General features: G+C 46.2%; 62 protein-coding genes, 7 tRNA genes, 3 rRNA genes and 1 pseudogene (2 of these 73 only partly in view). 60 read left to right on the forward strand and 13 right to left on the reverse strand.

Annotated features, from left to right (window positions below; genetic code table 11):
* A protein-coding gene (locus tag ICN37_RS00285; RefSeq protein ID WP_216860861.1) for an MBL fold metallo-hydrolase crosses the window boundary here: on the forward strand, window positions 1-242 show its 3' end. 403 nt of this gene lie to the left of the window's left edge; the window shows 242 of its 645 coding nt (coding positions 404-645); its start codon lies beyond the left edge, outside the window; its stop codon occupies window positions 240-242.
* Between the two features lie 35 nt (window positions 243-277).
* Here ICN37_RS00285 and ICN37_RS00290 read toward each other — a convergent pair whose 3' ends face one another.
* The 6 genes from ICN37_RS00290 to ICN37_RS00315 all read right to left on the reverse strand — a co-directional run bounded on the left by ICN37_RS00290 (window position 278) and on the right by ICN37_RS00315 (window position 5,641).
* Window positions 278-463 (reverse strand): hypothetical protein, encoded by a 186-nt coding sequence (locus ICN37_RS00290; protein ID WP_041396810.1) that lies wholly within the window; start codon window positions 461-463, stop codon window positions 278-280.
* 40 nt (window positions 464-503) lie between these two features.
* Entirely contained in the window at window positions 504-1,646 is a 1,143-nt protein-coding gene (locus ICN37_RS00295; protein ID WP_370623800.1) for a fatty acid desaturase, read from the reverse strand.
* Between the two features lie 410 nt (window positions 1,647-2,056).
* Entirely contained in the window at window positions 2,057-2,941 is an 885-nt protein-coding gene (locus ICN37_RS00300) for a nucleotidyl transferase AbiEii/AbiGii toxin family protein (protein ID WP_216154292.1), read from the reverse strand.
* Entirely contained in the window at window positions 2,916-3,926 is a 1,011-nt protein-coding gene (locus ICN37_RS00305; RefSeq protein WP_216154293.1) for a type IV toxin-antitoxin system AbiEi family antitoxin, read from the reverse strand. Before ICN37_RS00305 ends, ICN37_RS00300 begins: the two co-directional genes overlap by 26 nt.
* 1,192 nt (window positions 3,927-5,118) lie before the next feature.
* The gene (locus ICN37_RS11640; protein WP_216154294.1) at window positions 5,119-5,412 is read right to left on the reverse strand and encodes an Arm DNA-binding domain-containing protein; all 294 of its coding nucleotides are present in this window, start codon (window positions 5,410-5,412) and stop codon (window positions 5,119-5,121) included.
* Window positions 5,405-5,641: a hypothetical protein gene (locus tag ICN37_RS00315; protein WP_216154295.1), complete on the reverse strand. Its 237-nt coding sequence runs from the start codon at window positions 5,639-5,641 to the stop codon at window positions 5,405-5,407. The genes ICN37_RS11640 and ICN37_RS00315 overlap by 8 nt, the downstream gene beginning before the upstream one ends.
* Window positions 5,642-5,755: 114 nt before the next feature.
* Here ICN37_RS00315 and ICN37_RS00320 point away from each other — a divergent pair, with 114 nt between their 5' ends.
* Window positions 5,756-5,986, forward strand: coding sequence for a helix-turn-helix transcriptional regulator (locus tag ICN37_RS00320; RefSeq protein ID WP_216154296.1), 231 nt, complete (start codon window positions 5,756-5,758; stop codon window positions 5,984-5,986).
* Between the two features lie 247 nt (window positions 5,987-6,233).
* On the opposite strand, the gene ICN37_RS00325 is transcribed toward ICN37_RS00320, so the two are convergent.
* A tRNA-Arg gene (locus ICN37_RS00325) sits at window positions 6,234-6,309 on the reverse strand.
* 104 nt (window positions 6,310-6,413) lie between these two features.
* On the opposite strand from ICN37_RS00325, the gene ICN37_RS00330 reads away from it, so the two are divergent.
* Window positions 6,414-6,641 carry a hypothetical protein gene (locus ICN37_RS00330; protein WP_251368485.1) on the forward strand — a complete coding sequence of 76 codons (228 nt, stop codon included), beginning with the start codon at window positions 6,414-6,416 and terminating at the stop codon, window positions 6,639-6,641.
* Between the two features lie 51 nt (window positions 6,642-6,692).
* On the opposite strand, the gene rsmI is transcribed toward ICN37_RS00330, so the two are convergent.
* Window positions 6,693-7,586: a 16S rRNA (cytidine(1402)-2'-O)-methyltransferase gene (rsmI, locus tag ICN37_RS00335; RefSeq protein ID WP_216154297.1), complete on the reverse strand. Its 894-nt coding sequence runs from the start codon at window positions 7,584-7,586 to the stop codon at window positions 6,693-6,695.
* A 104-nt stretch (window positions 7,587-7,690) separates the two neighbouring features.
* On the opposite strand from rsmI, the gene ICN37_RS00340 reads away from it, so the two are divergent.
* The 3 genes from ICN37_RS00340 to ICN37_RS00350 all read left to right on the forward strand — a co-directional run bounded on the left by ICN37_RS00340 (window position 7,691) and on the right by ICN37_RS00350 (window position 9,350).
* On the forward strand, window positions 7,691-8,293 hold the full coding sequence (locus ICN37_RS00340; protein ID WP_215321262.1) for a phosphoheptose isomerase: 603 nt from the start codon (window positions 7,691-7,693) through the stop codon (window positions 8,291-8,293).
* A 34-nt stretch (window positions 8,294-8,327) separates the two neighbouring features.
* A complete protein-coding gene (locus ICN37_RS00345) occupies window positions 8,328-8,978 on the forward strand; it encodes a BON domain-containing protein (protein ID WP_215321263.1) in 651 nt (216 codons plus the stop codon).
* A 78-nt stretch (window positions 8,979-9,056) separates the two neighbouring features.
* Entirely contained in the window at window positions 9,057-9,350 is a 294-nt protein-coding gene (locus ICN37_RS00350) for a c-type cytochrome (protein WP_251368486.1), read from the forward strand.
* 9 nt (window positions 9,351-9,359) lie between these two features.
* Here ICN37_RS00350 and ICN37_RS00355 read toward each other — a convergent pair whose 3' ends face one another.
* Window positions 9,360-10,016 (reverse strand): GNAT family N-acetyltransferase, encoded by a 657-nt coding sequence (locus tag ICN37_RS00355; protein ID WP_215321265.1) that lies wholly within the window; start codon window positions 10,014-10,016, stop codon window positions 9,360-9,362.
* A 483-nt stretch (window positions 10,017-10,499) separates the two neighbouring features.
* Here ICN37_RS00355 and ICN37_RS00360 point away from each other — a divergent pair.
* From ICN37_RS00360 to dsbD, 53 genes and pseudogenes are all read left to right on the forward strand, one after another.
* Window positions 10,500-12,032 (forward strand): 16S ribosomal RNA (locus ICN37_RS00360).
* Between the two features lie 58 nt (window positions 12,033-12,090).
* Window positions 12,091-12,167, forward strand: a tRNA-Ile gene (locus tag ICN37_RS00365).
* A gap of 30 nt (window positions 12,168-12,197) precedes the next feature.
* Window positions 12,198-12,273 (forward strand) — tRNA-Ala (locus ICN37_RS00370).
* 268 nt (window positions 12,274-12,541) lie between these two features.
* Window positions 12,542-15,415 (forward strand): 23S ribosomal RNA (locus tag ICN37_RS00375).
* Between the two features lie 106 nt (window positions 15,416-15,521).
* Window positions 15,522-15,635, forward strand: a 5S ribosomal RNA gene (gene rrf, locus ICN37_RS00380).
* Together the 16S, 23S and 5S rRNA genes with 5 tRNA genes alongside form the textbook arrangement of a ribosomal RNA operon.
* Window positions 15,636-15,740: 105 nt before the next feature.
* Window positions 15,741-15,825 (forward strand) — tRNA-Tyr (locus tag ICN37_RS00385).
* Window positions 15,826-15,830: 5 nt separating this feature from the next.
* Window positions 15,831-15,904, forward strand: a tRNA-Gly gene (locus ICN37_RS00390).
* A gap of 21 nt (window positions 15,905-15,925) precedes the next feature.
* Window positions 15,926-16,000 (forward strand) — tRNA-Thr (locus tag ICN37_RS00395).
* A gap of 64 nt (window positions 16,001-16,064) precedes the next feature.
* Window positions 16,065-17,255, forward strand: a complete 1,191-nt coding sequence (gene tuf, locus ICN37_RS00400; protein WP_215321266.1) for an elongation factor Tu — start codon at window positions 16,065-16,067, stop codon at window positions 17,253-17,255.
* Window positions 17,256-17,282: 27 nt separating this feature from the next.
* A tRNA-Trp gene (locus tag ICN37_RS00405) sits at window positions 17,283-17,358 on the forward strand.
* A 20-nt stretch (window positions 17,359-17,378) separates the two neighbouring features.
* A complete protein-coding gene (secE, locus tag ICN37_RS00410; RefSeq protein ID WP_216154298.1) occupies window positions 17,379-17,756 on the forward strand; it encodes a preprotein translocase subunit SecE in 378 nt (125 codons plus the stop codon).
* 7 nt (window positions 17,757-17,763) lie between these two features.
* Window positions 17,764-18,336: a transcription termination/antitermination protein NusG gene (nusG, locus tag ICN37_RS00415; protein ID WP_072582060.1), complete on the forward strand. Its 573-nt coding sequence runs from the start codon at window positions 17,764-17,766 to the stop codon at window positions 18,334-18,336.
* Between the two features lie 147 nt (window positions 18,337-18,483).
* A complete protein-coding gene (gene rplK, locus ICN37_RS00420; RefSeq protein WP_068320088.1) occupies window positions 18,484-18,915 on the forward strand; it encodes a 50S ribosomal protein L11 in 432 nt (143 codons plus the stop codon).
* A 2-nt stretch (window positions 18,916-18,917) separates the two neighbouring features.
* Complete coding sequence (rplA, locus tag ICN37_RS00425; RefSeq protein WP_215321269.1) at window positions 18,918-19,619, forward strand: 50S ribosomal protein L1; 702 nt, start codon at window positions 18,918-18,920, stop codon at window positions 19,617-19,619.
* A gap of 238 nt (window positions 19,620-19,857) precedes the next feature.
* Window positions 19,858-20,376, forward strand: a pseudogene (rplJ, locus tag ICN37_RS00430) (50S ribosomal protein L10); the annotation flags it as partial.
* A 159-nt stretch (window positions 20,377-20,535) separates the two neighbouring features.
* A complete protein-coding gene (gene rplL, locus ICN37_RS00435) occupies window positions 20,536-20,910 on the forward strand; it encodes a 50S ribosomal protein L7/L12 (protein WP_173941805.1) in 375 nt (124 codons plus the stop codon).
* A 226-nt stretch (window positions 20,911-21,136) separates the two neighbouring features.
* On the forward strand, window positions 21,137-25,237 hold the full coding sequence (gene rpoB, locus ICN37_RS00440) for a DNA-directed RNA polymerase subunit beta (protein WP_216154299.1): 4,101 nt from the start codon (window positions 21,137-21,139) through the stop codon (window positions 25,235-25,237).
* 1 nt (window position 25,238) lies between these two features.
* Window positions 25,239-29,501 (forward strand): DNA-directed RNA polymerase subunit beta', encoded by a 4,263-nt coding sequence (gene rpoC / locus ICN37_RS00445; RefSeq protein ID WP_215321272.1) that lies wholly within the window; start codon window positions 25,239-25,241, stop codon window positions 29,499-29,501.
* A gap of 177 nt (window positions 29,502-29,678) precedes the next feature.
* Window positions 29,679-30,059 (forward strand): 30S ribosomal protein S12, encoded by a 381-nt coding sequence (gene rpsL, locus ICN37_RS00450; RefSeq protein ID WP_072582063.1) that lies wholly within the window; start codon window positions 29,679-29,681, stop codon window positions 30,057-30,059.
* Window positions 30,060-30,220: 161 nt separating this feature from the next.
* Window positions 30,221-30,691, forward strand: coding sequence for a 30S ribosomal protein S7 (gene rpsG / locus ICN37_RS00455; protein WP_011901897.1), 471 nt, complete (start codon window positions 30,221-30,223; stop codon window positions 30,689-30,691).
* Between the two features lie 27 nt (window positions 30,692-30,718).
* On the forward strand, window positions 30,719-32,821 hold the full coding sequence (gene fusA / locus ICN37_RS00460) for an elongation factor G (RefSeq protein WP_215321273.1): 2,103 nt from the start codon (window positions 30,719-30,721) through the stop codon (window positions 32,819-32,821).
* 50 nt (window positions 32,822-32,871) lie between these two features.
* On the forward strand, window positions 32,872-34,062 hold the full coding sequence (gene tuf / locus ICN37_RS00465) for an elongation factor Tu (RefSeq protein WP_215321266.1): 1,191 nt from the start codon (window positions 32,872-32,874) through the stop codon (window positions 34,060-34,062).
* A 122-nt stretch (window positions 34,063-34,184) separates the two neighbouring features.
* Window positions 34,185-34,496: a 30S ribosomal protein S10 gene (gene rpsJ / locus ICN37_RS00470; protein WP_011901899.1), complete on the forward strand. Its 312-nt coding sequence runs from the start codon at window positions 34,185-34,187 to the stop codon at window positions 34,494-34,496.
* Window positions 34,497-34,693: 197 nt separating this feature from the next.
* Window positions 34,694-35,350, forward strand: coding sequence for a 50S ribosomal protein L3 (rplC, locus tag ICN37_RS00475; RefSeq protein WP_011901900.1), 657 nt, complete (start codon window positions 34,694-34,696; stop codon window positions 35,348-35,350).
* Window positions 35,351-35,361: 11 nt separating this feature from the next.
* Window positions 35,362-35,982, forward strand: a complete 621-nt coding sequence (rplD, locus tag ICN37_RS00480; RefSeq protein WP_011901901.1) for a 50S ribosomal protein L4 — start codon at window positions 35,362-35,364, stop codon at window positions 35,980-35,982.
* Window positions 35,979-36,293, forward strand: a complete 315-nt coding sequence (gene rplW / locus ICN37_RS00485) for a 50S ribosomal protein L23 (RefSeq protein WP_072582065.1) — start codon at window positions 35,979-35,981, stop codon at window positions 36,291-36,293. Before rplD ends, rplW begins: the two co-directional genes overlap by 4 nt.
* Window positions 36,294-36,295: 2 nt before the next feature.
* Window positions 36,296-37,126, forward strand: a complete 831-nt coding sequence (gene rplB / locus ICN37_RS00490) for a 50S ribosomal protein L2 (protein ID WP_215321274.1) — start codon at window positions 36,296-36,298, stop codon at window positions 37,124-37,126.
* A 20-nt stretch (window positions 37,127-37,146) separates the two neighbouring features.
* Window positions 37,147-37,425, forward strand: a complete 279-nt coding sequence (rpsS, locus tag ICN37_RS00495) for a 30S ribosomal protein S19 (protein ID WP_046329379.1) — start codon at window positions 37,147-37,149, stop codon at window positions 37,423-37,425.
* Window positions 37,426-37,432: 7 nt separating this feature from the next.
* Window positions 37,433-37,765, forward strand: a complete 333-nt coding sequence (gene rplV, locus ICN37_RS00500; RefSeq protein ID WP_202816811.1) for a 50S ribosomal protein L22 — start codon at window positions 37,433-37,435, stop codon at window positions 37,763-37,765.
* A gap of 8 nt (window positions 37,766-37,773) precedes the next feature.
* On the forward strand, window positions 37,774-38,601 hold the full coding sequence (gene rpsC / locus ICN37_RS00505) for a 30S ribosomal protein S3 (RefSeq protein ID WP_215321275.1): 828 nt from the start codon (window positions 37,774-37,776) through the stop codon (window positions 38,599-38,601).
* 2 nt (window positions 38,602-38,603) lie between these two features.
* Window positions 38,604-39,017 (forward strand): 50S ribosomal protein L16, encoded by a 414-nt coding sequence (rplP, locus tag ICN37_RS00510; protein WP_011901907.1) that lies wholly within the window; start codon window positions 38,604-38,606, stop codon window positions 39,015-39,017.
* A gap of 14 nt (window positions 39,018-39,031) precedes the next feature.
* Window positions 39,032-39,226, forward strand: a complete 195-nt coding sequence (gene rpmC / locus ICN37_RS00515; protein ID WP_215362451.1) for a 50S ribosomal protein L29 — start codon at window positions 39,032-39,034, stop codon at window positions 39,224-39,226.
* A gap of 12 nt (window positions 39,227-39,238) precedes the next feature.
* The gene (gene rpsQ / locus ICN37_RS00520) at window positions 39,239-39,508 is read left to right on the forward strand and encodes a 30S ribosomal protein S17 (RefSeq protein ID WP_011901909.1); all 270 of its coding nucleotides are present in this window, start codon (window positions 39,239-39,241) and stop codon (window positions 39,506-39,508) included.
* Window positions 39,509-39,691: 183 nt separating this feature from the next.
* Entirely contained in the window at window positions 39,692-40,060 is a 369-nt protein-coding gene (gene rplN / locus ICN37_RS00525; protein WP_072582069.1) for a 50S ribosomal protein L14, read from the forward strand.
* Window positions 40,061-40,069: 9 nt separating this feature from the next.
* Window positions 40,070-40,378, forward strand: coding sequence for a 50S ribosomal protein L24 (rplX, locus tag ICN37_RS00530; RefSeq protein ID WP_216154300.1), 309 nt, complete (start codon window positions 40,070-40,072; stop codon window positions 40,376-40,378).
* 16 nt (window positions 40,379-40,394) lie between these two features.
* Window positions 40,395-40,937: a 50S ribosomal protein L5 gene (rplE, locus tag ICN37_RS00535; protein ID WP_046329383.1), complete on the forward strand. Its 543-nt coding sequence runs from the start codon at window positions 40,395-40,397 to the stop codon at window positions 40,935-40,937.
* A 9-nt stretch (window positions 40,938-40,946) separates the two neighbouring features.
* Window positions 40,947-41,252, forward strand: a complete 306-nt coding sequence (rpsN, locus tag ICN37_RS00540) for a 30S ribosomal protein S14 (protein ID WP_011901913.1) — start codon at window positions 40,947-40,949, stop codon at window positions 41,250-41,252.
* A gap of 24 nt (window positions 41,253-41,276) precedes the next feature.
* The gene (gene rpsH / locus ICN37_RS00545; RefSeq protein ID WP_011901914.1) at window positions 41,277-41,672 is read left to right on the forward strand and encodes a 30S ribosomal protein S8; all 396 of its coding nucleotides are present in this window, start codon (window positions 41,277-41,279) and stop codon (window positions 41,670-41,672) included.
* Between the two features lie 10 nt (window positions 41,673-41,682).
* The gene (rplF, locus tag ICN37_RS00550) at window positions 41,683-42,216 is read left to right on the forward strand and encodes a 50S ribosomal protein L6 (RefSeq protein WP_216154301.1); all 534 of its coding nucleotides are present in this window, start codon (window positions 41,683-41,685) and stop codon (window positions 42,214-42,216) included.
* Between the two features lie 13 nt (window positions 42,217-42,229).
* Complete coding sequence (gene rplR, locus ICN37_RS00555; RefSeq protein WP_046329386.1) at window positions 42,230-42,583, forward strand: 50S ribosomal protein L18; 354 nt, start codon at window positions 42,230-42,232, stop codon at window positions 42,581-42,583.
* Window positions 42,584-42,601: 18 nt separating this feature from the next.
* Window positions 42,602-43,120, forward strand: coding sequence for a 30S ribosomal protein S5 (gene rpsE, locus ICN37_RS00560; protein WP_011901917.1), 519 nt, complete (start codon window positions 42,602-42,604; stop codon window positions 43,118-43,120).
* A gap of 24 nt (window positions 43,121-43,144) precedes the next feature.
* Window positions 43,145-43,333: a 50S ribosomal protein L30 gene (rpmD, locus tag ICN37_RS00565; RefSeq protein WP_216154302.1), complete on the forward strand. Its 189-nt coding sequence runs from the start codon at window positions 43,145-43,147 to the stop codon at window positions 43,331-43,333.
* Window positions 43,334-43,360: 27 nt separating this feature from the next.
* Window positions 43,361-43,801: a 50S ribosomal protein L15 gene (gene rplO, locus ICN37_RS00570; protein WP_071464448.1), complete on the forward strand. Its 441-nt coding sequence runs from the start codon at window positions 43,361-43,363 to the stop codon at window positions 43,799-43,801.
* Window positions 43,802-43,818: 17 nt separating this feature from the next.
* Window positions 43,819-45,156, forward strand: a complete 1,338-nt coding sequence (gene secY, locus ICN37_RS00575) for a preprotein translocase subunit SecY (protein WP_216154303.1) — start codon at window positions 43,819-43,821, stop codon at window positions 45,154-45,156.
* A gap of 4 nt (window positions 45,157-45,160) precedes the next feature.
* Window positions 45,161-45,379 (forward strand): translation initiation factor IF-1, encoded by a 219-nt coding sequence (gene infA, locus ICN37_RS00580; protein ID WP_068320132.1) that lies wholly within the window; start codon window positions 45,161-45,163, stop codon window positions 45,377-45,379.
* Window positions 45,380-45,415: 36 nt separating this feature from the next.
* On the forward strand, window positions 45,416-45,532 hold the full coding sequence (rpmJ, locus tag ICN37_RS00585; RefSeq protein WP_012357167.1) for a 50S ribosomal protein L36: 117 nt from the start codon (window positions 45,416-45,418) through the stop codon (window positions 45,530-45,532).
* A 24-nt stretch (window positions 45,533-45,556) separates the two neighbouring features.
* On the forward strand, window positions 45,557-45,922 hold the full coding sequence (gene rpsM / locus ICN37_RS00590) for a 30S ribosomal protein S13 (protein WP_071464450.1): 366 nt from the start codon (window positions 45,557-45,559) through the stop codon (window positions 45,920-45,922).
* Window positions 45,923-45,940: 18 nt separating this feature from the next.
* Entirely contained in the window at window positions 45,941-46,348 is a 408-nt protein-coding gene (gene rpsK, locus ICN37_RS00595; protein WP_011901923.1) for a 30S ribosomal protein S11, read from the forward strand.
* Between the two features lie 118 nt (window positions 46,349-46,466).
* Entirely contained in the window at window positions 46,467-47,090 is a 624-nt protein-coding gene (rpsD, locus tag ICN37_RS00600; protein WP_215321280.1) for a 30S ribosomal protein S4, read from the forward strand.
* Window positions 47,091-47,113: 23 nt separating this feature from the next.
* Window positions 47,114-48,094 carry a DNA-directed RNA polymerase subunit alpha gene (gene rpoA, locus ICN37_RS00605; protein ID WP_215321281.1) on the forward strand — a complete coding sequence of 327 codons (981 nt, stop codon included), beginning with the start codon at window positions 47,114-47,116 and terminating at the stop codon, window positions 48,092-48,094.
* Between the two features lie 16 nt (window positions 48,095-48,110).
* On the forward strand, window positions 48,111-48,503 hold the full coding sequence (rplQ, locus tag ICN37_RS00610) for a 50S ribosomal protein L17 (RefSeq protein WP_072582073.1): 393 nt from the start codon (window positions 48,111-48,113) through the stop codon (window positions 48,501-48,503).
* A 69-nt stretch (window positions 48,504-48,572) separates the two neighbouring features.
* The gene (cutA, locus tag ICN37_RS00615; RefSeq protein WP_216154304.1) at window positions 48,573-48,923 is read left to right on the forward strand and encodes a divalent-cation tolerance protein CutA; all 351 of its coding nucleotides are present in this window, start codon (window positions 48,573-48,575) and stop codon (window positions 48,921-48,923) included.
* Window positions 48,920-50,599: a protein-disulfide reductase DsbD gene (dsbD, locus tag ICN37_RS00620; protein WP_216154305.1), complete on the forward strand. Its 1,680-nt coding sequence runs from the start codon at window positions 48,920-48,922 to the stop codon at window positions 50,597-50,599. The genes cutA and dsbD overlap by 4 nt, the downstream gene beginning before the upstream one ends.
* 17 nt (window positions 50,600-50,616) lie before the next feature.
* Here the strand turns inward: dsbD and hemB are convergent, their stop codons facing one another.
* On the reverse strand, window positions 50,617-51,651 hold the full coding sequence (gene hemB / locus ICN37_RS00625) for a porphobilinogen synthase (protein ID WP_255538424.1): 1,035 nt from the start codon (window positions 51,649-51,651) through the stop codon (window positions 50,617-50,619).
* On the reverse strand, window positions 51,629-52,294 hold the full coding sequence (gene yihA, locus ICN37_RS00630) for a ribosome biogenesis GTP-binding protein YihA/YsxC (protein WP_216154306.1): 666 nt from the start codon (window positions 52,292-52,294) through the stop codon (window positions 51,629-51,631). Before yihA ends, hemB begins: the two co-directional genes overlap by 23 nt.
* A 114-nt stretch (window positions 52,295-52,408) precedes the next feature.
* Here yihA and ICN37_RS00635 point away from each other — a divergent pair, with 114 nt between their 5' ends.
* Window positions 52,409-53,134, forward strand: coding sequence for a cytochrome c (locus ICN37_RS00635; protein WP_216154307.1), 726 nt, complete (start codon window positions 52,409-52,411; stop codon window positions 53,132-53,134).
* Window positions 53,135-53,232: 98 nt separating this feature from the next.
* Here the strand turns inward: ICN37_RS00635 and lysA are convergent, their stop codons facing one another.
* Together lysA and ICN37_RS11645 are read right to left on the reverse strand one after the other, a co-directional pair.
* Window positions 53,233-54,531 (reverse strand): diaminopimelate decarboxylase, encoded by a 1,299-nt coding sequence (gene lysA / locus ICN37_RS00640; protein WP_216154308.1) that lies wholly within the window; start codon window positions 54,529-54,531, stop codon window positions 53,233-53,235.
* Window positions 54,531-54,609 carry the final stretch of a lipoprotein gene (locus tag ICN37_RS11645; protein WP_223146583.1) on the reverse strand. It continues 113 nt past the right edge of the window, so 79 of the gene's 192 nt are visible here — the last part of the coding sequence; its start codon lies beyond the right edge, outside the window; it ends in the stop codon at window positions 54,531-54,533. Before ICN37_RS11645 ends, lysA begins: the two co-directional genes overlap by 1 nt.

The raw sequence follows: 54,609 nt of genomic DNA on the forward strand, positions 1-54,609 counted from the left end.
CGCCCGGCCACGTTGTATTTTTTGATAAAGAAGATCGTCTAGCAATAGTTGGGGATGTTTTGTTTGCTGGTTCAATTGGCAGAACGGATTTTCCACGTGGCAATCATGCGGATTTAATTAATGCGATTAAAACGAAATTATTGCCCTTAGGCGATGACGTGCAGTTTGTTCCGGGTCATGGACCAATGTCCACGTTTGGTCAAGAGCGCAAAACGAATCCCTATGTGGGAGATGGCGCGTAGCTAATGAATCTAGCCATTTGAACTACAAGTGAGTATTAGGTTTTGGCTGAACCGGTACGATGCGTACGGTTGTATAAACAGCTGGCGCAGATCCAGCGCTGCTTGCGATTACTTGTCGGAATCCATGTGCCACCCTCAAGTCGTTTTTCACGGCTGCAAGAAGAGCAAAATTTCAGGCTCTGGGAGGTTTCTTGGGTAGCTGCTGGAGTCGATGTAGTCATGGGCAATCCGGGTAAGGCAAATCTTATACAGAGATCTATTTTACCCGTTTTGTCCCGCTGGGGCTGGGGTTAGCACAACCCGTACCGAATCGGCCGTTTTGTTCCCGTCAAAATCTAACCAAGCCTTGTTTTCAAAGTCATAGAGCTTGCACTTGCGCGCAGTATCGAAATACCAGCCCCAAGAGAACTTTTGTACAAAAATACGCTCTGGAAGGATCGTTTCTAGGGTCTGTTGGGCCTCTGGCAGGCGATAAAGCGGTACGCTCATATCCACATGATGCGCAGTGTGCTCCATGATGTGGTGCATCAATTTGCCCCAAATCCAGTTAAAAGTCAGGTGAACAGTTGCGGACACAAACGGCTGGGCGCGTAACCACTCCGATTTCTTGTCATACCAAGAGACTTTTGGATGGGTATGGTGCACGTAAACCACAAATCCAATCATGCCGTTCCAGAACAAGAATGGCACCGCAAAGCCAGTGATCAAGCCAATCCAAATAGACTGCCCGGTAGCGATGGCTCCAGCAATTAAGCAACCAATCCAAATGATTGCAAATGCGGTAACAAGCAAATTGTCTTTTAAGAAAATAGGACGATCACCAGGCTTGTTTTTTGCATTTGGGAAGTACTCACGTCTCCACCAAATTTCAATGAGGTAATAAAAAACAGGGCCCCAGCCGCTACGGTAAAGGCGTTCTAGAGCCTTACGCAGCGGGGGAAGCGCGTCATATTCTGATTTTGATAGGGGTGCCCATACAAAATCAAAACCTTTTAGATTGGTTTGACCATGATGCACAACGTTATGACCAACATCCCACAAGCTATATGGTGTGAGAGATGGCAAGAACGCAATACGACCCAATACTTTATTCAGTTCGCGATTGGGTGTGTAACTTTGATGGCAAGCATCGTGACCCAAAATAAAGATGCGACCTGTTACAAAACCGGCAATCAAACCAAAAACAATTTTGAGTAAAACACTCTCTACGAAGATCGTTCCTGCAATACAGCCTAGCCAGAGGAAGGCATCGATTGCTAGGAGCATGATTGCGCGCCCAGTTTCGCCTTGTGCCATCGGGATTAGCCAGCTTCGAATGATTTTTCGATGCGGTAATGGCGCCTCTGGGTGCAAAGGGTTAGTTAAGGAAGGCTCTGAAAGGGCGGTATTTAGATGTGTAGACACGATAAGAATCAATAAGTTAGGTGCAAATGATAGCGGTTTTCGCAATTTTCCGCATGATGTAGGTCAAAAACCCCTTGATTTTTGGCGCGCCCGGCAGGAATCGAACCTGCGCTTCGGAGACCTCAACCGACAAAAAATATATAAATACCTTAAATAACTATACATTGTCTAAAACGTCTTAAGTCTATATAGATAAAGGCTATAAAGCTAAAAAACTTGTTTTGATTAAAACTAAAAACAACGTTTAATATCAATTAACTTTTCAAGCAGATATTTCTCGAATAATTCGCAAAATAGGCTTGTTAGACTACTAGCCTCAATGCTCAACAACCTTATTTTACGTTAAACGGCGTTCGTAAATATTTTATCAACCCCTGCTATTAAGGCGTTTATCAGTGCGGAGCTATTGTTTATCGCTTCGAGCTAAAGCCTTTATAAAAGAGATCAAGATGAGCATGAACCTTCAGCACAGAATCCTCATCGCCGATGGTGAGGCTGTTGCTGGTTAGTTGGTCGGTTAGTCGCTGTCTTAGTGTGGAATCTGAAAATATGGCATCGATACTCTGCCTGGTTGTCTCTAAGCAAATCTTGGCAACATCTTTTCCCAACATCTGAATACCTGCCAACTCTGGGTCATACTCCAATGATTCTAGTAGCGCCATTTCCTCCGTATAAATGCGATCCTCATTTCCGGCGTCGTGATAGCTTTTGGCGATAAGAAGAAAGTCGACGGCATCTTTACCTTGGTTTTCTTGGCCCCGGTCTTGCCAGGCAATTAGCTTGAGTGCGGCCATGCCCGCTAGCGATGCAACCCGTATAGAGAAATTCTCAGCAATCTTTAGCAAAATAGCTGATCGTAGGGCCTCAGAAAATCCAGAGACGTTCATAACCACATTCATTTCGGGTGGCCATTCAATCGTTGAATCCAAATTTTCAACTCCGCCAAATGGAATGAGATCAAGTGGTGTGGAGTATTGGTCCTGCGGTCTTTTAAAGTGCATTTTCTGTGGCGCCTTACCCTCGGTAAAGCAGCCCATGGAAATCAAGCTTGATTTAAGTTTGTCAAACTTAGCCCAGTCTTCTAAGCAGATGCCCAGATCAAGATCATAGGTGGCCTGTCCGGTTCGCTTGTTAAATACATGCCCCAAGATAAGATCCCTTGCCTGGGCTCCAGCTAAAAAATAGTCAATATTTAAAGACCGTGCCACGTCATCAAAAATTCGTAAGATGGCCAAATGCTCCGCTTTTAAAGGGCGGTCAGGGCTAATTTCAAGCTTGAGTGAGATATCGGTCATAAATTAGTCTAGCTGTTTCAATATTGCGTGGATTGGTGGTGGCCAATAAATCTGCATATACCAGTAGCGCCGGCACAACTCCGTTCATTTGCAGTTCTGTATCTACTGCCCAAAAGGCTTCCAAAATTTCAATATCGCCGTTAACGTCAGGGCGCAGCCGATTTTCTACAATGAGTCGATCTAGGTTTTTACGGGCATAAATGGTGATCTTTGCAGGCTTGAGATAGCCGGTGAGCTTTTCTGCCGCGACTTCCCCGCCCCAATAGGCGTCGTACTGCTCAATATTGACATCTCGATACCAATCTTCTTTGGCAGCAGTAAAGCGACGTGCATTTAATTTTGGTCGTAATTTAATGGGGTAGTGAGCCACCCATTCCTCTTCTAGTCGTTTCTTATCAAGAATTCGCCGTGGACCTAAGTCAGTAGGAGTGAGAAAACCGCGGTTTTCTAAATTCGTTAATACGGGGCCTACAGTTCCAAGAGCTACTTTGGCAAAAGTGGCTATTTCGCGATAAGTTTGGGGGGTGATTATTTTTTGATTAAGTAATGCAAAGACAATTTTTAACCCGCCGGTTGTTAAGGCTGTGAATTCTGGCTTTTCATGAGTGCGCTCTGGACGAGCTTGACCAACAACATATACAAATAGCCCCGGAGTCTTAATATAAGCATTTCCAGCTTCATCAATGAAGGGCAAATCTAGCTCGCGACACTGGGTTGCAATTTCTTTGGTGATATAGGGAGCTACAAGCAAAACGGGCTTTGTACGAGTTCCTAGCTCTCTGATATGCGTAAGCGTTTTGAAGCGATCGATCACCCCCTTAATTTCCGCCTCAAAATGAACGGGGTGATCAGGGGTTTGAATAGTTAACAAGGCATCTGCTGGCCCCCCTTCCCAAACATGGTGGATCTGTAGGCCAGTAGTTCTCTGAAAAGCATCAATTGCTTTAGCGAGAATGAGTTGTTCTTTAGTTTCTAGGTTCATCATTTTGTACGTAAAATTTAAATGTTCACGTTACGTGAACGATATGCTTAATTGAACGCACCCCACTTGTGTTCAACATATTTTATTGTACACGTTACGTGAACAATAGTCAATACTGAACAAACAAGATTCAGTCATATTGCTTGATTTGCAAACTGTCCTCTTTCGGTTTAAATGGTGGAATGGGGAAATCAGGAAAAAGCAAAAGATCTGTTATTCGGATTTATGAAGAGAGCCCTGAGATTGAATTATTGCGAGAGCAATTCCCACCCCGCGCAAATTTACAAGCTGACGAAGTCGACCGACTATCTCGAGAGGACCTTAATCAATTTCTCTGGTTAGTTAGGCCAGAGCCTAAATTTCGGGCATTAGCACCAGCAATCGGTCGCCTTGCAGCCGCGTGTAAGGAAATGCAAAAACCTGAAACTGGAGGCCCAAAGATAGACTGGACGCTTCTCTTGCGCGTGGCTAATGAGATTTACCGATTGGGTATTTGGGCCCACAAGGTAAATCCATCTCTTTTTGAAAATATGGGGGAATCAGATGATGCCGTTTCGGGCAGCCTCGAGGACGCTAGCGGTAAACCTCCCGTCAATCCAATTTTGCATCACGGATCTTCAGCATTTCCAATTTACTCAATATTAAGTAACGATATTTGGCTCAAGGGCGTTATCGATGCTGCGGACAGGCAAGACGACCCCAGGATGGTTGCCATGCGTCGATTGGCCGGATTTGCCATTATGCGAAATTTGGAGCTGCTCGACATTACTAGGCAAATGCAAACAATTGAGGGTGAAGAGGAATCTGCCTTAAAGAAGATTACTGCAGTGCAGCAAAAGTTTACAGATCCTGTGTTGTTCCAGTGCGTGGATGTTGAAAAAGATCGACATCACTTTTACTTTGTGGGGGTTGAGCAAGCGATTCGGGAGTGGTCGCGGGATTGGGAGGGTGTTGATGAGGCAAATCAGCTGTTCCAATGGGCGCAATTGCCTTACCCCAAATTTAAAGAGCAGTGTCTTGACGAGCATTTGCATTTACAAGGCGCTCCCGGTAAAGAAAAAGTCACATTAACTAAATCACAAGCAAAGTTCAAATCGGTTTGTAGGGCATTTTCTAGTAGCGTTCGCAAATCAAAAATGAGCACATCGAAGTCCGGCTTTGGAGAGCGCTCAAGGGAAAAAGAAAATCCCGGTATTCAGTACCACGGCCTATATCGAGATATTTGGCTTAGTGAGGGTGATCTTCGGGGTAACGAGTTTGAGATTATTCCCATTGATGACGCCACCATCACCGATGAATACATCGAAACACTAATAGAGCCTGGCGACGATGTTGGCGAAGAAATCGAAGATGATCGATCCGATGCGCCCCAGTTAAGGTGGGTTTCCTTGGTATCGCGCAGAGGAGTTTGTTCTCTACAGCGAATCCCAAGAACTCGAAAATCAAAATACAGTGTGTTGGTTTCGGGGCGAATGCCGATCTTAGACATGGATGGCGCCCCCAGCAGATAGAGGGATTTGCATGACTGCCGCACTTATCGATTTAGCCATGTCCTCTTGGATATGCTCCCATATATAGAGAATCTTGCGACCTCCAAATGGGCGGAAGTAATGGCGCCCCTCTAATAAGACAGAATCTTTTAGTTGATCCCGAATGGTGCGGGGGTCATATTTAATAAGGGTGGAAAGTTCATCCGTAGTAAGATATGTATAGTTCATTGTTTATCCTTTAATTTAGACATTTATCGTTTTAAAACATCAAACGTTGAACTATATTAACATTACCATTGCAGAAATGCAAGATATAACGTCATCTGTTAACATTTAACAACAATGATCCGATTCCGCTTACAAGAATTACTTGCTGAAAAACAGTTCAAAGAGGGCCAAAGGGTCACCTTGACTGAGCTTGCTGAGGCAATTGGCGTAAATAGAACCACCCTGTCCAAAATGGTGAACGTGCGTGGATACAGTACGGTCACAGATAACATTGATAAGTTATGTGACTACTTTGGCTGCGAGGTTAAAGATCTGATGGAGTTTGTAAAGGAAGACAAGCAGTAAAAGCCTGTCGTTCTGGTCCAAATACCTGGTTTGGTCACAGCTGTGACCAAAATTAAGCTAGTACTCAATGAAGATATGTGACCAAAAAAGTGGTCACAAGCTGGTCACAGCGTGGTCACAAAGACATCGTTTTGAGTATTAGCCTTCTAGGCTGGGGCACGGAGCAAAAAAGGGTAAAAGTGGTGGAAAACCTAATATCGACTGTCTATAGAATGGGAATGTGTAAATAGATTATGTGACCAAACTGTGGTGCGCCCGGCAGGAATCGAACCTGCGACCCTTGGCTTCGGAGGCCAATACTCTATCCACTGAGCTACGGGCGCTAGTGGAAAAACTGGTTACCCCTCTATTGTAAGTGTCTATAACCCTTCTCTCTAGTTATAATCTCGACAAAACCACCCTAAAACCCGTCAAACGATAAATTCTTATGAGCAACGAGCACGGAAGTCTAATTAAGTCCCCAAAACAACTCATCATCATGGTGTTTGCAAGCTTTTTTGTGCCACTCATCATCATTTTGTTGTTAATGGTGTTTGTGAACAATGGCAAGCGCGCAGATTCATCTGCTTCTGCTGATCAAATCATTAAGCCAGTAGCGCAATTGAATTTTAAAGATGCTAACGAGCCTGCGGCTCCTGCCACTAGCGCCAAATAAGCCCTCGGTGCATATTGAAGAGCTGGCCTTGTGCCAGCTTTTTATTTTTAACTACTCACTCTTTGCATCTAAAGCAATTTGGTAGGCTTCTTTTTTTGTGAGGCCTAAAGTTTGCGAAAGAACGGCAGCAATTTCTTTGCTCCCCATATAGGGGCTCAGCGCATTAGCCCACAACAAGAGAGCTGAATGCTCTGGAGTCTCATCGCTATTGGCTGATCGCCCTGCAACCACAATGACAAATTCACCCTTAAGGCTCTCTGCAGTCTCTAGCCAGTGAGTAACGTCTTGCGCTTGAAGTGGCACCAGCTGCTCAAATTTTTTGGTTAATTCACGGCAGACTAAAAGCTGACGATCGGCCTCTAAATTTTTTGCAAGCAATGTAAGGGTTTCTCTAATATGGTGTGGAGACTCAAAAAAGATGCTTGCCTTTTTACTGCTGGAGATGTCCTGCAGTAGAGCATCGCGTTCTTTAGTTTTGTTGGGCCAAAAACCTAAAAACTGAAAGCGCCCTTCCGAGTGATGCATCACTGAGCCGGCTGCTGAGATGGCGCTTGATACAGCGCTTGCGCCCGGAATGGGAATTACTCTTAGCCCTGCTTTTTGAACCTCATTTACCAGCTTTGCCCCTGGGTCCGAGACTCCTGGGGTTCCGGCATCTGAAATATAGGCCCAGCGCTCATTATTTAAGAGGTGTTGTATGACTGTTTGAGCACCGCCAATTTCATTGTGTTCGTGCAACGCTAAACATTTTTTATGAATGCCAAATTGTTGGAGTAATGCCGCGCTATGTCTAGTGTCCTCACAGGCGATCCCATCGACTGAATTGAGAACATGCAGGGCCCGCAAAGTAATGTCACCCAAATTGCCGATAGGTGTCGCAACCATGTACAAAGCCCCAGCAGGCAAGTCCTGCTGCTTTAAAAAATCGAAAGAGCTAAATTCCATGGGGGTTGCCTGCAAAAAGTTAAACAATTAGTAAGAGGATACGTTGCTTTTGGGATAAGCTGATTGCTACTGAGATTAGGACATCTTTGGCGCATAATATTGTTATGGAAAAAGATATCAACGAACGTTTGCGTCAGCGTGCCTCCCAGCATTTTCTGGATAGCATTGCTGTAAAACAAGAGGCTGAAAAACTGCTCCCCGAATCTGTTGCTAGGGGCGTACTGGCGATGGTGGATTGTTTGCGTACCGGCGGTAAGATCATGGCCTGTGGCAATGGCGGCTCTGCCGCTGATGCGCAACACTTTGCAGCAGAACTCGTTGGTCGCTTTGAGAGAGAGCGTCAAGAGTTGGCTGCGATTGCTTTGACGACAGACACTTCAATTCTTACGGCTATTGGAAATGACTATAGCTACGACGAGATTTTTAGTAAGCAAGTTCGTGGTCTTGGGAAAAAAGGCGACATTCTGTTGAGTATTTCAACCTCAGGGAATTCGAAGAACGTGATTAAAGCCATTGAGGCTGCCAAAAAGCTTGGTATGAAAGTCATCGCATTCACTGGCAATGGTGGTGGCAAGATTGCACAACTATTAGATAAAGATGATGTCCACTTGTGTGCACCATCTACGCGAACTGCGCGCATTCAAGAAACGCATTTGGTTTTGCTACATGCTTTATGTGATGGCGTAGATCACGTACTACTCGACTGAAAATTATTGTTACTTCAATACAGAAATTACCCAAATGAAAATCTCATTCCTCAGAAAACTGTTTCTCGCTACTCTCGTTGTTTCACAACTTTCTGCATGCGCAGTGGTTGCTGTTGGTGGGGTAGCGGCGGGCGCTGCCGTTATGGCGGATCGACGCACACCAGCCGTGCAAGCAATTGACAAAGGGATTGAGTTAGAGGCAGAGAATGCGCTAGCAAAAAGATTTGGTGATAACGCACACATTAACGTGACTTCGTTTAATCAAAAAGTATTGCTCACTGGCGAAGTGAAGGATGCTGATATTAAGGGTGACGCAGGAGCTTATGTCAAGGCGATGAAGAATGCGCGCTCCGTGTTTAATGAATTGGTTGTTGGGCCAAACAGTAACTACACATCACGCGCAAATGACTCTTATCTGGAGTCTAAGATCAAAACACAAATGGTCTTTACTGACCAGTTACCGTCAAACTCTATGGTTATAGTGGCGGAAGGGGGTAGCGTCTATCTTATGGGGATCTTGACGCAAAGTGAAGCTGACCTTGCCAAGAAAATTGCGAGCAATACCAATGGCGTAAAAGATGTTTATGTTTACTTCGACATCATTTCTCAAGAAGAAAAAGTTCGCTTAGAAAAGCAAGGCAAAGCAGATCAAACTCAATCTAGTAGCCCTCCAAAATTTCAATAATTTTTTCGTAGGTTGTCGATGCTAAAAAAGCGAGTGATTGTAAAAATAGTTTTTTTATTTACAACGCTCGCTCTTTTCATGTCTGTTGCGCAGGCGAATGTTGAAGATGAGAATGCATTCGTACTTGCAAAACAAAACGCTTGCTTGGGTTGTCATGCAGTGAATAAAAAAATTGTGGGCCCTAGTTTTCAAGCGGTGGCAGAAAAATATAAAAACGATTCAAACGCTCAAGTATTTTTAAAAAATAAGATTGCTAAAGGGGGGTCTGGTTCATGGGGCGTTGTACCTATGCCGGCCAACTCAAAATTAAGTAATGCAGATCTATCTACATTAAGCGGCTGGATCTTGCGTGGAGCGCCCTACAAAAACTAGAGCTGTAAATTAGCGCGCTAAGCCTGGTCTGCCTAGAAACCACCACCAGGCTTCATTAGAGCGCTTGAGGTTTTCTTTTAGGGCGTAGTCCATGCCAGCCCACTGCTCATTGGCGGCCTCTTCCACAATAGTTGCGGTATTTGCTGGGGGCAGCTTAAGGCAAGCATCAGCATCGCCATAGGCGTACTCAACTGTCATCCCTGCCTTTTGCGCCAGATGCATCATGGCTTTGTTATTGGCAAGGCAATGAACGTAAAGGGTTTCAATGCTGGTATTGCGTGAGTGAACGGCTGAGCGTTGTAACAATGCTGTGCCCAGGCCCTGAGAGCGCCCTTCTGGTAGCACTGACACACCAAATTCAGCAGCTCGTGCCTCGCCTTTGTGCTCTGGCAAATAGGCTAAATGGGCCATGCCAACAAGTTTCAGATCTAAGTTGAAAACACCAAAAATGACATCCCGATTGAAATCTAGACCCTCAACATAGTGACGAATCACTTCGTCGGGGGTCTGAGTACCAAATCGTAGACGTCTATCTTCATCATTAAGTTGCAATAAATGATTCAGTATTTCCTGTTTATATCCAGCGTGAAGTTCGCGAACAGGCACAGCTCTCCCGGCAGAATGCGGGCTTGAGGGTGAGTGGCTATTCGCTAATTTATTGTGCATAGCAATATTTTAGCAGGGATAAGGGAAAATTTCAGGGTTTTCCCTATGTTTGTTGGAAATACGCCAAATAAGAATGAAAAAACAGCGTAATTTTTGGGTTGACTAGGTCTAAACCTTAAAAAATAGGATTTTTTTAAAAAAAAGTTGAAATTTTTTTTAAAATCTAAACCATTGTTTTAATTGACTATATTTTTAAAGTAAGAAAAAACTTAGCCTTTTTTAAGTAAAAGAGTACGAAAGGTGTTGACGACCCTGAAAATGTGGGATATAGTCTCACCTCTCTGCTGGATGTTTTATGAAATACGAAACAAGTCAGCCCTCTTTAAAAATTAGTCAACCGATAATTGTGGGTACTAAGTGAAAGCATCCAGTCCTTCGGGACAGATGTAAATAAATAGTACTCATAGACAGTAAAAAGATTTGGTTTTATTACCAAGTCAATTTCTTGAATGAGTGCGACGATCCGCAAGGATCACAGGAATTGAACTGAAGAGTTTGATCCTGGCTCAGATTGAACGCTGGCGGCATGCCTTACACATGCAAGTCGAACGGCAGCACGGGTGCTTGCACCTGGTGGCGAGTGGCGAACGGGTGAGTAATACATCGGAACGTACCTTATCGTGGGGGATAACGCAGCGAAAGCTGTGCTAATACCGCATACGCCCTGAGGGGGAAAGCGGGGGATCGAAAGACCTCGCGCGATTAGAGCGGCCGATGCCTGATTAGCTTGTTGGTGGGGTAAAAGCCCACCAAGGCGACGATCAGTAGCTGGTCTGAGAGGACGATCAGCCACACTGGGACTGAGACACGGCCCAGACTCCTACGGGAGGCAGCAGTGGGGAATTTTGGACAATGGGGGAAACCCTGATCCAGCAATGCCGCGTGAGTGAAGAAGGCCTTCGGGTTGTAAAGCTCTTTTGTCAGGGAAGAAACACCGGCTCTAACACAGTCCGGGAATGACGGTACCTGAAGAATAAGCACCGGCTAACTACGTGCCAGCAGCCGCGGTAATACGTAGGGTGCGAGCGTTAATCGGAATTACTGGGCGTAAAGCGTGCGCAGGCGGTTATACAAGACAGGCGTGAAATCCCCGGGCTTAACCTGGGAATGGCGCCTGTGACTGTATAGCTAGAGTGTGTCAGAGGGGGGTAGAATTCCACGTGTAGCAGTGAAATGCGTAGATATGTGGAGGAATACCAATGGCGAAGGCAGCCCCCTGGGATAACACTGACGCTCATGCACGAAAGCGTGGGGAGCAAACAGGATTAGATACCCTGGTAGTCCACGCCCTAAACGATGCTGACTAGTTGTTCGGGATTTACATCCTGAGTAACGTAGCTAACGCGTGAAGTCAGCCGCCTGGGGAGTACGGTCGCAAGATTAAAACTCAAAGGAATTGACGGGGACCCGCACAAGCGGTGGATGATGTGGATTAATTCGATGCAACGCGAAAAACCTTACCTACCCTTGACATGTCACTAACGAAGTAGAGATACATTAGGTGCTCGTAAGAGAAAGTGAACACAGGTGCTGCATGGCTGTCGTCAGCTCGTGTCGTGAGATGTTGGGTTAAGTCCCGCAACGAGCGCAACCCTTGTCTTTAGTTGCTACGCAAGAGCACTCTAAAGAGACTGCCGGTGACAAACCGGAGGAAGGTGGGGATGACGTCAAGTCCTCATGGCCCTTATGGGTAGGGCTTCACACGTCATACAATGGTGCATACAGAGGGTTGCCAACCCGCGAGGGGGAGCTAATCTCAGAAAATGCATCGTAGTCCGGATCGTAGTCTGCAACTCGACTACGTGAAGCTGGAATCGCTAGTAATCGCGGATCAGAATGTCGCGGTGAATACGTTCCCGGGTCTTGTACACACCGCCCGTCATACCATGGGAGTGGGTTTTGCCAGAAGCCGTTAGCCTAACCGCAAGGAGGGCGACTGCCACGGCAGGGTTCATGACTGGGGTAAAGTCGTAACAAGGTAGCCGTATCGGAAGGTGCGGCTGGATCACCTCCTTTCTAGAGAAAAGATGCTGAATCCTAGTGCCCACACTTATCGGTTGACAATAAAAGCCACGGGTCTGTAGCTCAGCTGGTTAGAGCACTGTGTTGATAACGCAGGGGTCGTAGGTTCAAGTCCTACCAGACCCACCACCAGCCAGAAACAAGACTTAGTGGGACGTTGGGGGATTAGCTCAGCTGGGAGAGCACCTGCTTTGCAAGCAGGGGGTCGTCGGTTCGATCCCGTCATCCTCCACCATCATCTAAATGTCAAAACTAAGCGAATATTTAATCGTTTAGTTTTGCCATTTATGGCTGTTCTTTAAAAATTTGAGTAAGCAAAGTGTCAAATGTTTCTTTGAGAGGACATTTGACAATGTAATAAGGGTAAAGATTGAATCATCAATCAGTAATACAAACGAGTTTTACCAAGTTCTTAACAAAGTACTTACAGTTTGGATTACGGCAAACATGTCAGAAGTAGAAGTAAAACCTTTAACAGGTACTAGCAATGGTGCTCGTTATAGGATCAAGTGAATAAGTGCACATGATGGATGCCTTGGCGATTACAGGCGACGAAAGACGTTATAACCTGCGATAAGCCCCGGGGAGCTGGTAAATAAGCTTTGATCCGGGGATTTCTGAATGGGGAAACCCACCACTTTTGTGGTATCCATACCTGAATACATAGGGTATGAGAAGCGAACCTTGTGAACTGAAACATCTAAGTAGCAAGAGGAAAAGACATCAACCGAGATTCCCAGAGTAGTGGCGAGCGAAATGGGAACAGCCTTCTAGTGATATCTCAGTAATTAACAGAATGGAATGGAAAGTCCAACAATAAAGGGTGATAGTCCCGTATGTGAAAATTATTGAGTGGTACTAGGCTAGAGACAAGTAGGGCGGGACACGTGAAATCCTGTCTGAATATGGGGGGACCATCCTCCAAGGCTAAATACTCGTAATCGACCGATAGTGAACAAGTACCGTGAGGGAAAGGCGAAAAGAACCCCGGGAGGGGAGTGAAATAGATCCTGAAATTGTGTGCATACAAACAGTAGGAGCCTCGTAAGGGGTGACTGCGTACCTTTTGTATAATGGGTCAGCGACTTACATTCAGTAGCAAGCTTAACCGAATAGGGAAGGCGTAGCGAAAGCGAGTCCGAATAGGGCGCTAGTTGCTGGGTGTAGACCCGAAACCAGTTGATCTATCCATGGCCAGGTTGAAGGTGCGGTAACACGTACTGGAGGACCGAACCCACTAACGTTGAAAAGTTAGGGGATGAGCTGTGGATAGGGGTGAAAGGCTAAACAAAACTGGAAATAGCTGGTTCTCTCCGAAAACTATTTAGGTAGTGCCTCGTGTATCACTGTAGGGGGTAGAGCACTGTCATGGTAGTGGGGTCCATTGCGGATTACTGCGCCATAGCAAACTCCGAATACCTACAAGTGCAAGCACGGGAGACAGACATCGGGTGCTAACGTCCGGTGTCAAGAGGGAAACAACCCAGACCGCCAGCTAAGGTCCCTAATATATGCTAAGTGGGAAACGAAGTGGGAAGGCTAAAACAGTCAGGAGGTTGGCTTAGAAGCAGCCATCCTTTAAAGAAAGCGTAATAGCTCACTGATCGAGTCGTCCTGCGCGGAAGATGTAACGGGGCTAAGCATATAACCGAAGCTGCGGATCACAGCAATGTGATGGTAGGAGAGCGTTCTGTAAGCCTGTGAAGGTATCTTGTAAAGGATGCTGGAGGTATCAGAAGTGCGAATGCTGACATGAGTAGCGATAAAGGGGGTGAAAAGCCCCCTCGCCGTAAGCCCAAGGTTTCCTGTTCAACGTTCATCGGAACAGGGTGAGTCGGCCCCTAAGGCGAGGCAGAGATGCGTAGCTGATGGGAACAAGGTTAATATTCCTTGACCATTGTTAGATGCGATGGGGGGACGGATCGCGGAAAGTTGTCCGGGTGTTGGAAGTCCCGGTTCTTGCGTTGGAGATGGCTATTAGGTAAATCCGGTAGCGTAATTCAAGGGCGTGAGACGAGCGAATTTATTCGCGAAGCAATTGGAAGTGGTTCCAAGAAAAGCCTCTAAGCTTCAGTCTAACAAGACCGTACCGCAAACCGACACAGGTGGGCGAGATGAGTATTCTAAGGCGCTTGAGAGAACTCAGGAGAAGGAACTCGGCAAATTTGTACCGTAACTTCGGGATAAGGTACGCCCTGGTAGTTTGACCCTGTACAAGGGGAGGACGAAAGGGTTGCAATAAAAAGGTGGCTGCGACTGTTTAATAAAAACACAGCACTCTGCAAACACGAAAGTGGACGTATAGGGTGTGACGCCTGCCCGGTGCTGGAAGATTAAATGATGGGGTGCAAGCTCTTGATTGAAGTCCCAGTAAACGGCGGCCGTAACTATAACGGTCCTAAGGTAGCGAAATTCCTTGTCGGGTAAGTTCCGACCTGCACGAATGGCGTAACGATGGCCACACTGTCTCCTCCTGAGACTCAGCGAAGTTGAAATGTTTGTGATGATGCAATCTACCCGTGGCTAGACGGAAAGACCCCATGAACCTTTACTGTAGCTTTGCATTGGACTTTGAATCGGTCTGTGTAGGATAGGTGGGAGGCGTTGATAACAGGATGCTAGTTCTGTTGGAGCCAACCTTGAAATACCACCCTGATTTATTTGAGGTTCTAACCTTGGCCCGTTATCCGGGTCGGGAACAGTGCATGGTAGGCAGTTTGACTGGGGCGGTCTCCTCCCAAAGTGTAACGGAGGAGTACGAAGGTACGCTTGGTACGGTCGGACATCGTACCTAAAGTGCAATGGCAAAAGCGTGCTTAACTGCGAGACCGACAAGTCGAGCAGGTGCGAAAGCAGGTCATAGTGATCCGGTGGTTCTGTATGGAAGGGCCATCGCTCAACGGATAAAAGGTACTCTGGGGATAACAGGCTGATACCGCCCAAGAGTTCATATCGACGGCGGTGTTTGGCACCTCGATGTCGGCTCATCTCATCCTGGGGCTGTAGCCGGTCCCAAGGGTATGGCTGTTCGCCATTTAAAGAGGTACGTGAGCTGGGTTTAAAACGTCGTGAGACAGTTTGGTCCCTATCTGCCATGGGCGTTGGAGATTTGACGGGGGCTGCTCCTAGTACGAGAGGACCGGAGTGGACATTCCGCTGGTGTACCTGTTGTTTCGCCAGAAGCATCGCAGGGTAGCTATGAATGGAAGAGATAACCGCTGAAAGCATCTAAGCGGGAAACTTGCCTGAAGATGAGATCTCCCGTAGGTTTAACCTACATAAAGGGTCGTTGAAGACCACAACGTTGATAGGTCGGGTGTGGAAGTGCAGTAATGCATTAAGCTAACCGATACTAATTGCCCGTTAGGCTTGATCCTATAACCAGCACTATTGTGTTGGATGTTTGCCAGATTTAATCTGCATCCTTATTACATGCTTACTCAAATAGAGTTGTTGATTTAATCAGCAACTCGACCCTCTACGCCCGGTGACCATAGCAAGTTGGAACCACTCCTTCCCATCCCGAACAGGACAGTGAAACGACTTTACGCCGATGATAGTGCGGATTACCCGTGTGAAAGTAGGTAACTGCCGGGCACCAATGCGACGCCCAGACCCTCTTAGGTCTGGGCGTTTTTACTTGTGCAAAGCGTTTAGAGATATTGACAGAAACTCCATTTGGAGTCAGAATATTGGGTTCGCGGAGGGGTGTCCGAGCGGCTAAAGGAGGCAGACTGTAAATCTGTTGGCTATGCCTACGTAGGTTCGAATCCTACCCCCTCCACCAGATGTGCGGGATTAGTTTAATGGTAAAACAGCAGATTTCCAATCTTCGGTCAAGAGTTCGATTCTCTTATCCCGCTCCAGAATTTGTTGCATTAGATTTCGCCCATGTGGCTCAGTGGTAGAGCACTCCCTTGGTAAGGGAGAGGTCGGCAGTTCGATCCTGCCCATGGGCACCATGTTTGATTTTATTAATTGTGTATTTCGTGTTTGGTTTAAGAGTTAACTAAAGGCAGATTAAAAATGGCAAAAGAAAAATTCGAGCGGACAAAACCGCACGTAAACGTAGGCACCATCGGTCACGTTGACCACGGTAAAACCACATTGACAGCAGCAATTGCAACCGTGCTTTCTAAAGCATTCGGTGGCGAAGCTAAAGCATACGATCAGATCGATGCTGCTCCTGAAGAAAAAGCACGTGGTATTACGATTAATACTGCGCACGTTGAGTACGAGACTGCAAACCGTCACTACGCACACGTGGATTGCCCAGGACATGCTGACTACGTGAAGAACATGATTACTGGTGCTGCTCAGATGGACGGCGCAATTTTAGTTTGCTCTGCTGCTGACGGCCCAATGCCACAAACTCGTGAGCACATCCTCTTGGCACGCCAAGTGGGCGTTCCTTACATCATCGTGTTCTTGAACAAGTGCGACATGGTTGATGACGAAGAGTTGTTAGAGCTCGTAGAAATGGAAGTTCGTGAGCTTTTATCTAAATACAAATTCCCTGGCGATGACACACCAATCATCCGTGGTTCTGCTAAGTTAGCTCTTGAAGGCGACGAAGGCCCATTGGGTAAAGAAGCCATCATGAAATTGGCTGAAGCTTTGGATACCTTTATTCCTACTCCAGAACGTGCTGTTGACGGCGCATTCTTGATGCCAGTTGAAGATGTGTTCTCTATCTCCGGTCGCGGTACTGTTGTGACTGGTCGTATCGAGCGCGGTATTGTTAAGGTTGGTGAAGAGATCGAAATTATCGGTATCAAGCCAACACTCAAGACTACTTGTACTGGTGTTGAAATGTTCCGCAAATTGCTCGACCAAGGTCAAGCAGGCGATAACGTTGGTATCTTGTTACGCGGTACAAAACGTGAAGAAGTTGAGCGCGGCCAAGTATTGGCTAAGCCAGGTTCAATCACCCCACATACTCACTTTACAGCCGAGGTTTATATCTTGGGTAAAGATGAAGGTGGTCGTCATACTCCATTCTTTAACAACTATCGTCCACAGTTTTACTTCCGTACTACGGACGTAACTGGTTCAATCGAGTTGCCAAAAGACAAAGAAATGGTCATGCCTGGTGATAACGTTTCGATTACCGTAAAGCTCATCGCTCCAATCGCGATGGAAGAAGGTTTACGTTTTGCGATCCGTGAAGGTGGCCGTACTGTTGGCGCTGGCGTGGTTGCAAAGATTTTGGCTTAAGTAGTAAGTTTTAATTAGTTTTTATAAAGGGGTGTAGCTCAATTGGCAGAGCGTTGGTCTCCAAAACCAAAGGTTGGGGGTTCGATGCCCTCCGCCCCTGCCACGATTTGAACTGAAAGTAAAATGTCTCATCAAACAGCAAGTCATACTGAAGAAAAAAGCGGCTGGGTCTCTGGACTAGCTGCTTTAGTCGTCGTTGCAGCGCTAGTCTTGTACTACACGCTGGTAGATCAATCTATGTTGATTCGTCTCGCTGTTTTGTTTGGTGGTATTGCTGCTGCAGTTTTGATTGTGGCGATTTCACCAGATGGGCGCCGTTTTATCGCCTACGCAAAAGATTCTTGGTATGAAGTAAAAAAGGTTGTTTGGTCAACTCGTAAAGAGACCACCCAAATGACTCTAGTCGTATTTGGCTTTGTTCTGATCATGTCCTTATTTTTATGGATTGCAGACAAATTGATTGAATGGCTAGTTTTTTCAGTCTTTTTGGGCTGGAAGTGAGTAAAAAATGATTGATTCTGAAGTAGCTACTAATCCACAGGCTATCGGCAATATGCGCTGGTACGTCATTCATGCTTATTCCGGAATGGAAAAGAGCGTGAAAAGAGGTCTTGAAGAGCGTATTGCACGCTCTGGAATGCCTGAGAAATTTGGCCGTATTTTGGTCCCTTCCGAAGAGGTTGTGGAAATCAAGTCCGGTACCAAGTCAGTTTCTGAGCGTCGTTTCTTCCCAGGCTATGTCCTAATTGAGATGGAAATGACCGATGAGAGCTGGCATTTGGTGAAAAATACACCAAAAGTAACCGGTTTCGTAGGCGGCGTACGCAACCGCCCAAGCCCGATTTCCACTGCGGAAGTAGCAAAAATCATGGATCAAATGCAGGCTGGGGTGGATAAACCCAAGCCTAAGACCCTATTTGAAGTTGGCGAGATCGTGCGAGTTAAAGAAGGACCATTTGTTGATTTCAACGGAAATATCGAAGAAGTCAATTATGAGAAGTCAAGATTGCGCGTTTCTGTTACAATTTTCGGCCGCGGTACTCCAGTTGAGCTGGAGTTCGGCCAGGTAGAAAAGATGTAAAAACAAGGACTTAGTCCTGGTTTTAGTAGTTAGTAGTTAAGTGGTTAGCAATAACCGAGGAGCGGAGCTAGAAAGCCAAAAACTAGCGAAGCGTTTACTCAACGGCGGTCTTTCCTTATGAGGTTAGGCGCGCTTTAAGGAGCACACATGGCAAAGAAGATTATTGGATTTATTAAGCTGCAGATCCCTGCAGGTAAAGCAAATCCATCACCACCCGTAGGTCCAGCATTGGGTCAACGCGGTCTTAACATTATGGAATTCTGTAAGGCGTTCAATGCTCAAACTCAGAGCATGGAACCTGGCCTACCAATTCCAGTCGTGATTACAGCGTTTGCTGATAAGAGCTTCACATTCATCATGAAGACTCCTCCAGCAACCATCATGATTAAGAAGGCTGCGAAGATTGAAAAAGGATCACCACGTCCTCATACCGATAAAGTGGGCTCCATTACTCGTGCCCAGGCAGAAGAAATCGCTAAAGCAAAAATGCCAGATTTGACAGCAGCTGATATGGACGCAGCTGTTAGAACAATCGCTGGTAGCGCCCGTTCCATGGGCATCACTGTGGAAGGTCTCTAATCATGACTAAATTATCTAAACGCGTTAAAGCAATTCAATCTAAGGTTGATAGCAACAAGTTCTATTCATTAGATGACGCATTGAACCTCGTTAAAGAGTGTGCAACTGCTAAGTTTGATGAGTCTATCGATGTTGCTGTTCAGTTAGGCATTGATGCTAAGAAATCTGACCAAGTTGTGCGTGGCGCGGTAGTGCTCCCAGCTGGTACAGGTAAGCATGTTCGTGTAGCCGTTTTTGCTCAAGGCGAGAAGGCTGAACAAGCTAAAGCCGCTGGTGCAGAAATTGTTGGCATGGAAGAGCTTGCAGAACAAATTAAAGGCGGCAAAATTGATTTCGATATTTTGATCGCATCTCCAGACACAATGAAAATTGTTGGTACTTTAGGTCAAGTATTGGGCCCGCGTGGTTTGATGCCGAATCCAAAAGTTGGAACAGTGACTCCTGACGTTGCTACTGCAGTTAAAAATGCAAAAGCTGGTCAAGTTCAGTTCCGTGTGGACAAAGCCGGTATCGTGCACGCAAGCATTGGCCGTCGTTCATTCGAGCCGACTGCATTGAAATCAAACTTGCTCGCTTTGCTCGAAGCTTTAAATAAAGCGAAGCCACCTGCATCTAAGGGTATTTATTTAAAGAAGGTTGCTGTAAGCAGCACTATGGGTGCAGGCGTACGCGTAGACCAAGCATCGTTACAGGCAGCAGCTTAATTAGCCTGTAACAAAAAAGAACTTTGGGTCGACTCCTGCTCTTCGAGTGAGAGTCGAACATCAAAGACCGTTGGTGAATGAGTTTGCTTTTATAGAGATGAATTCTTAATCGTTACGAAAGTAATAACCAGCGCAGATGGCGACCCTGAAAAGATTTTCACAAGAACTTTGTGAACAAATGATCAGACGCTGGTGTGTAACCCCAACTGGAAACAGTTGGTTTTTATGGAGTTAAACCGTGCCTTTGAATGTACAAGACAAAAAAGCGATTGTTGCTGATGTCGGCGCTCAATTGGCTGGAGCCCAAACTGTCGTGCTCGCTGAATACCGTGGTATTCCAGTAGAGCAGTTGACAAAGCTACGTGCTAGCGCACGTGACCAAGGTGTATATCTTCGCGTTTTGAAGAACACATTGGCACGCCGTGCTGCACAAGGCACACAGTTTGAGCCCCTTGCTGATTCGATGGTTGGCCCCTTGATCTACGGCATCTCTGCTGATCCGATTGCTTCGGCAAAAGTATTGCAGAACTTTGCTAAGACTCAAGACAAGCTAGTCATTACTGCTGGCTTATATAACGGCAAGTTGTTGGACGTAGCGGGTGTTAAATCCCTCGCGTCTATTCCAAGCCGCGATGAGTTGTTATCTCAGTTGTTGGGTGTGATGTTGGCGCCTGTATCTGCGATGGCTCGCGTATTGGGCGCAGTAGCAGCACAAAAGGCAGAAGGAGCACCTGCTCCTGTTGCAGCACCGGTAGCAGAAGTAGTGGCAGCCCCAGCAGAAGTAGTTGCTGAAGCCGCCGCTCCAGAAGCAAGTGCTGAGCCTGCAGCCGCAGCCCCAGAAGCTGGAACAGAAACACCTGAAACCCCTGCCGCTGAATAAGCGACAAATTAACTATTTAAGTATTAGGAGCTAAAAATGGCGATTACTAAAGAAGAAATCATTGATGCAGTAGGTAGCATGTCCGTTATGGATTTGAACGACTTGGTTAAGGCGTTCGAAGAGAAGTTTGGCGTTTCAGCTGCAGCGATGGCTGTTGCTGGTCCTGCTGGTGCAGCTGGCGGCGCTGCTGCTGAAGAGCAAACAGAATTCACTGTTAACTTGCTCGAAGCTGGCGCAAACAAGGTTTCAGTAATTAAGGCAGTTCGCGAAATTACTGGTCTTGGCTTGAAAGAAGCTAAGGACTTGGTTGATGGTGCACCGAAGCCAATCAAAGAAGCTGTTGATAAGAAGACAGCTGAAGAAGCTAAGAAGAAGCTTGACGAAGCAGGCGCTAAGTCAGAAATCAAGTAATCCAAACTTTTCTAGCGCCTCCCAAAAGGAGTCGTTAGTTACGTTGGGTTTGATCTTTAGAGGTCAAACCCGATTTCATTTCTGATTGAAATCGGGTTTGCCTTCTGATACGACTGCAGAATGCAAGTTTGGTCGGACACTAAATCTATCGGTTTAGTGTTGTCCGCCAGTGATTGGTAGTGGCCAATCGCCAAATCTTTGTACAGTCGCTGAATTCGGAGATGAAATGAACTATAGCTTCACCGAACGCAAGCGAGTCCGTAAAAGCTTTGCTAAGCGAGTAAATAACCACCAGGTTCCGTACCTGATCGCAACGCAGCTGGAATCCTACGCTAAATTTTTACAGGCTGAAAAGCCAGCAACGTCTCGTCTTACTGAGGGACTTCAAGCTGCCTTTACATCAGCATTCCCAATTGTGTCTAACAACGGCTATGCACGTATGGAATACGTGTCTTACCAGTTGTCACAACCACCATTTGACGTTAAAGAATGTCAGCAACGTGGTTACACATACCACTCTGCCTTACGCGCAAAAGTTCGCTTGATTATTTATGATCGCGAAGCGCCTACTAAGGTTAAAGAGGTAAAAGAGAGCGAAGTCTACATGGGTGAAATTCCACTCATGACAGAAAATGGCTCTTTTGTGATTAACGGTACTGAGCGCGTCATCGTTTCTCAGTTGCATCGTTCCCCAGGCGTGTTCTTCGAACACGATAAGGGCAAGACACACAGCTCAGGTAAGCTGCTGTTCTCAGCACGCATCATTCCTTACCGTGGTTCATGGCTCGATTTCGAGTTCGATCCAAAAGATATTCTCTATTTCCGCGTTGACCGTCGTCGTAAGATGCCTGTCACCATTTTGCTCAAAGCAATTGGTTTAAACAACGAACAGATTCTCGCTAACTTCTTTAACTTTGATCATTTCTCATTGACTGCTAATGGCGGCTCAATGGAATTTGTACCAGAGCGTTTGCGTGGTCAGTTGGCTAGCTTCGATGTGCTCGACAAGAATGGCGTTGTAGTTATTCAAAAAGACAAGCGTATCAATGCAAAGCACATCCGTGAACTCGAGGCTGCTAAGACAAAAACAATCGCTGTACCAGATGACTATTTAATTGGTCGTGTAGTTGCACGCAATATTGTTGATCCAGATTCTGGTGAAATTTTGGCTTATGCTAATGATGAAATCACTGAAGAGGTATTGGCTACATTGCGCGATGCAGGCATCAAGCAATTAGAAACTATCTACACCAATGATTTAGATTCTGGCGCATATATTTCTCAGACATTGCGTACTGATGAAACTGCGGATCAAATGGCTGCTCGTATTGCCATCTATCGCATGATGCGTCCTGGTGAGCCTCCAACAGAAGATGCTGTTGAAGCCTTGTTCCAGCGCTTGTTCTATAACGAAGATAGTTACGATTTATCACGCGTTGGCCGTATGAAAGTTAACAGCCGTTTGAACCGTCCAGAAATGGAAGGCCCAATGGTTCTGTCGAACGAAGATATTCTCGACACTATTAAGTCCCTCGTAGATTTGCGTAACGGCAAAGGCGAAGTAGACGATATCGATCACTTAGGTAATCGTCGTGTACGTTGCGTTGGCGAATTGGCTGAAAACCAATTCCGTGCTGGTTTGTCACGTGTTGAGCGTGCGGTTAAAGAACGTCTCGGCCAAGCCGAAACAGAAAACCTCATGCCTCATGACTTGATTAACAGCAAGCCAATCTCTTCTGCTATTCGTGAGTTCTTCGGTTCTTCACAGTTGTCCCAGTTTATGGACCAAACCAACCCACTCTCAGAGATTACGCACAAGCGTCGTATTTCTGCATTGGGACCTGGTGGTTTGACCCGCGAGCGCGCAGGCTTTGAAGTGCGCGACGTGCATCCAACCCACTACGGACGTGTTTGCCCAATTGAAACTCCAGAAGGACCAAACATTGGTTTGATCAACTCACTCGCGTTATTTGCGCGTCTGAATGAGCACGGTTTCTTAGAAACCCCATACCGTAAAGTTTCCAATAGCAAGGTAAGCGATGAAGTGGTTTACCTCTCTGCAATTGAAGAGGCAAAGTATGTGATTGCTCAGGCAAACGCAACAATCGACAAGAGCGGTAAGTTGGCCGACGAATTGGTTTCTGCTCGTCAAGCTGGTGAGACCATGATGGTTAGCCCAGAGCGCATCGATTTCATCGACGTTGCTCCTAGCCAGATTGTTTCTGCTGCTGCTTCACTCGTTCCATTCTTAGAGCACGATGATGCAAACCGTGCGTTGATGGGTGCGAACATGCAGCGTCAAGCAGTTCCTTGCTTGCGTCCAGACAAGCCATTGGTTGGTACAGGTTTAGAGCGTATTGTTGCGGTTGACTCTGGTACTGTGATTTTGGCTTCCCGCGGCGGTATCGTTGATTATGTTGACGCAAACCGTGTAGTTATTCGTGTAAACGATGACGAGACAGCAGCTGGTGAAGTTGGTGTGGATATTTATAACCTCATCAAGTACACCCGTTCAAATCAAAATACCAACATTAACCAACGCCCAATCGTTCAGGCTGGTGATCGTGTTGTCCGCGGCGACGTAGTTGCTGACGGCGCATCTACCGACTTAGGTGAATTGGCTTTGGGTCAAAACATGACTGTGGCATTTATGCCATGGAACGGTTACAACTTCGAAGATTCAATCTTGATCTCTGAAAAAGTTGTTGCTGACGACCGCTACACCTCTATTCATATTGAAGAGTTGTCGGTTGTTGCCCGTGATACCAAGCTTGGTTCAGAAGAAATTACTCGCGATATTTCCAATTTGGCTGAGTCACAACTCTCCCGCTTGGATGAGAGCGGTATTGTTTACATCGGTGCTGAAGTTGAAGCTGGCGACGTATTGGTTGGTAAGGTAACTCCAAAGGGTGAGACAACTCTCACTCCGGAAGAGAAGCTGCTCCGTGCGATCTTCGGTGAAAAAGCATCTGACGTTAAAGATACTTCATTGCGCGTTCCATCTGGAATGATTGGTACTGTTATCGATGTTCAAGTCTTCACCCGTGAAGGTATTGAGCGCGATGCACGTGCACAGTCAATCATTCAAGAAGAATTACAACGCTATCGTTTGGACTTAAACGACCAGCTCCGTATTGTTGAGGGCGATGCCTTCATGCGTTTAGAAAAGCTGTTGATTGGCAAAGTTGCCAACGGTGGCCCTAAGAAATTGGCTAAAGGCACCAAGATCGACAAGGAATATCTTGCTGATTTGGACAAATACCATTGGTTCGATGTTCGTCCAGCGGATGATGAGGTTGCCTCACAAGTTGAAGCGATTAAATCTTCTATCGAAGCGAAGCGTAAACAGTTTGATGAAGCTTTTGAAGAGAAGCGCACCAAGCTTACCCAGGGCGATGATTTACAACCTGGCGTAACGAAGATGGTTAAGGTGTACTTGGCCGTTAAGCGTCGCTTGCAGCCTGGTGACAAGATGGCCGGTCGTCACGGTAACAAGGGTGTGGTTTCTAAAATCGCCCCAGCAGAAGATATGCCATTTATGGCTGACGGACGCCCTGTAGACATCGTCTTGAACCCATTGGGCGTTCCTTCCCGTATGAACGTTGGACAGATCTTGGAAACCCACTTAGGTTGGGCTGCCCAAGGTATTGGTAAGCGTATCGATGAGATGGTTCGTGAGCACGCTAAGCAAACTGAATTGCGTAAGTTCTTCAAGCAGCTTTACAACGAAACAGGTCGTGTTGAAGATATCGACAACTTCACTGATGAGCAGATCACTGTTTTGGCTGAGAATCTCCGCCAAGGCTTGCCATTTGCAACCCCAGTGTTTGACGGTGCTACTGAAGCTGAAATCGGACGTATGCTCGAGTTGGCGTATCCAGAAGATGTTGCTAAATCTTTGAAGATGACGCCATCACGTCAGCAAATGATTTTGTGCGACGGCCGTACCGGCGACCAATTTGAGCGTCCAGTAACTGTTGGCGTAATGCACGTCTTGAAACTCCACCATTTGGTCGATGACAAGATGCATGCTCGTTCAACCGGACCTTACTCTTTAGTAACGCAACAGCCATTGGGCGGTAAAGCTCAGTTCGGTGGTCAGCGCTTTGGTGAGATGGAAGTCTGGGCCCTCGAAGCATACGGTGCTTCATATGTCTTGCAGGAAATGCTGACAGTGAAGTCCGATGACGTCGCAGGCCGTACCAAGGTTTACGAAAACATCGTCAAGGGCGAGCACACGATTGATGCTGGCATGCCCGAATCCTTCAACGTGCTGGTAAAAGAAATCCGTTCGTTGGGTATTGACATTGACATGGAGCGCAACTGATATGAAAGCATTGCTCGATTTATTTAAGCAAACGCAGGGCGAAGAGCAGTTTGATGTCATCAAAATTGGTCTCGCATCTCCTGAGAAAATTCGCTCATGGTCTTTTGGTGAAGTACGCAAACCAGAAACCATCAACTACCGGACTTTTAAGCCCGAGCGTGATGGTTTGTTCTGCGCCAAGATTTTTGGACCAACTAAAGACTACGAGTGCTTATGCGGTAAGTACAAGCGCTTAAAGTTCCGTGGCGTTATCTGCGAGAAGTGCGGCGTTGAAGTTACTCTCGCTAAGGTACGTCGTGAGCGCATGGGCCACATTGAGTTGGCAGCCCCTGTAGCGCACATTTGGTTCTTGAAATCTTTACCATCCCGTTTAGGTATGGTTCTCGATATGACATTGCGTGATATCGAGCGCGTTCTTTACTTTGAAGCATATGTAGTTGTAGATCCTGGTATGACTCCTGAAGGCGCAATGAAGCGCGGTCAGATCATGTCTGAAGATGAATACATTGCCAAGACTGAAGAGTATGGTGACGGTGCATTTACCGCCATCATGGGTGCGGAAGGTATTCGTGACCTCTTACGTTCGATTGATATCGATCGCGAAGTAGAAACGATTCGCGCTGATTTAAAAGCTACTGGTAGCGATGCCAAGATCAAGAAATACGCTAAGCGCTTAAAAGTGCTCGAGGCGTTCCAGACTTCAGGCATTAAGCCTGACTGGATGATCATGGAAGTGCTGCCAGTATTGCCACCAGAATTGCGCCCATTGGTGCCATTGGATGGCGGTCGCTTTGCTACCTCAGATTTGAACGACCTCTATCGTCGTGTAATTAACCGTAACAACCGTTTAAAGCGCTTGTTAGAGTTGCGTGCACCAGAGATCATCGTTCGTAACGAAAAACGGATGTTGCAAGAAGCGGTGGACTCATTGCTCGACAACGGTCGTCGCGGTAAGGCTATGACTGGCGCTAACAAGCGTCCTCTCAAGTCCTTGGCTGAGATGATTAAAGGTAAGAGCGGTCGTTTCCGTCAAAACTTGTTGGGTAAACGTGTTGACTACTCTGGTCGTTCAGTCATCGTGGTTGGCCCTACATTGAAATTGCATCAGTGCGGCTTACCAAAATTGATGGCCTTGGAATTGTTCAAGCCATTCATTTTCAACAAGCTTGAGACTTTAGGAATTGCAACCACGATTAAGGCTGCGAAGAAAGAAGTTGAGAGCCAGACTCCAATCGTTTGGGATATTCTCGAAGAAGTGATTCGTGAACATCCAATCATGTTGAACCGTGCGCCTACATTGCACCGTCTCGGTATTCAGGCTTTCGAGCCAATGCTGATTGAAGGTAAGGCAATCCAATTGCACCCATTAGTTTGCGCGGCATTTAACGCAGACTTTGACGGTGACCAAATGGCGGTTCACGTACCTTTGTCGCTCGAAGCGCAAATGGAAGCGCGTACATTGATGTTGGCTTCGAACAACGTATTGTTCCCAGCCAACGGCGAACCATCTATCGTACCTTCACAGGACGTGGTGTTGGGTCTGTATTACGCTACACGTGACAAGATCAACGGTAAAGGCGAAGGCATGGTCTTCGCTAACATTACTGAAGTGGTACGTGCATACGAAGCAGGTCAAGTTGAATTGGCTTCTCGTGTTGCTGTCCGTATTACTGAGTTTGAGATTGTGGACAAGAAGGCAGAGGGCGACGCCCGTTTTGCTGAGAAGACCAAGATCTACCAAACATCAGTTGGCCGCGCAATCTTGTCTGAGATTTTGCCTAAAGGCATGTCTTTCGAGGAAATTAATAAGCCTTTGAAGAAAAAAGAAATCTCACGTTTGATCAACACATCATTCCGTAAGTGCGGTTTGCGTGAAACGGTTATTTTTGCTGACCGCCTCTTGCAGTCTGGTTTCCGTTTGGCAACCAACGCTGGTATCTCAGTTGCGATCGACGATATGTTGATCCCGACCTCTAAAGAGCGCATCATCACTGAGGCTTCTGCCAAGGTTAAAGAGTACGACAAGCAGTTCATGTCAGGCCTCGTAACCAATCAAGAACGTTATAACAACGTGGTTGATATTTGGGGTGCTGCAGGCGACCAAGTTGGTAAGGCGATGATGGACGAGTTGTCACACGTTGACGTACTCGACCGTAACGGTAAGACTGTTCGTCAAGAGTCCTTTAACTCCATCTACATGATGGCGGATTCTGGTGCACGTGGATCTGCAGCGCAGATTCGTCAGTTGGCCGGTATGCGTGGTTTGATGGCTAAGCCTGATGGCTCCATCATTGAAACCCCAATTACTGCGAACTTCCGTGAAGGCTTGAACGTATTGCAGTACTTCATTTCAACTCACGGTGCTCGTAAAGGTCTGGCTGATACAGCGTTGAAGACAGCGAACTCTGGTTACTTGACACGTCGTTTGTGCGACGTTACTCAAGATCTCGTGGTGATTGAAGATGATTGCGGCGCAACTAATGGTGTAACCATGAAGGCGCTGGTTGAAGGCGGCGAAATTATCGAAGCATTGCGTGACCGTATTTTGGGTCGTGTATGTATCGGTGACATCGTTCATCCTGACACACAAGAAGTCATTGTTCCGAACGACACATTGCTCGATGAAGATCATGTTGATCAAATCGTTGCATTGGGTATCGACGAAGTTAAAGTTCGCACAGTATTGTCTTGCCTAACTCGCTTTGGTTTGTGCGCGAAGTGCTACGGACGTGATCTAGGTCGCGGTGGTTTGGTAAACGTTGGTGAAGCAGTTGGCGTGATCGCCGCTCAGTCTATCGGCGAGCCAGGCACACAGTTGACTATGCGTACTTTCCACATTGGTGGCGCAGCGTCACGTGCATTAGTTGCAAGCAATATTGAAGCCAAATCTAACGGTGCTTTGAAGTTCTCTGCCACGATGCGTGTTGTCAAGAACGCGAAGGGTGAGCAGATCGTGATTTCACGTTCTGGCGAAGCCTTGATCGTTGATGAGAACGGTCGTGAGCGTGAGCGCCATAAGGTGCCTTATGGCGCAACTCTCTTGTTAAAAGAAGATGCGGCTGTTAAGGCTGGCGCAAGCTTGGCGACATGGGACCCATTAACACGTCCGATTATTTCTGAGTACGCTGGTATCGCTCGCTTCGACAACGTCGAAGAAGGTGTAACTGTTGCTAAGCAGGTTGACGAAGTTACTGGTCTCTCCACTTTGGTGGTGATTGACGGTAAGCGTCGTTCTGCTGCTAGCAAAGGCGTTCGTCCAATGATCAACTTGGTTGATGACAAGGGTAACGAAGTCATGATCGCCGGTACTGATCATCCAGTAAACATTGGCCTCCAAGTAGGTGCTTTGATTACGGTTAAAGATGGTCAGAAAGTTGAAGTTGGTGAAGTATTGGCGCGTATTCCAATCGAATCACAGAAGACTCGCGACATTACCGGTGGCTTGCCACGCGTTGCTGAATTGTTCGAAGCACGTTCACCAAAAGATGCAGCAGTATTGGCGAAAGTGACTGGAACAGTGTCATTCGGTAAGGAAACCAAAGGTAAACAACGTTTGGTTATTACTGATATGGACGGCGAAGCCAATGAATTCTTGATTCCTAAAGAGAAGCAAGTTCTTGTTCATGACGGTCAAGTTGTGAACAAGGGCGAGATGATTGTGGAAGGCCCTGCTGATCCACATGACATCTTGACTCTCCGCGGTATTGAAGAGTTGGCGATCTACATCGTTGATGAAGTTCAAGACGTTTACCGTTTGCAGGGCGTGAAGATTAATGACAAGCACATTGAAGTGATCGTGCGTCAAATGTTGCGTCGTGTGCAAATTACTGATGGCGGCGATACCGCTTACATCACTGGTGAGCAAGTTGAGCGTTCAAAACTGTATGACGCTAACGATTTAGTGATTGCTGCAGGTAAGCGCCCAGCCCAGTTCGAGAACGTGCTGTTGGGTATTACAAAAGCATCCTTGTCGACCGACAGCTTCATTTCAGCGGCTTCTTTCCAAGAAACCACCCGTGTATTGACTGAAGCCGCAATTATGGGCAAGACCGATACACTCCGTGGCCTCAAGGAAAACGTCATTATTGGTCGTCTGATTCCTGCTGGTACCGGCTTGTCTTACCGCCGTGCACGCAAGGTCAGAGAGCAATTCGAGCGTGATCGCGCTCAAATGATTGCCGCCGAAGAAGAGGCAATGGCCAATATGCCTGTAGAAATTGAGGCTGAAGTCGTTGCTCCTGCTGGGGAGGCTGATCCGAGCTAATTTGGTAATTCTGGCCAGAAATGGCCAGTTTTTTCCCCATTTGGTTGACGGAAAAGGCTGGCCAAGCTAGAATGCTGAGTTCTACTGATTCAGAAGAGGGTCTTTTTGACCTAGAAATTCTCTAAGTCATTGATTTTCTTGAAGAAAGCAACAAAGAAGTACTAACCGAGCTATTTTATGCCAACAATTAATCAATTAATACGTAAGCCAAGATCCAGGCTGATCGTTAAAAGTAAGAGCCCTGCACTGGAAAACAGTCCGCAGCGCCGTGGTGTTTGTACACGTGTGTACACCACTACTCCTAAAAAGCCTAACTCTGCGCTCCGTAAAGTAGCCAAAGTTCGCTTAACCAATGGTTTTGAAGTGATTTCATACATTGGTGGTGAGGGCCATAACCTCCAGGAACACTCAGTAGTGTTAATCCGTGGTGGTCGTGTAAAGGATTTGCCAGGTGTTCGTTACCACATCGTTCGTGGCTCACTTGACTTGCAAGGTGTTAAAGACCGTAAGCAGTCTCGTTCCAAGTACGGTGCTAAGCGCGCTAAGAAATCTGCTTAATCTTTCAATAGATTTTTGCTGAAGTATTTGTAGTAGGTCTTCGTTTGTCAGACTTAAAAGACAAGTAAGTGGTTGTCTCGTCTAAGAATTTTCTTAGATAGTAGGGCGGCCGGAGCGGGTGATCCATGTGGGTCGCCCCTAACTGAACTGAAGGAGTAGTTATGCCACGTCGTCGTGAAGTTCCCAAACGGGAAATTTTGCCGGATCCAAAATTCGGTAATGTAGAAGTAGCTAAATTCATGAACGTCCTCATGTTGGACGGTAAGAAATCGGTTGCAGAGCGTATCGTTTACGGTGCCTTTGATCACATCGAGAAAAAAGCAAACAAAGAACCACTCGAAATTTTCTCAACAGCTATGGGCAACGTAAAGCCAATGGTTGAGGTGAAGAGCCGTCGTGTTGGTGGCGCTAACTACCAGGTTCCTGTTGAAGTTCGCCCATCACGCCGCTCTGCTTTGGCAATGCGTTGGGTGCGCGAAGCCGCTAAAAAGCGCGGTGAGAAATCTATGGCTCAACGTTTGGCCAACGAATTATTAGAAGCTGCAGAAGGTCGCGGCGGAGCAATGAAGAAGCGTGAAGAAGTTCACCGTATGGCAGAAGCTAACAAAGCTTTCTCACATTTCCGCTTCTAATCAAATAGTAAAGAAAAGGCACCAACAGTGGCACGTAAAACCCCCATCGACAGATACCGCAATATTGGTATCTCTGCGCACATTGACGCAGGCAAGACAACAACTACAGAACGCGTTTTGTTCTACACCGGTGTTAATCATAAAATTGGTGAAGTACATGATGGCGCTGCAACCATGGACTGGATGGAGCAAGAGCAAGAGCGTGGCATCACGATTACATCTGCTGCTACTACAACGTTCTGGAAGGGCATGGCTGGTAATTTCGCAGAGCACCGTATCAATATTATTGATACCCCAGGACACGTAGACTTCACTATTGAAGTTGAGCGTTCAATGCGCGTGTTGGATGGTGCTTGCATGGTTTACTGTGCGGTTGGTGGTGTACAGCCACAATCTGAAACTGTTTGGCGTCAAGCTAACAAGTATCAAGTTCCACGTTTAGCTTTTGTAAATAAGATGGACCGCACTGGCGCGAACTTCTTTAAGGTCTATGACCAGATGAAGTTACGCCTTAAAGCAAATCCTATCTTGATCCAGATTCCTATTGGCGCTGAAGAAAACTTCAAGGGCGTTGTGGACTTGGTAAAAATGAAGGCCATCTATTGGGATGAGGCTTCACAAGGCACTAAGTTTAGCTACGAAGAGATTCCTGCTGAATTAAAGGCATCTGCAGATGAGTGGCGCGAAAAGATGGTTGAAGCCGCTGCTGAAAGTTCAGAAGAGTTGATGGAGAAGTATCTTGGTGGCGAAGAGTTAACCGAAGAAGAAATCAAAAAAGCGTTGCGTCAACGTACGATTGCTAATGAAATCATTCCAATGATGTGCGGAACTGCCTTCAAAAACAAAGGCGTTCAGGCGATGTTGGATGCGGTGGTTGAGTTGTTGCCATCCCCATTAGACGTTCCACCAGTTCCTTGTGAATTGGAAGACGGCACCCCAACAACACGTAAAGCTGACGATGCTGAGAAATTCTCTGCATTGGCATTTAAGATTATGACTGACCCATTTGTTGGCCAGCTCATCTTCTTCCGCGTTTACTCGGGCGTAATGAAATCTGGCGACACAATCTACAACCCAATCAAGGGTAAGAAAGAGCGTGTTGGTCGTTTATTGCAAATGCATGCCAACCAACGTGAAGAAATTAAAGAAGTCTACGCAGGGGATATCGCTGCTGCAGTTGGTCTAAAAGACGCAACTACTGGCGAAACATTATGTGACCCAGATAGCATTGTTATTTTGGAGCGCATGGTATTCCCAGAGCCAGTTATCTCACAAGCAGTTGAGCCAAAGACAAAACCAGACCAAGAAAAAATGGGTCTTGCTTTGAATCGTTTGGCACAAGAAGATCCATCATTCCGCGTTAAGACAGATGAAGAATCTGGTCAAACGATTATTTCCGGTATGGGCGAGCTCCATTTGGAAATTTTGGTTGACCGTATGCGTCGTGAGTTTGGTGTTGAAGCAACTGTTGGTAAGCCACAAGTTGCCTATCGCGAAACTATTCGTAAAGTTTGCGAAGAAATCGAAGGTAAGTTTGTTAAGCAGTCTGGTGGTCGCGGTCAATACGGTCACGTGGTATTGAAGCTTGAGCCACAAGAGCCAGGCAAAGGTTTTGAATTCATTGACGCTATTAAGGGCGGTGTAGTTCCACGCGAATACATCCCTGCTGTAGAAAAAGGAATTCGCGAAACATTGAACTCCGGTATTTTGGCTGGTTATCCAGTCGTTGATATCAAAGCTACATTGTTCTTCGGTTCATACCATGATGTTGACTCCAATGAAAACGCATTTAAGATGGCGGGCTCTATGGCATTCAAAGACGGTATGCGTAAAGCAGCGCCAGTGTTACTTGAGCCGATGATGGCTGTTGAAGTAGAAACACCAGAAGATTTCATGGGTAACGTAATGGGCGATCTCTCATCCCGTCGCGGTATTTTGCAAGGTATGGACGACATTCCAGGCGGCGGTAAGATCGTTCGCGCTGAAGTGCCGTTGGCAGAGATGTTTGGTTACTCAACTGGCTTGCGCTCGTTGACCCAAGGTCGCGCTACCTACACCATGGAGTTTAAGCATTATTCCGAAGCACCGAAGAACGTTGCTGAAGCAGTTATGGCTGCCAAAGCGAAGTAATTTATCCACATTAATTTTGAATATTGACTAGCTAAAGAAGGCAGACAAAAATGGCAAAAGAAAAATTCGAGCGGACAAAACCGCACGTAAACGTAGGCACCATCGGTCACGTTGACCACGGTAAAACCACATTGACAGCAGCAATTGCAACCGTGCTTTCTAAAGCATTCGGTGGCGAAGCTAAAGCATACGATCAGATCGATGCTGCTCCTGAAGAAAAAGCACGTGGTATTACGATTAATACTGCGCACGTTGAGTACGAGACTGCAAACCGTCACTACGCACACGTGGATTGCCCAGGACATGCTGACTACGTGAAGAACATGATTACTGGTGCTGCTCAGATGGACGGCGCAATTTTAGTTTGCTCTGCTGCTGACGGCCCAATGCCACAAACTCGTGAGCACATCCTCTTGGCACGCCAAGTGGGCGTTCCTTACATCATCGTGTTCTTGAACAAGTGCGACATGGTTGATGACGAAGAGTTGTTAGAGCTCGTAGAAATGGAAGTTCGTGAGCTTTTATCTAAATACAAATTCCCTGGCGATGACACACCAATCATCCGTGGTTCTGCTAAGTTAGCTCTTGAAGGCGACGAAGGCCCATTGGGTAAAGAAGCCATCATGAAATTGGCTGAAGCTTTGGATACCTTTATTCCTACTCCAGAACGTGCTGTTGACGGCGCATTCTTGATGCCAGTTGAAGATGTGTTCTCTATCTCCGGTCGCGGTACTGTTGTGACTGGTCGTATCGAGCGCGGTATTGTTAAGGTTGGTGAAGAGATCGAAATTATCGGTATCAAGCCAACACTCAAGACTACTTGTACTGGTGTTGAAATGTTCCGCAAATTGCTCGACCAAGGTCAAGCAGGCGATAACGTTGGTATCTTGTTACGCGGTACAAAACGTGAAGAAGTTGAGCGCGGCCAAGTATTGGCTAAGCCAGGTTCAATCACCCCACATACTCACTTTACAGCCGAGGTTTATATCTTGGGTAAAGATGAAGGTGGTCGTCATACTCCATTCTTTAACAACTATCGTCCACAGTTTTACTTCCGTACTACGGACGTAACTGGTTCAATCGAGTTGCCAAAAGACAAAGAAATGGTCATGCCTGGTGATAACGTTTCGATTACCGTAAAGCTCATCGCTCCAATCGCGATGGAAGAAGGTTTACGTTTTGCGATCCGTGAAGGTGGCCGTACTGTTGGCGCCGGCGTGGTTGCAAAGATTTTGGCTTAAGTAGTAAGTTTTAATTAGTAAAAATATTTAGCGGTTTGCTAACCGGTGACATCAGTGCTGCTGATGTCACCGAGCTCTTTAGATGTATAACGTGGCAGCACCACAACGCCCTTGGAATTAATATGCAAAACCAAAAAATTCGTATTCGCCTTAAAGCATTTGATTACCGTTTAATCGACCAGTCTGCAGCTGAAATCGTTGATACAGCTAAGCGTACTGGTGCAGTTGTTAAGGGTCCAGTTCCTTTGCCAACCCGTATTGAGCGTTTTGATATCTTGCGTTCACCACACGTGAACAAGACATCCCGTGATCAGTTAGAGATCCGCACCCATCTCCGTTTGATGGATATAGTTGATCCTACAGAGAAAACTGTAGATGCTTTGATGAAGTTAGACCTTCCAGCAGGCGTGGACGTTGAAATTAAGTTGCAGTAATTTGTTGTTTCCAGCCTTTTTGCTTGTCAAGACTGGGTTTTCGGGATAGAATCTAAGGCTTCGCTCAATTATTTGGGCGATAATCTTAGTTTTATCAGCACTAAAAACGTTGTAAGTTATTGATTTAGAAGTACTTTTACTTGTAAATCACTTAAATTAATTTTGCCGACCAATCGAAGTCGGCGTGGAGCATGAATATGAGCTTAGGCTTAATCGGCCGCAAGGTCGGCATGACCCGTCTATTTACGGACGAAGGGGACTCAATCCCTGTGACCGTAATTGACGTGAGCGACAACAGAATCGCTCAAATCAAGACCCAGGCAACTGATGGCTATGATGCTATCCAGTTAGCACATGGCACACGTAGAGCTACTCGCGTTACTAAAGCAATGGCTGGTCACTTCGCCAAAGCTGGTGTGATGGCAGGTAACGGCCTCAACGAATTCCAATTAGATGCAGCAAAAATTGCAGAAATGACGCCAGGACAAGTTATTCCTGCTGACACTGCATTTACTGCTGGCCAGAAGGTGGACGTACAAGGCGTGTCTATCGGTAAGGGCTACGCTGGTACCATCAAGCGTTATCACTTCGCTTCTGGTCGTGCATCCCACGGTAACTCACGCTCACATAACGTACCTGGCTCTATCGGTATGGCGCAAGATCCAGGTCGAGTTTTCCCTGGTAAGCGCATGACCGGTCACTTGGGTGACGTTACACGTACAGTTCAAAATTTAGTCATCGCACGCATTGATGCAGAACGTAATCTCATCATGGTTAAAGGCGCTATTCCAGGTGCCCCAGGCGGTAAAGTTATTGTTACTCCAGCGGTTAAAACACCGCTGAAGAAGAAATAAGGAGAGCGATTATGGAACTTAAGCTTCTCCAAGACAACGGTACTTTAGGTGCAGGCGTACAAGCCTCACCGGAAGTATTCGAACGTGAATATAACGAAGCATTGGTACACCAGGTTGTTGTGGCCTACCAAGCAAATGCGCGTAGCGGTAACCGTGCACAAAAAGACCGTGAGCAAGTTAAGCACACAACCAAGAAACCTTGGCGTCAAAAAGGTACGGGTCGTGCACGTGCTGGTATGAGCTCTTCCCCGCTGTGGCGTGGAGGTGGTCGTATATTCCCGAATTCTCCAGAAGAGAATTTCAGCCAAAAAGTAAACAAGAAAATGTACCGCGCCGGCATGAGATCTATTTTGTCTCAGTTAGCACGCGAAGGTCGTTTGAATGTTGTTGATCAATTTTCTCTTGACGCTCCAAAGACTAAAGTTTTAGCTGACAAAGTTAAAGCTATGGGATTGGATTCAGTCTTGATTATTGTTGATCAGGTTAGCGAGAATTTGTACTTGGCATCACGTAACTTGCATAAGGTTGCTGTATGTGAGCCACAGCACGCTGATCCGTTAGCTTTGGTTCAATACAAAAAAGTATTGGTAAGCAAAGCTGCGATCGCAAAAATTGAGGAGTTGCTGAAATGAGCCAAGTCCGTAAGAATGATCACAACCTAATGAGGGTTCTGCTTGGACCGGTTATCTCTGAAAAAGCCACTATGGTTGCAGAGAAAAACGAACAAGTAGTTTTCCAAGTAGCTCGCGACGCAAATAAACTCGATGTAAAACAAGCGGTTGAGTTGCTCTTCAAAGTGCAAGTTGATTCTGTTCAAATCGTGAATCAAAAGGGTAAGCCTAAGCGCTATGGCCGTTTTGAAGGTCGTCGTGACCACACTAAGAAGGCCTACGTAAGCTTGAAGCCAGGTCAAGAAATTAACTTTGAAGCGGAGGCGAATTAATCATGCCTTTGATGAAGACAAAACCGACCTCACCAGGTCGTCGTTCAATGGTCAAGGTGGTAAATCCTGACCTGCATAAAGGTAAACCTTTTGCAGCGTTGGTAGAGCCACAATTCCAAAAAGCGGGTCGTAACAATAATGGTCACATCACTACCCGTCATAAAGGTGGTGGTCATAAGCATCACTATCGTGTTGTTGATTTCAAACGCAACGACAAAGATGGTATTCCAGCAAAAGTTGAACGCTTGGAATACGATCCAAACCGTAGTGCAAATATTGCATTGATCGTGTTTGCTGATGGTGAGCGTCGCTACATTCTTGCTGCAAAAGGGATGACTGTTGGTCAGGCATTGATGAGTGGCTCAGAAGCCCCAATCAAGTCTGGTAATAACTTGCCAATTCGCAACATTCCGGTTGGTAGCACGATTCACTGTGTAGAAATCATGCCGGGTAAGGGTGCTCAAGTAGCACGCTCGGCCGGTGGTTCAGCAGTATTGTTGGCCCGTGAAGGTGTATACGCTCAAGTGCGTTTGCGCTCAGGCGAAGTGCGCCGTGTTCTGATTGAGTGCCGCGCCACTATTGGTGAAGTTGGCAACGAAGAGCACAGCTTGCGTGTTATTGGTAAAGCTGGTGCAAATCGCTGGCGTGGTATTCGCCCAACCGTTCGCGGTGTGGCAATGAACCCAGTAGATCACCCACATGGTGGTGGTGAAGGTAAAACTGGTGAAGGCCGTGTACCAGTATCTCCATGGGGCACTCCAACTAAAGGTTATCGTACACGTCGTAACAAGCGTACAACATCGATGATCGTTCAACGTCGTCAAAAGCGTTAAGCGATTAAGGAAAAATAGATATGACACGTTCAGCTAAAAAAGGCCCATTTTGCGAAGCCAGCTTGGTAAACAAGGTTGAAGTCGCACAAGCCAACAAAGACAAAAAGCCGATCAAAACTTGGTCACGCCGTTCAACAATCCTCCCAGACTTTATTGGTCTGACGATTGCTGTGCATAACGGTCGTCAACACGTTCCGGTTTATGTATCAGAAAACATGGTGGGTCATAAGTTAGGCGAATTTGCCTTGACCCGTACTTTCAAAGGTCACGCTGCTGACAAGAAAGTAACGAAGAAGTAAGGGGATGATGATGGAAGTTAAAGCTATTCACAAGAGCGCCCGCATTTCTGCGCAAAAGACACGTTTGGTCGCAGACCAAATTCGTGGTTTGCCAATTGCACGCGCATTAAACATTTTGAATTTCAGCCCCAAGAAAGCTGCCTTCATTGTGAAAAAAGTGGTTGAGTCTGCAGTGGCCAACGCTGAACACAATAAAGGCGCTGATATTGATGAGCTCAAGGTTTCAACAATTATTGTTGATAAAGGTACTTCCTTGAAGCGCTTCACAGCACGCGCTAAGGGTCGTGGTAATCAAATTGAAAAACAAACATGTCACATTACCGTGACCTTGAGTAACTAAGGAAAGATATGGGACAAAAGATAAACCCAACCGGATTCCGACTCGCGGTAACGAAGAATTGGACATCACGTTGGTATGCAAACAATACTGACTTTGCGAAGATGTTGAAAGAGGACGTAGATGTCCGCATCTATCTCAAAAAGAAGTTGAAGAATGCATCCGTAAGTAAAGTTGTGATTGAGCGTCCTGCAAAGAATGCCCGCATCACCATCTATAGCTCACGTCCAGGCGTTGTAATCGGTAAAAAAGGCGAAGATATTGAAGTGCTCCGCCGCGAATTGCAAAAGCGTATGGGTGTTCCAGTTCACGTGAACATTGAAGAAATTCGTAAGCCAGAAGTTGACGCGCAATTAATTGCCGACTCAATTACTCAGCAGCTCGAAAAACGTATCATGTTCCGTCGTGCGATGAAGCGTGCAATGCAAAATGCAATGCGCCTTGGTGCGCAAGGCATCAAAATCATGTCATCAGGTCGTTTGAATGGTGCTGAGATCGCTCGTCGCGAATGGTATCGCGAAGGTCGTGTTCCACTTCATACATTGAAGGCTGATATTGATTACGCAACATCAGAAGCTGAAACTACATACGGCATCATTGGTGTAAAAGTTTGGGTATACAAAGGCGACACATTGGGTCGTGGTGCAGAAGCTCAAGTGGTTGCTCCATCAGCTGAACCAGCTGCCGAAGAAAAGAAAACTCGTCGTGCCCCAAGCAAGACAGCTGCTCGTAAACCAGCTGCTGGCACAGACAAGCCATTAGTTGCTGCTAAGCCAGCAGTAAAGCGTGTGCGTAAGGTTGAAACACCTGCCGCAGATACGCAGAAGTCAGGAGAGTAAGCATGCTACAACCAAAGCGTCGCAAGTATCGTAAGGAACAAAAAGGTCGCAACACTGGCGTGGCAACACGTGGTAGTTCCGTAGCCTTTGGTGACTTTGGATTGAAGGCCGTTGGCCGTGGTCGTTTGACTGCTCGTCAAATCGAGTCAGCACGTCGTGCAATGACTCGTCACATTAAACGTGGTGGCCGTATTTGGATTCGCATTTTCCCAGATAAGCCAATTTCACAAAAACCTGCTGAAGTACGTATGGGTAACGGTAAAGGTAATCCAGAGTACTACGTAGCTGAAATTCAACCAGGCAAAGTGCTCTACGAGATGGACGGTGTTGATGAGCAATTGGCGCGCGAAGCTTTCAAGCTTGCTGCCGCTAAGTTGCCTTTACAGACCACTTTCGTGATTCGCCACTTAGGTTGATCGGGATAGAGATTATGAAAAATACAGAATTAGCTTCAAAAGATCTGACAGCTTTAAATGCAGAGTTAACCGAGTTGCTTAAGACCGGTTTTAAGCTCCGCATGCAAAAGGGCACTCAGCAACTCACAAATACCAGCCAATTGGGTAAAAATAAGCGCGACATCGCTCGTGTGAAGACTTTTATCGCCCAAAAGACTGCACAGAAATAAGGAAAAAGGGATATGACAGAATTATCTAAACCCTTGCGCCGCACCCTCGTGGGCCGTGTTGTTAGCGACAAAATGCAGAAAACTGTGACGGTGTTGGTTGAGCGTCAAGTTAAGCATCCAGTGATTGGTAAGTACGTTGGCCAGTCCAAAAAGTACCATGCTCATGACGAAGCTGGCACATACAAGATGGGTGATACCGTTGAAATTGCTGAATCTAAGCCAATTTCACGTACTAAATCTTGGGTTGTGACTCGTTTGGTTGAGGCTTCAAAGGGTATTTAAAGAAATATTGGGGATTTTGGTGAAGATTCTTCCCAAATCCCTTTTTTTCGTAGTAGAATAGAAGGCTTCTCTGGTTTTATTGGAGAAGCAGTGTTTTTCATTAATTCCGGGTTTTAGCTCTCGTTAAAGCCCATAGACGGAACCAAGACTGTTTGCCTTTGGCCAATAAGTTGGGGATTAGAAATGATACAAACCGAAAGTAGATTACAGGTTGCCGATAACACAGGCGCCAGTGAAGTGTTGTGCATCAAGGTATTGGGCGGCTCTAAGCGTCGTTACGCCAGTATTGGTGATGTCATCAAAGTCAGCGTTAAGTCTGCTGCTCCACGTGGCCGTGTTAAAAAAGGTGATATTTATAACGCCGTAGTTGTGAGAACTGCTAAGGGTGTTCGCCGTCCAGATGGTTCATTGATTAAGTTCGATGGCAACGCTGCGGTATTGCTCAACGCTAAGTTAGAGCCAATTGGCACACGTATCTTTGGACCAGTGACGCGCGAGTTGCGTACTGAAAAGTTCATGAAGATCGTTTCTCTCGCCCCCGAAGTTATTTAAGAGGCTGATATGAAAAAGATTCGTAAAGGTGATTCCGTAGTTCTGTTGACTGGCCGTGATAAGGGCAAGCAAGGAACTGTTACAGCCGTTCTCGAGAACAAGTTAGTGATCGAAGGCGTAAATATTTATAAAAAGAGCGTTAAGCCAAATCCAGCAGCCGGTGTTACTGGCGGCATGATTGACAAGACGATGCCTGTTCACATTTCTAATGTGGCTGCGGTTGACGGTAACGGCAAGCCATCACGTGTTGGTATCAAACTCGTGGATGGTAAAAAGCAACGTTTCCTCAAAACCACTGGCGCAACTTTAAGCGCATAAGGGGCACGGAGAAATTATGAGCACACGTTTTCAAGAACACTATCAAGCAAAAGTTGTTGCAGATTTAATCGCCAAATTTGGTTATAAGTCTGTAATGGAAGTTCCACGTATCACTAAGGTAACCCTGAACATGGGCTTGGGTGATGCAGTGAACGACAAGAAAATTATCGAAAATGCAGTTGGTGATTTAACTAAAGTTGCGGGCCAAAAGCCAGTTGTAACTAAAGCGAAAAAAGCGATTGCAGGTTTCAAAATTCGCCAAGGCTACCCAATCGGTGCAATGGTGACATTGCGTGGTGCACGCATGTACGAATTTTTGGATCGTTTCGTAACTGTTGCATTGCCACGCGTACGTGACTTCCGCGGTATCTCTGGTAAAGCATTTGACGGCCGTGGTAACTACAACATCGGCGTTAAAGAACAGATCATTTTCCCTGAAATCGAATACGACAAAATTGATGCCCTCCGCGGTCTCAATATCAGTATTACGACGACTGCTAAAACCGACGAAGAAGCAAAAGCTTTGTTGGCGGCATTCAAATTCCCTTTCCGCAATTAAGAGGCTAACGTGGCAAAACTATCCCTAATTGAGCGCGAGAATAAGCGCGCAAAAACTGTAGAGAAGTACGCTGTAAAGCGTGCCGAACTCAAAGCGATCATTGCTGATCAATCACGCAGCGATGAAGAGCGCTATGAAGCTCGCTTAAAACTACAGGCACTTCCACGTAACGCAAGCCCGATTCGTCAAAGAAATCGTTGTTCATTAACCGGTCGCCCACGTGGCACATTCCGTAAATTCGGTTTGGCTCGTAGCAAGATTCGTGAAATCGCCTTCCGTGGCGAAATCCCCGGTTTAACCAAGGCCAGCTGGTAAGCGGCGAAAGAATTAGGAGAACTCATGAGTATCAGCGATCCAATCGCCGACATGTTGACAAGGATCCGCAATGCGCAAGCAGTGCAGAAACCCGTAGTCTTGATGCCGTCGTCAAAAGTTAAAGTAGCCATCGCAAAAGTTTTGCAAGATGAAGGCTATATCGAAAGTTTCGAAATCAAAGGTGAAGCAGCTAAGCCAGTGCTCCACATAGATCTCAAATACTATGCAGGCCGTCCTGTTATTGAGCGTATTGACCGTGTATCTACACCAAGTCTGCGTATCTATAAAGGCCGTCATGACATTCCAGAAGTAATGAATGGCTTGGGCATTGCAATTATTTCAACCCCTCAAGGCGTAATGACAGACCGTAAAGCACGTGCAACAGGCGTGGGCGGCGAAGTTATTTGCTACGTAGCTTAAGGAGCGAAATATGTCCCGCGTAGGTAAATCACCAATTACAGTTCCTAAAGGCGCTGAAATCAGCATCAATGGTGCAAACATTACTGTTAAAGGCCCACTGGGCACCTTGACACATAACTTGCATCCGTCTGTTGGTTTGAAACAAGAAGATGGCGTATTGACAGTTGTTTTAAATAACGACTCACCAGAAGCTGGTGCACAGTCAGGTACAGCACGTGCTTTAGTTAACAACATGGTTGTTGGCGTAACTGCTGGCTTTGAGCGCAAGCTCAGCTTGGTAGGCGTTGGTTACCGTGCTGCTGCCCAAGGCGAAACATTGAAATTACAGTTGGGTTTCTCACACGACATTATTTACAACCTACCAAAGGGTGTAAAAGCTGAGACTCCATCGCAAACTGAAATCATTATCAAAGGTTCCAACAAGCAGCAAGTTGGCCAGGTCGCAGCTGAAGTTCGCGCATACCGTTCACCAGAGCCATACAAAGGCAAGGGTGTTCGCTACGTGGATGAGGTTGTGCATCTGAAAGAAACTAAGAAGAAGTAAGCGAGATTAGAAAATGAATAAAGACGAATCCAGACAAAGACGCGCTAGGCAGACTCGTATTCGCATTGCCGAAGCATTGGCAAATCGCTTAACAGTTATCCGTAGCAATACTCATATTTCTGCTCAGGTTTATAGCCCATGCGGAACCAAAGTTGTAGCAGCCGCTTCAACAATGGAAAAAGATTTGCGCCAAGCGATCAAAAACGGCGGCAACGCTGAAGCTGCAAAACAAATCGGCAAATTAGTTGCTGAGCGTGCTGTTAAGGCAGGCATTGTTGATGTTGCATTTGATCGCTCCGGTCATCGTTACCACGGCCGTATTAAGGCCTTAGCTGAAGCTGCGCGTGAAGCCGGCCTGAAGTTCTAATAGGGTTTAGGAAAAAACATGGCAAAAATGCAAACTAAGATGCAAAACGAAGAGCGTGATGATGGTCTTCGCGAGAAGATGATCGCTGTTAATCGTGTAACTAAAGTGGTTAAGGGTGGTCGTATTCTCGGCTTCGCCGCACTTACTGTAGTTGGCGATGGCGATGGCCGCATCGGCATGGGTAAGGGCAAATCTAAAGAAGTGCCAGTTGCTGTTCAAAAGGCAATGGATGAAGCTCGTCGCAAGATGATCAAAGTTACTTTACGTAAAGGCACTTTGCAGCACACCGTTACTGGTCAACATGGCGCGTCACGCGTTTTGATTTCCCCAGCTAAAGACGGTACTGGAATTATTGCTGGCGGCCCAATGCGCGCAATTTTCGACGTAATGGGCGTAACTAATGTGGTTGCTAAGTCACTTGGCTCTACAAACCCATACAACTTGGTTCGTGCAACCATTGATGGCTTGAGCAAGATGAGTACTCCTGCTGAGATTGCTGCTAAACGCGGTAAGTCAGTTGAAGAGATTCTCGGCTAAGACCAAAAGATTAGGAATCTACAAATGACAACAACTATCTCTAAAGTCAAACTGCAATTAGTACGCAGCTTGATCGGTACACGCGAAAGCCACCGTGCAACTGTACGAGGCTTAGGCCTTCGTCGCATCAATTCAGTTTCTGAATTGGAAGACACTCCAGCTGTTCGCGGCATGATTAATAAAGTTTCTTATCTAGTTAAAGTCGTTGGCTGATAACTAGCAAGTAAATAGGCGAAGAATATGCAACTCAACACAATTAAACCTGCAGAAGGCTCCAAGAAAAACCGTCGTCGCGTTGGTCGCGGTATTGGTTCTGGTCTTGGTAAAACTGCTGGCCGTGGTCACAAAGGTCAAAAATCCCGTTCTGGTGGTTTCCACAAGGTTGGATTTGAAGGCGGTCAGATGCCTATGTATCGTCGTTTGCCAAAACGCGGTTTCGTGTCTTTGACACGTCGTCACGTTGGTCAAATTACATTGAACGATTTAGCAAAAATCAATTTGCCAGAAGTGGACTTATTGGTATTGAAGGCACACGGCTTTGCTGGTGAGCAAATCAATGCAGTTAAGGTTATCAAGACTGGCGAACTCAAGATTGCTGTAACCCTCAAGGGTATTACAGCTACTGCCGGCGCAAAAGCAGCAATCGAAGCAGCTGGCGGCAAATTGGTTGAATTGGTTTAATAGGTCTTTTAGTAGATATGGCATTAGCACCTACCAATAACGCAAGCACTGCAGCAACAGGTGGCAAGTTTGGCGAATTACGCCAACGCTTAGTCTTCCTGGTGTTGGCTTTGCTCGTGTTCCGTTTGGGTGCTCATATTCCAGTCCCTGGAATCGATCCAGATCAATTAGCGCAGTTGTTCTCTGGCCAAAAAGACGGTATCTTGGGAATGTTCAACTTATTCTCTGGTGGCGCTTTATCTCGCTTCACTGTCTTTGCTTTGGGAATCATGCCGTATATTTCTGCATCGATCATCATGCAGTTAATGACGATTGTTGTGCCTTCTCTAGAGTCTTTGAAAAAAGAAGGCCAAGCAGGTCAACGCAAGATTACTCAGTACACGCGCTACGGCACTGTGTTCTTGGCTACATTCCAAGCATTAGGGATTTCTGTTGCTTTACAGGCTCAACCAGGTTTAGTTATTAACCCAGGTTTGATGTTTGAATTGAATACAGTAGTTACTTTGGTAACAGGCACAATGTTCTTAATGTGGTTGGGTGAACAAATTACTGAGCGTGGCTTGGGTAATGGCATCTCTATCATTATTTTTGGTGGCATTGTTTCTGGTTTACCAAATGCATTGGCTAGCTTGTTAGAGCTGGTTCGTACTGGCTCAATGAATATTATTTCTGCGCTTTTGATCGTTGTGATCGTTGCAGTAGTAACTTATTTTGTGGTGTTTGTAGAGCGCGGTCAGCGCCGTATCTTGGTGAACTACGCTAAGCGTCAAGTTGGCAACAAGATTTACGGTGGTCAGTCCTCTTATTTCCCATTGAAGTTGAACATGGCAGGCGTTATTCCTCCAATATTTGCTTCATCTATTATTTTGTTTCCTGCAACGATTGCTGGCTGGTTTACATCAGGCGAGCCAACCAATATGTTCAGCAGAATTATTAAAGACTTAGCAGCGACCTTAGCTCCTGGTCAACCCGTGTATACGATTTTGTACGCAGCTGCGATTATTTTCTTCTGTTTCTTCTATACCGCGTTGGTATTTAACAGTCGTGAGACTGCTGAGAACTTAAAGAAGAGTGGTGCCTTTGTTCCTGGTATTCGTCCAGGCGACCAAACAGCGCGCTACATCGATAAGATCTTGGTGCGCTTAACTCTGGCTGGTGCAATTTATATGGTTCTGGTTTGCTTGTTACCAGAATTCCTGGTCTTGAAGTACAACGTGCCGTTTTATTTCGGCGGTACTTCATTATTAATTATTGTTGTTGTTGCAATGGATTTCATGGCTCAGGTTCAGTCATTTGTCATGCAACAGCAGTACGGCTCTTTGATGAAGAAAGCCAACTTTAAGATGGGCGCTTAACTGAATGTCTAAAGACGATGTAATTCAGATGGCGGGAGAAGTTGTAGAGAATTTGCCGAACGCGATGTTTCGCGTGAAGCTGGAAAACGGACATGTGGTTCTAGGGCACATTTCCGGAAAGATGCGGATGCACTACATCCGTATTTTGCCGGGAGACAAGGTGACGGTGGAGATGACTCCTTACGACCTAACGCGCGCCAGAATCATTTTCCGCGCGAAGTAAAGATTAAGAAGTACCAATTTTTTTTAGAGGTGAGTTATGAAAGTTTTAGCATCCGTTAAGTGTATTTGCAGAAATTGCAAGATCATTAAGCGCAAACGCGTTGTTCGCGTGATCTGTTCTTCTGACGCACGTCATAAGCAGCGTCAAGGCTGAACTGGTTAATTAAGAGGAAATCTCATGGCACGTATCGCTGGGGTAAACATCCCAAATCATCAACATACTGTTATCGGTTTAACAGCAATTTTTGGCATTGGCACAACTCGTGCTAACAAAATTTGTCAAACCACAGGTGTTGCAATCAATAAAAAAGTTAAAGATCTTACTGACGCTGACTTGGAAAAGTTACGCGATGAAGTTGGTAAGTTCATCACTGAAGGTGACCTTCGTCGTGAAGTAACTATGAGCATCAAGCGTTTGATGGACTTAGGTTGCTACCGTGGCGTACGTCATCGTAAGGGCTTGCCCGTACGTGGTCAACGTACTAAGACAAACGCTCGTACCCGCAAGGGCCCGCGTAAGTCCGGCGTGCAACTGAAGAAATAATCAAGAAAGTTTATTGACATGGCAAAACAACAATCCGCTTCCGCCGCTTCACAGCGCGCTCGTAAGAAGGTTAAAAAGAACGTTGCTGACGGTATTGCACACGTTCACGCTTCTTTTAATAACACCATTATTACGATCACTGATCGTCAAGGAAATGCACTTTCATGGGCAACTTCCGGCGGCCAGGGTTTCAAGGGCTCACGTAAATCAACACCTTTTGCTGCTCAGGTAGCTGCAGAAGTTGCTGGTAAAGCAGCCGTTGAATGCGGTATTAAGAACTTGGAAGTTCAGATCAAAGGCCCAGGCCCAGGTCGTGAATCAGCAGTTCGTGCATTGAACTCATTAGGCATCAAGATCACTGAGATTCAAGACGTAACTCCAGTTCCACATAATGGTTGCCGCCCTCCTAAGCGTCGTCGTATTTAAGCTTGGAAGTTGGCAGTACAACAGTTTCAGTAGTTTTTTATTAAAGCCCACTGTTCGCCTGATTTAAAGGGCGAACTCACCGTCGGTCGTAAGGCTGCGGCAAAGAAAGGAAAGCATCGTGGCACGTTACTTAGGGCCTAAGGCCAAATTAGCACGTCGGGAAGGTACCGACTTATTTTTAAAGAGCGCTCGTCGCGCCCTGTCAGACAAGTGCAAGTTAGATACTAAGCCTGGTCAACATGGCCGTACATCTGGCTCAAGAACATCTGATTACGGTAATCAATTACGTGAAAAGCAAAAGGTTAAGCGTATCTATGGCGTATTAGAGCGTCAATTCCGTCGTTACTTCGCAGAAGCTGAGCGTCGCAAGGGCAACACTGGCGAAACATTGCTCCAGTTGCTTGAGTCACGTTTAGACAATGTGGTGTATCGCATGGGTTTTGGTTCAACACGCGCTGAAGCACGTCAGTTGGTTTCTCACTGTGCAATTTTGCTCAATGGTAGCCCTGTCAATATTCCATCAATTCAGGTTAAGCCTGGTGATGTAGTTGCGATTCGTGAAAAAGCGAAGAAGCAAACGCGTATTACAGAATCACTCAATTTAGTCGGACAAATGGCAGCTGTTACTTGGGTTTCAGTTGACGCAGCTAAGCTCGAGGGAACATTTAAGCAAGTGCCTGACCGTGAAGATATTAGCGGTGAAATTAATGAAAGTTTGATCGTCGAATTGTATTCACGCTAATTAGGCACTCTCAAGGAAAAAATATGCAAACAAATTTGCTCAAGCCAAAGATTATTTCTGTTGAAGCGCTTACCGCCAACCAAGCTAAGGTTGTTATGGAGCCGTTCGAGCGTGGCTATGGCCACACACTCGGAAATGCATTACGTCGCGTACTCTTGTCCTCGATGGTTGGTTATGCGCCAACTGAAGTAGCTATTGCAGGCGTTGTTCATGAGTACTCCACTTTGGATGGAGTTCAAGAGGATGTAGTAAACCTCTTGTTGAACCTCAAAGGTATCGTATTTAAGTTGCAGTCACGTGATGAAGTTACTATCAATTTGCGCAAGGAAGGCCCAGGGGTTGTTACGGCAAAAGATATCGATTTGCCACATGATGTAGAAATCATGAACCCTGATCATGTGATCGCTCACTTGTCAGCTGGTGGTAAGTTGGACATGCAGATCAAGGTTGAAAAAGGCCGTGGTTATGTACCTGGTAACGTTCGTCAGTACAGCGACGAAGCTACTAAGATCATTGGTCGTATTGTGCTGGATGCCTCATTCAGCCCAGTAAGCCGTGTTAGCTATGCTGTTGAGTCTGCTCGTGTTGAGCAACGTACCGACCTCGATCGTTTAGTAATGACGATTGAAACAAACGGTGTGTTGTCTCCTGAAGAAGCAATTCGTCAAGCAGCTAGCATCTTGGTTGACCAATTAGTTGTATTCGCGGCTCTTGAGAGCAGCGAAGTTTCTGGTGATTTAGCACCAAGCCGCTCATCAATGGTTGATCCAATGTTGATGCGTCCGGTTGATGATCTCGAGCTGACAGTTCGCTCTGCAAACTGCTTGAAGGCTGAGAACATTTACTACATCGGTGACTTGATTCAACGTACTGAGAATGAATTGTTGAAGACGCCTAATCTGGGTCGCAAATCTTTGAATGAAATCAAAGATGTATTGGCTGCTCGTGGCTTAAGTCTTGGCATGAAACTCGAAAGCTGGCCTCCAGCTAACCTCGAGAAATAATTAGAAAGGAAGCATCATGCGTCACGGAAACGGCTTACGCAAACTAAACAGAACATCATCACATCGCTTGGCGATGCTGCGCAACATGTCCAATTCACTTTTGGAGCACGAGGTCATTAAAACGACTTTGCCAAAAGCAAAAGAATTGCGCATGGTTGTTGAGCCCTTGATTACCTTAGGTAAAAAAGACAACTTAGCAAACCGTCGCTTAGCATTCAATCGCACACGTGATCGCGATATCGTAGCCAAACTCTTTACAGAGCTGGGTCCACGTTACGCAACACGTCCAGGTGGCTATCTTCGTATTTTGAAGTTTGGCTTCCGTCATGGCGACAATGCGCCAATGGCCTTGGTTGAGTTAGTAGATCGCCCAGAAGTTGAAGAAACAGCAGTAACTGAAGAGGCTTAAGTCTCGGTGTTACGGTAAAAAGCCAGGCTTCGGTCTGGCTTTTTTCATTTATCAGGTTATAAATACAGAATGTCTGAAAACTCCCTAGCCAATTCCAGCAAGCTTTTGGTGGTGCTAACGAGCCTTCCTAATTTAGAGGTTGCCACAGCCTTGGCAAGAGCCTTGGTGGAGAGAAATTTCGCCGCTTGTGTGCAGCTTACGGAGGGTATTCAATCAATTTATCGCTGGAAGGGTAAAGTTTGCGAGGAGCATGAAGTATTGCTTTCCGCAAAAACGACTGAATCAAAGTGGCTTGAGATCTCAGCCTTTATTCAAAGCGCGCATCCTTATGACTTACCAGAAATATTGGCCTTTTCTCCAGAGCAATATGAAAGGCAATACGGCAAGTGGGTCGAGTCTGAGGTAAATTCGAAGTCATGAGAATGCATTCCTTTATAGCAAAGATCTTCGCCCTATTTTTATTCCTTTCCGCGCAAGTTTTTGCTGCGCCGGATTTCTTGCCCCCAGAGAAAGCGTTCCGAGTGGAGGCTGCTTGGTTAGAAAATTCCAATCAAGTGGAGCTGGAATTTTTGCCTGCTAAAGGCTATTACATCTACCAAGAATCTTTAAAGTTCCAAGCGGGCACGCAGGCCGAGAAGCTAAGCAATATAGGGCCTTCATTGCCATCAGGCGTGGTGAAGTTTGATGAAACTTTTCAGAAAAAACTGCAAGTTTATAAAGAACCCTTCCTAGTACTTTTAGATGTAAAGCCTGCCGATGGCAAGCCGATCCATGCAGCTGTAACACTGCAAGGTTGCGCCGAGGCAGGCATTTGCTATCCACCTATGACCCTGAAATTTTTACTCGCCGGTCCGGGGGTTAAAGTAGCTCCGATTCCAGATGCTTTAGATGGCATGCCTTTATCTAGCTCCCAGGTTGGCGGCGAATTCGGCTTGGCCGATTTATGGCGTGAGCGTGATGACGTCAATGCTATTGGTCGCTTTTTAGAAAGCACTTCAACTGCTTATTTATTTCTAGCTTTCTTTGTATTGGGGCTTGCGCTCGCTTTTACACCCTGCGTCCTTCCCATGTTGCCTATTTTGTCGAGCGTTATCTTTGGTACTCAAGATGGTAAGGCTGTAACCAAGGGGCGTGCCAGTATCTTAGCGCTAGCCTATGTCTTGGGTATGGCGTTGGTATACGCCTTGGCAGGTGTGCTTATGGCGGCCCTTGGTGGGAGCGTACAGCGTGCATTGCAGAGCCCCTTTGCATTAGCTGCTTTTGCCCTACTACTTTTGGCCCTTTCAGGCAGTTTGTTTGGTTTGTATGACCTACGGTTGCCGCAATCATGGCATCACCATGTAGATCGGTTGGCAGGGCGCCAAAAGGGCGGCAATGTATTTGGTGCTTTTGCTTTGGGGGGTATTTCTACTTTAGTAGCCAGCCCCTGTATTACAGCGCCCCTGGCAGGCGTTTTAGCCTTTATTGCGCAAACCGGCTCTATGAGTCTAGGCGCAGGACTCCTTTTTGTAATGGCCCTAGGAATGGGGCTACCACTATTCTTTATTGCGATTGAGGCCCGCATTCTGATTCCATCCACGGGTATTTGGATGGTTTATTTACAGCGTACCTTGGGAGTTCTTCTGGTCGCCACGGCAGCATGGATTGCCTCGCCATTGCTCCAGAAAAATGATGTTGCAGGAGCTGCAAAATTAGTGAACGGCCAGAGCATTCATGAGGTTGGTGATTTATCTTTTGTAGTGATTCATTCGCCTGCAGAGTTAGATACGCAACTAAGCAAAGCCAAGGAAGAAAAGAAAGTGGTCCTCCTAGATTTTTATGCGGACTGGTGTATTAGCTGTAAGGAGATGGAAGTAAATACCTTTACAAATCCAGAGGTAAGTAAAGAGCTAAAACAGTTTGTCTTAGTACAAGCTGACGTTACTGCAAATAGCCCTGAGAACCAGGTATTACTTAAGCGCTTCGGTTTATTTGGTCCTCCAGGAATTCTGATCCTCAATCAAAATTCAGAAGAGCTAAAAGACCAACGTGTGATTGGCTACATGCCACCCCAGCGTTTTATTGAACGATTAAAACAAGCAGCAAGCACTCAATAAAAAATCAAATCCGTTTTTTATTTGCCTGCTGCGTTTGCCTTAAGCAAGCGCGCCGCTTCGAGTGCGAAGTAAGTCAAAACACCATTAGCACCCGCACGTTTAAATGAGAGCAGTGATTCCATCATCACAGCATCGTGATCTAGCCAACCATTTTGTGCGGCAGCCTTGAGCATGGCATATTCACCGCTTACTTGATAGGCATAAGTGGGGTAGTCAAACTCTTCACGGACGCGACGCACGATATCCAAATAAGGCATCCCAGGCTTTACCATGACCATATCTGCACCTTCGCTGATATCGAGAGCAACCTCCCGCAAAGCCTCGTCGCCATTAGCGCAATCCATTTGATATGTTTTTTTATCGGCTTTACCCAGGTTCTTTGCAGAGCCAACTGCATCTCTAAAGGGGCCATAAAAGGCGGAGGCATATTTAGCTGAGTAAGCCATGATTCGGGTGTGAATTAAATTCTTTTGCTCGAGCGCTTCACGAATTTTCCCGATGCGCCCATCCATCATGTCTGATGGTGCAACAATATCCACACCAGCTTCTGCTTGCGTGATCGCTTGCTGAACTAAGATTGCAGTCGTTTCATCATTCAGAATACGACCTTGCTCATCAAGCACGCCATCTTGACCATGGCTTGTATATGGATCAAGCGCTACATCGGTCATGATGCCTAAATTGGGGAAACGTTTTTTGAGTTCACGCACTGCTGAAGGAATGAGTCCGTTTGGATTAAAGGCTTCTTTACCATCAGGCGTTTTTAATGCACTATCGATTACTGGAAAAAGCGCAAGTACCGGAATGCCTAGATCTATACATTCTTGAGCGACCGGTATGAGGAAGTCTAATGAAAGGCGGTTAACACCAGGCATAGAGGCAACTACTTCGGATTTGCCTTGACCTTCAAGTAAAAAGACGGGGTAGATTAAATCATTGGCCGAAACATTGTTCTCTTGCATGAGGCGACGTGACCAATCATCACGACGCATACGGCGAGGACGGTGGTCTGGAAAATTAAGCAATGGGTTAGCTGGTGATTTCATTTTCATGAGTTTTTGCTTCAAATAGCCATTTAATGATTAAATTATCTGCCTCTTCAAGGCCAATCCGTTTGGTGCTTGAAAATAATTGTGCCGTAAGTTGCTTGGAGTCACCCGTTCCATCAGGCAGGGCTGGGTCATATTGCTGCAGTCGCTTAGTGACCGCCTCAAGAGCATGCTTACACTCGCTTTTGTTCAATTTGTCACACTTACTCAGCAAAACATGAATTGGCTTGCCGGTAGGGACAAACCACTGAATCATTTGCTCATCCAGGTCGGTTATTCCGCGTCTAGAGTCCACAATCAGGATCATGCCCACTAACTGCTCCCGCTCTTGGAGATAGTCGCTTAGAAGGGCATTCCAGTGGTATTTGGTCTCGTGATTGACTGCCGCATAGCCGTAGCCCGGTAAGTCGACCAAATAAGCCAGCAGGTCATCTTTTGCAAAAACACCGAAATAGTTGATGTGTTGGGTGCGTCCAGGCGTTTTACTGGCAAAAGCTAGTCTTTTTTGGTTGCAAAGGATGTTAAGGGCGCTAGATTTGCCCGCATTTGAGCGGCCGGCGAAGGCCACCTCTCGCAGCGGAGTGGCAGGCAGGCAATGGGTGTCATTGACTGTAGTGGCGAATCGGGCTTGAAAGAGTTTAGACATGTCCAGAAGCTATTGTAAAATCACGCAAAATCATGAAATATCTCATGGTGTTGGGTAAAAGGTTGTAAATGCAGGGCCCAAACACTTTTAGGAATTTTTGCCAAGGTAAACATAATGCGTCAAACCTCTCAAATCTCCAAATTAACTGGCTTACGGGCTGGTTTTGCGGCTCTCTCCATTTTCGCTCTGATCGGCGTATCCGGTACAGTTTTTGCTACTGATGCCGCTCCTATGGCAGCTGCTCCAGAAGCTAAAGCAGAAGTTCCAGGTAAGCCTAAGGTTGATCCAGCTGCCGGTGAAGCGCTGTATTCAAATGGCGATGCAACTCGTGGCGTAACTGCCTGTATCACTTGCCATGGCCCTAAAGGGCAAAGTGCGATTGGTACATGGCCAAAGCTTTCCGCTCAGCATGCTGCGTACCTCACAAAGCAGTTGAAAAACTTTAAAGAAGGCACTCGCGCAAATCCAATCATGATGGGTATGGCCGCCACTTTGACTCAAGAAGACATGCAAAATATTTCAGCTTTTTTATCTAAGCAGCCTATCTCCCAGGGTGTTGCTCAAGATAAAGAAACAATCGCATTAGGCCAAAGTATTTATCGTGGTGGTATTGCAGCAAAAGGCGTTCCAGCTTGTGCTGCCTGCCACAGCCCAACAGGCGCTGGTATTCCTGCTCAGTACCCACTCCTTGGCGGTCAATGGGCTGAATACAATAATGCCCAGTTGCTAGCGTTCCGTGAAGGCGTGCGCACCAACAGTAGTCAAATGACAACGATTGCTTCAAAGCTTTCGGATAAAGAAATGAAAGCGGTAGCTGATTACATCGCAGGCTTGCATTAATTAGCTAAAGCCTTAAAACAAAACCCCGCTACTTCAGCGGGGTTTTTTATTGACTAAAACTTTTGCAAAGTGTTTAAATGTGCTCCAATTACTGATTGTTAACTTGGTAAAACTGTTTCAGAAGAAAACAAGTCAGTAGTTTTTTCGCGAGTGCGAATAACGTAAGCATTTTTTCCATCAACCATAATCTCCGCAGGTTTAGGGCGCGTGTTGTAGTTGGATGCCATTACAAAACCATAAGCGCCAGCAGACAGAATGGCTAGAAGATCGCCTTCCTCTACCGCAAGATGACGATCCCTTCCCAGCCAGTCGCCAGATTCGCAAACAGGACCAACGATGTCATAGGTCAATGCTTTTGCTGCCTTCTTTTGTACGGGCACTATTCCATGATGTGCTTCATATAGGGCAGGTCGCATCAGTTCAGTCATTGCAGCATCAACAATGCAGAAGTTCTTCTCAGCACCGGGCTTTAAATACTCTACAGTTGTTAGTAGCACGCCAGCATTGCCTACTAATGACCTGCCTGGCTCAAGCACAACGTCAAGGTGACCAAAACCACGCTCAGCCACTCGATTCAATAAGGTGTTCGTAAATTCAGTAATGTCTGGCGGGGTTTCATCACTATAAGAAATACCAAGACCACCACCGAGATCAAGATGGTGAATCACAATACCCTCTTTTTTCAGTTGCACGACAAGATCTAACGCTTTATCTAACGCATCTAAGTAAGGGGCGGTGGTCGTGATTTGAGAGCCAATGTGACAATCAATTCCAACTACATCTATTTGAGAAAGTTGTGATGCTTCACGATAGGTTTTTAAAACCTCGTGATATGCGATGCCAAATTTATTGCCCTTAAGCCCAGTGGAAATATAAGGATGGGTTTGCGCATCTACATCAGGATTAACGCGTAAAGAAATCGGGGCGCGGCAATTGAGTTCAGTGGCTACGCGATTAATCTTATGCAGTTCAGCAATCGATTCAACATTAATACATTTGACGCCAGCTTTGAGGGCTGTAGCGATTTCAGCAGCAGATTTACCTACACCTGCAAATACTAGGCTCTTTGGATCTGCGTCAATTGCTAATGCACGAGCTAACTCACCGCCACTCACTAAATCAAATCCAGCACCCAGTTTTTTAAAGCAATCAATCACCGCTAAATTGCTGTTTGCCTTCATGGCGTAGTGCACGCGGGCACGACGTTTGCCATTGCTATCAACGCATGCCTTGTCGTAGGCTTGGTAAGCTTCAGTCAATGCATTTTTGCTGTAGATGTACAGCGGCGTACCAAATTCTTTTGCTAAGTCTGCGAGTAGAATTTCTTCGGCATACCAGTTGCCATCGCGTTCAGTAAACCCGGATAACTTAGGAAGGGGGATTGCTTTGCTTTTCATTACTTGGCCGATGAAGAATTGCTTGGGCTAGCAGGGGTTTGAGGTGGGTATAGCTTGCCTTTAGGTTCCGGCTCTGTA

It is taken from the genome of Polynucleobacter sp. P1-05-14 (genome assembly GCF_018881675.1).
In the GTDB taxonomy this organism is placed as follows: Bacteria; Pseudomonadota; Gammaproteobacteria; order Burkholderiales; family Burkholderiaceae; genus Polynucleobacter.

Excerpts from the sequence above, each read along its gene's own strand:
- ICN37_RS00290 (WP_041396810.1), bottom strand. The coding sequence starts at position 463 with ATGACTACATCGACTCCAGCAGCTACCCAAGAAACCTCCCAGAGCCTG.
- ICN37_RS00300 (WP_216154292.1), bottom strand. The coding sequence starts at position 2,941 with ATGACCGATATCTCACTCAAGCTTGAAATTAGCCCTGACCGCCCTTTA.
- ICN37_RS00305 (WP_216154293.1), bottom strand. The coding sequence starts at position 3,926 with ATGATGAACCTAGAAACTAAAGAACAACTCATTCTCGCTAAAGCAATT.
- ICN37_RS11640 (WP_216154294.1), bottom strand. The coding sequence starts at position 5,412 with ATGTCTAAGATCGGCATTCGCCCCGAAACCAACACACTGTATTTTGAT.
- ICN37_RS00315 (WP_216154295.1), bottom strand. The coding sequence starts at position 5,641 with ATGAACTATACATATCTTACTACGGATGAACTTTCCACCCTTATTAAA.
- ICN37_RS00320 (WP_216154296.1), top strand. The coding sequence starts at position 5,756 with ATGATCCGATTCCGCTTACAAGAATTACTTGCTGAAAAACAGTTCAAA.
- ICN37_RS00330 (WP_251368485.1), top strand. The coding sequence starts at position 6,414 with ATGAGCAACGAGCACGGAAGTCTAATTAAGTCCCCAAAACAACTCATC.
- rsmI (WP_216154297.1), bottom strand. The coding sequence starts at position 7,586 with ATGGAATTTAGCTCTTTCGATTTTTTAAAGCAGCAGGACTTGCCTGCT.
- ICN37_RS00340 (WP_215321262.1), top strand. The coding sequence starts at position 7,691 with ATGGAAAAAGATATCAACGAACGTTTGCGTCAGCGTGCCTCCCAGCAT.
- ICN37_RS00345 (WP_215321263.1), top strand. The coding sequence starts at position 8,328 with ATGAAAATCTCATTCCTCAGAAAACTGTTTCTCGCTACTCTCGTTGTT.
- ICN37_RS00350 (WP_251368486.1), top strand. The coding sequence starts at position 9,057 with ATGTCTGTTGCGCAGGCGAATGTTGAAGATGAGAATGCATTCGTACTT.
- ICN37_RS00355 (WP_215321265.1), bottom strand. The coding sequence starts at position 10,016 with ATGCACAATAAATTAGCGAATAGCCACTCACCCTCAAGCCCGCATTCT.
- tuf (WP_215321266.1), top strand. The coding sequence starts at position 16,065 with ATGGCAAAAGAAAAATTCGAGCGGACAAAACCGCACGTAAACGTAGGC.
- secE (WP_216154298.1), top strand. The coding sequence starts at position 17,379 with ATGTCTCATCAAACAGCAAGTCATACTGAAGAAAAAAGCGGCTGGGTC.
- nusG (WP_072582060.1), top strand. The coding sequence starts at position 17,764 with ATGATTGATTCTGAAGTAGCTACTAATCCACAGGCTATCGGCAATATG.
- rplK (WP_068320088.1), top strand. The coding sequence starts at position 18,484 with ATGGCAAAGAAGATTATTGGATTTATTAAGCTGCAGATCCCTGCAGGT.
- rplA (WP_215321269.1), top strand. The coding sequence starts at position 18,918 with ATGACTAAATTATCTAAACGCGTTAAAGCAATTCAATCTAAGGTTGAT.
- rplL (WP_173941805.1), top strand. The coding sequence starts at position 20,536 with ATGGCGATTACTAAAGAAGAAATCATTGATGCAGTAGGTAGCATGTCC.
- rpoB (WP_216154299.1), top strand. The coding sequence starts at position 21,137 with ATGAACTATAGCTTCACCGAACGCAAGCGAGTCCGTAAAAGCTTTGCT.
- rpoC (WP_215321272.1), top strand. The coding sequence starts at position 25,239 with ATGAAAGCATTGCTCGATTTATTTAAGCAAACGCAGGGCGAAGAGCAG.
- rpsL (WP_072582063.1), top strand. The coding sequence starts at position 29,679 with ATGCCAACAATTAATCAATTAATACGTAAGCCAAGATCCAGGCTGATC.
- rpsG (WP_011901897.1), top strand. The coding sequence starts at position 30,221 with ATGCCACGTCGTCGTGAAGTTCCCAAACGGGAAATTTTGCCGGATCCA.
- tuf (WP_215321266.1), top strand. The coding sequence starts at position 32,872 with ATGGCAAAAGAAAAATTCGAGCGGACAAAACCGCACGTAAACGTAGGC.
- rpsJ (WP_011901899.1), top strand. The coding sequence starts at position 34,185 with ATGCAAAACCAAAAAATTCGTATTCGCCTTAAAGCATTTGATTACCGT.
- rplC (WP_011901900.1), top strand. The coding sequence starts at position 34,694 with ATGAGCTTAGGCTTAATCGGCCGCAAGGTCGGCATGACCCGTCTATTT.
- rplD (WP_011901901.1), top strand. The coding sequence starts at position 35,362 with ATGGAACTTAAGCTTCTCCAAGACAACGGTACTTTAGGTGCAGGCGTA.
- rplW (WP_072582065.1), top strand. The coding sequence starts at position 35,979 with ATGAGCCAAGTCCGTAAGAATGATCACAACCTAATGAGGGTTCTGCTT.
- rplB (WP_215321274.1), top strand. The coding sequence starts at position 36,296 with ATGCCTTTGATGAAGACAAAACCGACCTCACCAGGTCGTCGTTCAATG.
- rpsS (WP_046329379.1), top strand. The coding sequence starts at position 37,147 with ATGACACGTTCAGCTAAAAAAGGCCCATTTTGCGAAGCCAGCTTGGTA.
- rplV (WP_202816811.1), top strand. The coding sequence starts at position 37,433 with ATGATGGAAGTTAAAGCTATTCACAAGAGCGCCCGCATTTCTGCGCAA.
- rpsC (WP_215321275.1), top strand. The coding sequence starts at position 37,774 with ATGGGACAAAAGATAAACCCAACCGGATTCCGACTCGCGGTAACGAAG.
- rplP (WP_011901907.1), top strand. The coding sequence starts at position 38,604 with ATGCTACAACCAAAGCGTCGCAAGTATCGTAAGGAACAAAAAGGTCGC.
- rpmC (WP_215362451.1), top strand. The coding sequence starts at position 39,032 with ATGAAAAATACAGAATTAGCTTCAAAAGATCTGACAGCTTTAAATGCA.
- rpsQ (WP_011901909.1), top strand. The coding sequence starts at position 39,239 with ATGACAGAATTATCTAAACCCTTGCGCCGCACCCTCGTGGGCCGTGTT.
- rplN (WP_072582069.1), top strand. The coding sequence starts at position 39,692 with ATGATACAAACCGAAAGTAGATTACAGGTTGCCGATAACACAGGCGCC.
- rplX (WP_216154300.1), top strand. The coding sequence starts at position 40,070 with ATGAAAAAGATTCGTAAAGGTGATTCCGTAGTTCTGTTGACTGGCCGT.
- rplE (WP_046329383.1), top strand. The coding sequence starts at position 40,395 with ATGAGCACACGTTTTCAAGAACACTATCAAGCAAAAGTTGTTGCAGAT.
- rpsH (WP_011901914.1), top strand. The coding sequence starts at position 41,277 with ATGAGTATCAGCGATCCAATCGCCGACATGTTGACAAGGATCCGCAAT.
- rplF (WP_216154301.1), top strand. The coding sequence starts at position 41,683 with ATGTCCCGCGTAGGTAAATCACCAATTACAGTTCCTAAAGGCGCTGAA.
- rplR (WP_046329386.1), top strand. The coding sequence starts at position 42,230 with ATGAATAAAGACGAATCCAGACAAAGACGCGCTAGGCAGACTCGTATT.
- rpsE (WP_011901917.1), top strand. The coding sequence starts at position 42,602 with ATGGCAAAAATGCAAACTAAGATGCAAAACGAAGAGCGTGATGATGGT.
- rpmD (WP_216154302.1), top strand. The coding sequence starts at position 43,145 with ATGACAACAACTATCTCTAAAGTCAAACTGCAATTAGTACGCAGCTTG.
- rplO (WP_071464448.1), top strand. The coding sequence starts at position 43,361 with ATGCAACTCAACACAATTAAACCTGCAGAAGGCTCCAAGAAAAACCGT.
- secY (WP_216154303.1), top strand. The coding sequence starts at position 43,819 with ATGGCATTAGCACCTACCAATAACGCAAGCACTGCAGCAACAGGTGGC.
- infA (WP_068320132.1), top strand. The coding sequence starts at position 45,161 with ATGTCTAAAGACGATGTAATTCAGATGGCGGGAGAAGTTGTAGAGAAT.
- rpmJ (WP_012357167.1), top strand. The coding sequence starts at position 45,416 with ATGAAAGTTTTAGCATCCGTTAAGTGTATTTGCAGAAATTGCAAGATC.
- rpsM (WP_071464450.1), top strand. The coding sequence starts at position 45,557 with ATGGCACGTATCGCTGGGGTAAACATCCCAAATCATCAACATACTGTT.
- rpsK (WP_011901923.1), top strand. The coding sequence starts at position 45,941 with ATGGCAAAACAACAATCCGCTTCCGCCGCTTCACAGCGCGCTCGTAAG.
- rpoA (WP_215321281.1), top strand. The coding sequence starts at position 47,114 with ATGCAAACAAATTTGCTCAAGCCAAAGATTATTTCTGTTGAAGCGCTT.
- rplQ (WP_072582073.1), top strand. The coding sequence starts at position 48,111 with ATGCGTCACGGAAACGGCTTACGCAAACTAAACAGAACATCATCACAT.
- cutA (WP_216154304.1), top strand. The coding sequence starts at position 48,573 with ATGTCTGAAAACTCCCTAGCCAATTCCAGCAAGCTTTTGGTGGTGCTA.
- dsbD (WP_216154305.1), top strand. The coding sequence starts at position 48,920 with ATGAGAATGCATTCCTTTATAGCAAAGATCTTCGCCCTATTTTTATTC.
- hemB (WP_255538424.1), bottom strand. The coding sequence starts at position 51,651 with ATGAAAATGAAATCACCAGCTAACCCATTGCTTAATTTTCCAGACCAC.
- yihA (WP_216154306.1), bottom strand. The coding sequence starts at position 52,294 with ATGTCTAAACTCTTTCAAGCCCGATTCGCCACTACAGTCAATGACACC.
- ICN37_RS00635 (WP_216154307.1), top strand. The coding sequence starts at position 52,409 with ATGCGTCAAACCTCTCAAATCTCCAAATTAACTGGCTTACGGGCTGGT.
- lysA (WP_216154308.1), bottom strand. The coding sequence starts at position 54,531 with ATGAAAAGCAAAGCAATCCCCCTTCCTAAGTTATCCGGGTTTACTGAA.